General features: G+C 58.3%; 40 protein-coding genes, 1 pseudogene and 1 riboswitch (1 of these 42 running past the window's edge). Of the genes and pseudogenes, 6 read left to right on the top strand and 35 right to left on the bottom strand.

The annotated features are described in order from the left end of the window. Positions 1 to 134: 134 nt before the first annotated feature. Together ACFSR7_RS03340 and ACFSR7_RS03345 are read right to left on the bottom strand one after the other, a co-directional pair. A complete protein-coding gene (locus ACFSR7_RS03340) occupies positions 135 to 1478 on the bottom strand; it encodes a TrkH family potassium uptake protein (protein ID WP_378159075.1) in 1344 nt (447 codons plus the stop codon). A 25-nt stretch (positions 1479 to 1503) separates the two neighbouring features. Beyond that, entirely contained in the window at positions 1504 to 2847 is a 1344-nt protein-coding gene (locus ACFSR7_RS03345; RefSeq protein WP_378159077.1) for a TrkH family potassium uptake protein, read from the bottom strand. 81 nt (positions 2848 to 2928) lie between these two features. Continuing rightward, a riboswitch (cyclic di-AMP (ydaO/yuaA leader) is annotated at positions 2929 to 3074 on the bottom strand. A 273-nt stretch (positions 3075 to 3347) separates the two neighbouring features. On the opposite strand from ACFSR7_RS03345, the gene ACFSR7_RS03350 reads away from it, so the two are divergent. Beyond that, positions 3348 to 5024: a hypothetical protein gene (locus ACFSR7_RS03350; protein WP_378159079.1), complete on the top strand. Its 1677-nt coding sequence runs from the start codon at positions 3348 to 3350 to the stop codon at positions 5022 to 5024. On the opposite strand, the gene ACFSR7_RS03355 is transcribed toward ACFSR7_RS03350, so the two are convergent. The 3 genes from ACFSR7_RS03355 to uvrC all read right to left on the bottom strand — a co-directional run bounded on the left by ACFSR7_RS03355 (position 5021) and on the right by uvrC (position 9514). Beyond that, positions 5021 to 5635: a hypothetical protein gene (locus ACFSR7_RS03355; protein WP_378159081.1), complete on the bottom strand. Its 615-nt coding sequence runs from the start codon at positions 5633 to 5635 to the stop codon at positions 5021 to 5023. The two genes, ACFSR7_RS03350 and ACFSR7_RS03355, sit on opposite strands and share 4 nt — an antisense overlap. A gap of 481 nt (positions 5636 to 6116) precedes the next feature. Then, a complete protein-coding gene (locus ACFSR7_RS03360) occupies positions 6117 to 7142 on the bottom strand; it encodes an ABC transporter substrate-binding protein (protein WP_378159083.1) in 1026 nt (341 codons plus the stop codon). A 305-nt stretch (positions 7143 to 7447) separates the two neighbouring features. After that, positions 7448 to 9514, bottom strand: a complete 2067-nt coding sequence (gene uvrC, locus ACFSR7_RS03365) for an excinuclease ABC subunit UvrC (protein ID WP_378159085.1) — start codon at positions 9512 to 9514, stop codon at positions 7448 to 7450. A 168-nt stretch (positions 9515 to 9682) separates the two neighbouring features. Here uvrC and ACFSR7_RS03370 point away from each other — a divergent pair, with 168 nt between their 5' ends. Beyond that, a complete protein-coding gene (locus ACFSR7_RS03370) occupies positions 9683 to 9832 on the top strand; it encodes a YqzM family protein (protein WP_090110524.1) in 150 nt (49 codons plus the stop codon). 136 nt (positions 9833 to 9968) lie between these two features. Here the strand turns inward: ACFSR7_RS03370 and ACFSR7_RS03375 are convergent, their stop codons facing one another. The 20 genes from ACFSR7_RS03375 to ACFSR7_RS03470 all read right to left on the bottom strand — a co-directional run bounded on the left by ACFSR7_RS03375 (position 9969) and on the right by ACFSR7_RS03470 (position 36078). Next, a complete protein-coding gene (locus ACFSR7_RS03375) occupies positions 9969 to 12269 on the bottom strand; it encodes a glycoside hydrolase family 66 protein (RefSeq protein ID WP_378159087.1) in 2301 nt (766 codons plus the stop codon). A 1205-nt stretch (positions 12270 to 13474) separates the two neighbouring features. Continuing rightward, a complete protein-coding gene (locus tag ACFSR7_RS03380; protein ID WP_378159089.1) occupies positions 13475 to 14722 on the bottom strand; it encodes an extracellular solute-binding protein in 1248 nt (415 codons plus the stop codon). Next, positions 14715 to 16241 carry a response regulator transcription factor gene (locus tag ACFSR7_RS03385; RefSeq protein ID WP_378159571.1) on the bottom strand — a complete coding sequence of 509 codons (1527 nt, stop codon included), beginning with the start codon at positions 16239 to 16241 and terminating at the stop codon, positions 14715 to 14717. The genes ACFSR7_RS03380 and ACFSR7_RS03385 overlap by 8 nt, the downstream gene beginning before the upstream one ends. Beyond that, on the bottom strand, positions 16228 to 18069 hold the full coding sequence (locus ACFSR7_RS03390; RefSeq protein ID WP_378159090.1) for a cache domain-containing sensor histidine kinase: 1842 nt from the start codon (positions 18067 to 18069) through the stop codon (positions 16228 to 16230). Before ACFSR7_RS03390 ends, ACFSR7_RS03385 begins: the two co-directional genes overlap by 14 nt. 192 nt (positions 18070 to 18261) lie before the next feature. Next, positions 18262 to 19101, bottom strand: coding sequence for a carbohydrate ABC transporter permease (locus ACFSR7_RS03395; RefSeq protein WP_378159092.1), 840 nt, complete (start codon positions 19099 to 19101; stop codon positions 18262 to 18264). A gap of 2 nt (positions 19102 to 19103) precedes the next feature. Then, positions 19104 to 20039 (bottom strand): carbohydrate ABC transporter permease, encoded by a 936-nt coding sequence (locus tag ACFSR7_RS03400; RefSeq protein ID WP_378159093.1) that lies wholly within the window; start codon positions 20037 to 20039, stop codon positions 19104 to 19106. Between the two features lie 94 nt (positions 20040 to 20133). Next, complete coding sequence (locus ACFSR7_RS03405; RefSeq protein ID WP_378159095.1) at positions 20134 to 21561, bottom strand: extracellular solute-binding protein; 1428 nt, start codon at positions 21559 to 21561, stop codon at positions 20134 to 20136. Between the two features lie 470 nt (positions 21562 to 22031). Then, positions 22032 to 22235, bottom strand: coding sequence for a YezD family protein (locus tag ACFSR7_RS03410; protein ID WP_282907336.1), 204 nt, complete (start codon positions 22233 to 22235; stop codon positions 22032 to 22034). A gap of 99 nt (positions 22236 to 22334) precedes the next feature. After that, positions 22335 to 23219: a sulfate ABC transporter permease subunit CysW gene (gene cysW / locus ACFSR7_RS03415; RefSeq protein ID WP_378159097.1), complete on the bottom strand. Its 885-nt coding sequence runs from the start codon at positions 23217 to 23219 to the stop codon at positions 22335 to 22337. Positions 23220 to 23231: 12 nt separating this feature from the next. Further along, the gene (cysT, locus tag ACFSR7_RS03420) at positions 23232 to 24068 is read right to left on the bottom strand and encodes a sulfate ABC transporter permease subunit CysT (protein WP_378159099.1); all 837 of its coding nucleotides are present in this window, start codon (positions 24066 to 24068) and stop codon (positions 23232 to 23234) included. A gap of 36 nt (positions 24069 to 24104) precedes the next feature. Continuing rightward, positions 24105 to 25223, bottom strand: coding sequence for a sulfate ABC transporter substrate-binding protein (locus ACFSR7_RS03425; protein ID WP_378159100.1), 1119 nt, complete (start codon positions 25221 to 25223; stop codon positions 24105 to 24107). Positions 25224 to 25462: 239 nt separating this feature from the next. Then, positions 25463 to 26410 carry an ATP-binding protein gene (locus tag ACFSR7_RS03430; protein WP_378159102.1) on the bottom strand — a complete coding sequence of 316 codons (948 nt, stop codon included), beginning with the start codon at positions 26408 to 26410 and terminating at the stop codon, positions 25463 to 25465. 473 nt (positions 26411 to 26883) lie between these two features. Beyond that, positions 26884 to 28389, bottom strand: a complete 1506-nt coding sequence (locus ACFSR7_RS03435) for a DnaD domain protein (protein ID WP_378159104.1) — start codon at positions 28387 to 28389, stop codon at positions 26884 to 26886. A gap of 153 nt (positions 28390 to 28542) precedes the next feature. After that, the gene (gene pilO / locus ACFSR7_RS03440; protein WP_378159106.1) at positions 28543 to 29166 is read right to left on the bottom strand and encodes a type 4a pilus biogenesis protein PilO; all 624 of its coding nucleotides are present in this window, start codon (positions 29164 to 29166) and stop codon (positions 28543 to 28545) included. Next, positions 29138 to 30649, bottom strand: coding sequence for a pilus assembly protein PilM (gene pilM / locus ACFSR7_RS03445; RefSeq protein ID WP_378159108.1), 1512 nt, complete (start codon positions 30647 to 30649; stop codon positions 29138 to 29140). Before pilM ends, pilO begins: the two co-directional genes overlap by 29 nt. Before the next feature lie 17 nt (positions 30650 to 30666). Further along, the gene (locus tag ACFSR7_RS03450) at positions 30667 to 31425 is read right to left on the bottom strand and encodes a prepilin peptidase (protein ID WP_378159110.1); all 759 of its coding nucleotides are present in this window, start codon (positions 31423 to 31425) and stop codon (positions 30667 to 30669) included. Between the two features lie 68 nt (positions 31426 to 31493). Next, positions 31494 to 32033: a prepilin-type N-terminal cleavage/methylation domain-containing protein gene (locus ACFSR7_RS03455; protein WP_378159112.1), complete on the bottom strand. Its 540-nt coding sequence runs from the start codon at positions 32031 to 32033 to the stop codon at positions 31494 to 31496. A 96-nt stretch (positions 32034 to 32129) separates the two neighbouring features. Beyond that, on the bottom strand, positions 32130 to 33338 hold the full coding sequence (locus tag ACFSR7_RS03460) for a type II secretion system F family protein (RefSeq protein WP_378159114.1): 1209 nt from the start codon (positions 33336 to 33338) through the stop codon (positions 32130 to 32132). Continuing rightward, positions 33338 to 34381 carry a type IV pilus twitching motility protein PilT gene (locus ACFSR7_RS03465; protein ID WP_378159572.1) on the bottom strand — a complete coding sequence of 348 codons (1044 nt, stop codon included), beginning with the start codon at positions 34379 to 34381 and terminating at the stop codon, positions 33338 to 33340. Before ACFSR7_RS03465 ends, ACFSR7_RS03460 begins: the two co-directional genes overlap by 1 nt. Before the next feature lie 29 nt (positions 34382 to 34410). Then, a complete protein-coding gene (locus ACFSR7_RS03470) occupies positions 34411 to 36078 on the bottom strand; it encodes a GspE/PulE family protein (protein WP_378159116.1) in 1668 nt (555 codons plus the stop codon). Positions 36079 to 36389: 311 nt separating this feature from the next. Between ACFSR7_RS03470 and ACFSR7_RS03475 the strand changes: the two genes are divergently transcribed. Next, on the top strand, positions 36390 to 43688 hold the full coding sequence (locus ACFSR7_RS03475; protein ID WP_378159118.1) for an Ig-like domain-containing protein: 7299 nt from the start codon (positions 36390 to 36392) through the stop codon (positions 43686 to 43688). A gap of 467 nt (positions 43689 to 44155) precedes the next feature. Here ACFSR7_RS03475 and ACFSR7_RS03480 read toward each other — a convergent pair whose 3' ends face one another. The 3 genes from ACFSR7_RS03480 to ACFSR7_RS03490 all read right to left on the bottom strand — a co-directional run bounded on the left by ACFSR7_RS03480 (position 44156) and on the right by ACFSR7_RS03490 (position 47127). After that, a complete protein-coding gene (locus tag ACFSR7_RS03480) occupies positions 44156 to 45886 on the bottom strand; it encodes a hypothetical protein (protein ID WP_483862649.1) in 1731 nt (576 codons plus the stop codon). Positions 45887 to 46064: 178 nt separating this feature from the next. Further along, complete coding sequence (locus ACFSR7_RS03485; RefSeq protein ID WP_378159122.1) at positions 46065 to 46580, bottom strand: PilW family protein; 516 nt, start codon at positions 46578 to 46580, stop codon at positions 46065 to 46067. Continuing rightward, positions 46564 to 47127: a type IV pilus modification PilV family protein gene (locus tag ACFSR7_RS03490; protein WP_378159124.1), complete on the bottom strand. Its 564-nt coding sequence runs from the start codon at positions 47125 to 47127 to the stop codon at positions 46564 to 46566. The genes ACFSR7_RS03485 and ACFSR7_RS03490 overlap by 17 nt, the downstream gene beginning before the upstream one ends. Before the next feature lie 205 nt (positions 47128 to 47332). On the opposite strand from ACFSR7_RS03490, the gene ACFSR7_RS03495 reads away from it, so the two are divergent. Together ACFSR7_RS03495 and ACFSR7_RS03500 are read left to right on the top strand one after the other, a co-directional pair. Then, on the top strand, positions 47333 to 47824 hold the full coding sequence (locus ACFSR7_RS03495; RefSeq protein WP_378159126.1) for a GAF domain-containing protein: 492 nt from the start codon (positions 47333 to 47335) through the stop codon (positions 47822 to 47824). A 22-nt stretch (positions 47825 to 47846) separates the two neighbouring features. Continuing rightward, positions 47847 to 49934, top strand: coding sequence for a class I SAM-dependent methyltransferase (locus ACFSR7_RS03500; protein WP_378159128.1), 2088 nt, complete (start codon positions 47847 to 47849; stop codon positions 49932 to 49934). A 498-nt stretch (positions 49935 to 50432) separates the two neighbouring features. Here the strand turns inward: ACFSR7_RS03500 and ACFSR7_RS03505 are convergent, their stop codons facing one another. Together ACFSR7_RS03505 and ACFSR7_RS03510 are read right to left on the bottom strand one after the other, a co-directional pair. Continuing rightward, positions 50433 to 50849, bottom strand: coding sequence for a GtrA family protein (locus tag ACFSR7_RS03505; RefSeq protein WP_378159130.1), 417 nt, complete (start codon positions 50847 to 50849; stop codon positions 50433 to 50435). Then, on the bottom strand, positions 50849 to 51133 hold the full coding sequence (locus ACFSR7_RS03510; RefSeq protein WP_282907317.1) for a YuiB family protein: 285 nt from the start codon (positions 51131 to 51133) through the stop codon (positions 50849 to 50851). The genes ACFSR7_RS03505 and ACFSR7_RS03510 overlap by 1 nt, the downstream gene beginning before the upstream one ends. A 167-nt stretch (positions 51134 to 51300) precedes the next feature. On the opposite strand from ACFSR7_RS03510, the gene hemQ reads away from it, so the two are divergent. Further along, positions 51301 to 52047 (top strand): hydrogen peroxide-dependent heme synthase, encoded by a 747-nt coding sequence (gene hemQ / locus ACFSR7_RS03515; RefSeq protein WP_378159132.1) that lies wholly within the window; start codon positions 51301 to 51303, stop codon positions 52045 to 52047. Between the two features lie 108 nt (positions 52048 to 52155). Here hemQ and ACFSR7_RS03520 read toward each other — a convergent pair. From ACFSR7_RS03520 to iolG, 5 genes and pseudogenes are all read right to left on the bottom strand, one after another. Continuing rightward, positions 52156 to 52464, bottom strand: a pseudogene (locus ACFSR7_RS03520) (family 4 glycosyl hydrolase); the annotation flags it as partial. A gap of 371 nt (positions 52465 to 52835) precedes the next feature. Next, positions 52836 to 54272 (bottom strand): HAD family hydrolase, encoded by a 1437-nt coding sequence (locus ACFSR7_RS03525; RefSeq protein ID WP_378159134.1) that lies wholly within the window; start codon positions 54270 to 54272, stop codon positions 52836 to 52838. Further along, positions 54269 to 56782, bottom strand: a complete 2514-nt coding sequence (locus ACFSR7_RS03530) for a glycoside hydrolase family 95 protein (protein WP_378159136.1) — start codon at positions 56780 to 56782, stop codon at positions 54269 to 54271. The genes ACFSR7_RS03525 and ACFSR7_RS03530 overlap by 4 nt, the downstream gene beginning before the upstream one ends. A 12-nt stretch (positions 56783 to 56794) precedes the next feature. Continuing rightward, positions 56795 to 57604 carry a 5-deoxy-glucuronate isomerase gene (iolB, locus tag ACFSR7_RS03535; protein ID WP_378159138.1) on the bottom strand — a complete coding sequence of 270 codons (810 nt, stop codon included), beginning with the start codon at positions 57602 to 57604 and terminating at the stop codon, positions 56795 to 56797. Between the two features lie 5 nt (positions 57605 to 57609). Next, positions 57610 to 57671, bottom strand: partial view of an inositol 2-dehydrogenase gene (iolG, locus tag ACFSR7_RS03540; protein ID WP_378159140.1) — the 3' portion only. 964 nt of this gene lie beyond the right edge of the window; only the last 62 of its 1026 coding nucleotides appear in the window; the start codon falls outside the window, past its right edge — the gene reads right to left on this strand; the stop codon is at positions 57610 to 57612.

A 57671-nucleotide genomic window follows, 5' to 3' on the forward strand; every position in this document is an offset into this window, starting at 1 on the left:
AGACGAAATTAATAAAACAGTTTGATTTGTGGGCACCATGTGGGCACGTCACTAAAATACCACAGTAATTACGCGCTATATCCTCCCCGCATAATGATGAATTGATTCATTTTCATGGTGGCACGTCTCTTTCGTTATCCGATGATGATCTTGCCTTCCGCTTCCCTGTAGAGCATCTTGTCCCGCTTCGGCACGAGCGCGTAGCCGAGCGTGAGCGGCCCGAGCCTCCCCGCGAACATCATGAGCATGATGACGATCTTGCCGAACAAACTCAAATCCGTCGTAAGTCCCATCGTCAGCCCGACCGTCCCGAAGGCGGACACGACCTCGAACAGGATCATGAGAAAATGATGGTCCTCCGTCGTCGACAGGATCATCGTCGCACCGAGCACCAGCGCGAGCGCGAGCAAGGTCAGCGTCAAAGCCTTGTAGACGCGTTCCTGCGCGAGCCTGTACCGGAACATGACGACGTCCTCCCGCCCGCGGATAATGGCCCATACCGCGCCGAGCAGCGCCGCGAACGTCGTCGTCTTGATGCCGCCACCGGTCGAGCCCGGGGACGCGCCGATGAACATGAGCAGGATGATGAAAAACTGCGTCGCCTGCCGCAAATCCGCAAGGTTTAACGTATTGATCCCGGCGGTACGGGGACTGACCGACTGCGTAAACGCGGATAAAATTTTAGTACCCGTTTTTAACGGTCCCATCGTGCCGGGATTTGAGTATTCGAATGCGAGAATGACGATCGCGCCGAACAGAATCAGCGATCCCGACATGGTCAGGACCACCTTGGAATGCAGGGACAGCCTGCGCCCGCCCCGGAGGTCCGTCAAGTCCGAGAGCACCACGAAGCCGAGACCGCCCGTCACGATCAGCGCCATCGCGATCAGGTTGACCCAAGGATCGCCCGCATAAACGGTGAGGCTGCGGAAGCCTCCCATCAGATCGAACCCTGCGTTGTTGAAAAAGGAGACCGCGTGAAAGATCCCGTAGTATATCGCCCTCGCGGGACTCATATCTCTAAGGAAGCAAGCCATGAAAAGCAGAGCGCCAGCCGCTTCGACCGACAGCGCATACAGGACGACGCGGCGGACGAGCCTTACGATGCCCTCGATACTGCTCTGATTGAGCGCTTCCTGGAGGATCAGCCGTTCCTTGAGCGAGATGCGCCGCTTCAGGAAGATCGCGAACAAGGTGGCCATCGACATGAAGCCGAGGCCGCCGATCTGGATCATTGCGAGAATGACGATCTGCCCGAACATGGAATAGTGATCGCCCGTGTCGACCACGACCAGGCCCGTAACACAAGTGGCAGAGGTCGCCGTGAAGAGCGCGTCGATATATCGCGTTTGCACGCCGGCGCTCGAAGCGACGGGCAAGTGGAGCAGAAAGGAGCCCAGGCCGATGATAAAAGCGAAGCCGAGCGCCAGCGTCCGCGGAGGAGAGGCGACCAGCCATGCGTACATTTTTTTGTGCATGCGTCTCTCCTCCTTTACCTTGGATTTACCCGATAATGATGCGGCCTTCCGCCTCGCGATACAGCGTGCGTCCGGACTTGGAGCCCAGCGCGTAAGTCATCGTCAGCGGGCCGAGACGCCCCATGAACATGAGGACGATAATAAGAATCTGGCCAAAGGACGACAAGTCTCCGGTGATGCCGGCGGACAATCCGACCGTCGCATAGGCGGACATGACTTCGAAAAGAATGAGCAGGAACGCCTGCTTCTCGGTAATCGAGAGAATCATGACGGACGTGATGACGATGGCCAGCGACAGCATCGTGACCGTAATGGCGCGGTTGACCTTGGACCGCTCAATGCGCAGTCCGAGCAGCACGACGTCGGTACGGCCGCGCAGCATCGCCCAGACGGCGGCCGCTAGCACCGCAAACGCCGTCGTCTTGATGCCGCCGCCGGTGGAACCGGGCGAGGCGCCGACGAACATGAGCAGCACCATCGCAAACTGCGTCGCGTCCCGCAAGGAGCCGATGTCGACGGTACTGACGCCGGCGGAGCGGGTGGATACGGACTGCAGCGCGGCCGCAAGCAGCTTGTCACCGAAGGACAGCGGGGCGAAGGTGAGCTCGTTGGTGTATTCGAAGATCAGGATCGTGACCGTGCCGAGCACGATGAGGAACGCCGATACCCAGAGCACGACTTTGGAATGATAGGACAGCTTGCGGCGGGTCGGCAGCTCGACCAGGTCGGAGAGGACGACGAAGCCGACGCCGCCGAGCACGACGAGCACGATCGAGAGCAGGTTCATATAAGGATCTCCGACATATCCGGCCATGCTGCGGAAATTGCCGAACAGGTCGAAGCCGCCGTTGTTGAAAAAAGAAACGCTGTGGAACACGCCGTAATAGAACGCCTGCCGGAAATGCATCTCGTGCATGAACCGGAAGGTAAACAGCAGCGCGCCGACCGCCTCAATGCAAAGCGCATAAATGAGGACGCGCTTCACCAGACGAACGATGCCTTCCAGGCTGCCCTGGTTCATCGCTTCCTGCAGCACGAGGCGATCCTTGAGCGAGAGGCGGCGTCCGGCAAAAAACGCGAACAACGTGCCCATCGTCATGAAGCCGAGACCGCCGAGCTGCACGAGGATCAAAATGACCCATCGGCCGAACACCGAAAAATATCCGACCGTATCCAGTCTGGAGAGACCTGTCACGCAAGTCGCGGAGCTGGAGACGAATAACGCCTCGAGCCACGGCGTCGGCTCGCCGGACACCGTGGAGATCGGGAGCCTGAGCAGCAGCGCGCCAACCGCGATAATTACGGCGAAGCCGATCGTCAGCACGCGCGGCGGGGAAGCATATAGCCAGCCGATAATTTTCTTAAGCAAAGTACGATTCACCTCATGTCGGCAAACGGTTGAAAAAGCGCGCAAAAAAAGACACTGGAGCTCCAGTGCCTTGGCGCACGGCGATCCTGTCTGGCAGCCTACGAGGTTAGCTGACGGGTTCGGGCCAGATCAGGCTGCCCTATCCGGCGCTTGGCGCGCGGAATTCACCCCGGAAAAGCTTAAGTGGTTCCCCCGTTTTCTTTGCGGAAATTCGGCTGGGTAGTATGATGAAGAAACGATGGTTCGGTTTCCATAAAAAACATTACACCGCATTATAGTCTGTCCGATAGGTACACACAACAGCAGAAATGCGAAAAATCGCCTTGTATGAGGATATACGGACGTTATTAGGCCGTGTAACAGCTTTTTTACGGGGATTCTAACTCTTTCTCTTGTTTTGGCTCCAATTCCTATCGATAATAAGCGGAAGGACCAGCTATTGCGGATAAAAAGACGATGTATACGCTTTTTCAGATCAATTCGGAATCGGAGTGGGTAATTTGAGATCATCCAAATGGGCTGTCGCCGCGGGAATCGGCCTTCTTATCTTCCTGTTCATGCAAGTATTGCCTGCGATCGCGCCGGCTATGAAAGGCGAATCGGCCGCGATTAGCCGCGGGGAGGCCAAGCGGATCGGCCTTGCTTATGCCTCGGCGCACTGGGGTATGGATCTTGGCGAAGGGTCCGACGCGGCGATCACGCATGTAGGCGACGACCGCATGGCAGCCTATATGACCAAGCACAAGCTGACCGACGAATACGACCGCGACTGGGATGCGCGTTACCCGACGGACGTCTACGCGGTCGATATCCATGCGGCCGACGGCAGCGTCGATCGCGTATCCGTCCATATGGAATCGGGCGAGGTCGTCGGCTGGGCGCGCGTCGGAGATGCCTTGACCGATGCGGACAAAGCCGCTGCCGGCGACGTAGACGCGCGGACCGCCGAAGCGATCGCCTGGCTTAAGACGCAGCCTGGCTACGACGCTTCGGCCTGGGAGCCTACCGGCAGCCTGACGCAAGGCGGCTCGGTCATTTTGCAGAGCCGCAAGACCGGCCTGTCGGACGCGCATGTACAGCTGCTGGTGAAGCCCGACAAGGTGCTTACTTACCGGTATGCGCTGCCCCAGGCTTTCGCAGACGAGATTGCGAAGCAGCGCAAGATTGCCGATAAGCTATCGATGACCGGCTTCCTGCTGCCGCAGATCGTCATGTTCGTGCTTGCCGTTATTTACGCCGCGACATGCCGGGGATGGACATCGTTCAAACGCGGACTGTTCCTGTCGGCGGCCTTTTTCGTCATGTACGCAGGGTTCATGTTCAATCTGCGTCCCGGACTGCGGGCCTCGTCCGTTGACATGAACGCGATCGCTTCGGAGAGCAACGTGTCGGCGCTGCTCGTCACGAACGTCGTTATTCTTTTCATTCAGGCGCTGCTCACGTACTTCGCTGCCGTCGGCGGCGAAGGCTTGTGGCGTTCGATGGGCCGCTCGTTGTGGCCGCGCTGGCAGGACGCGGACTTCGGCAGCCAGGTCAAGACCGCCATGAAGCAGGGCTATTTGCTCGCCGTGATCCTACTTGCAGCGCAAACGATCGTTTTGACTGCCCTAAGCCTGCTGCTCGGCAGCTATTACGGTTCCGACCCGAGCCAATCCGCCTACAATATGTACTATCCTTGGCTGCTGCCCTTGCTCGCTTGGTGCGCCGGCATCTCGGAGGAGATCCAGACGCGCTTTTTCGGCATCGGCCTCGTACGCAAATGGCTCGGCGCGTTCGGCAGATTTAAGCGTGCAGGCACGCACGGCGCTTCCGCCTCCGGCAGCGTGATCTCCAGGGCGCTCACGGCCATCGCTGTTCTGCCCGCGACGGCCGTATGGGCGTTCGGCCATGTCGGCTATGCCGTATTTCCGTGGCAGACCCGCTTCATCGAGCTCATGATTATCGGCGCTTTGTTCGCCTGGTTCATGTTGCGATTCGGCCTCTTGACCGTTATTTTCGCCCACGTCGTCCTCGACTCTACGCTGATGGCCGTACAGATGCTGTCCGACGGGCTCTCATCCGACAATCTCGCAGGCTTCGTCAGCGTCCTGCTGCCGGCTGCCGTCGCGATGGCAATCGCCTGGCTGCACGAAAAGCGACGGGGCGGGTCCGGTCCGGCCGCAGACTTCACGCGTTAGAGGACTTGCGGCGTAATCTCGGGATGAACGCTCAGCCTTGTCTTGGCGAGCTTGCGCCGCTCCAGCCGTATATGCATCACAAAGTCGGCGAGTAAAAAGGGAGCGGCGGCCGCAAAAAATACCCCCCATTTTTTGAGCGCCGACAGCAGCAAGTGGATTACGTCGCTCATCACCGCGAACCGGACCTGCCCCTGCAGGTCCGGCGTATTGCTGATCAGCGTAATGCCGTACGCGCCTTGTTGCGCAACAGAAAAGCGAAACATCGACTCGCCTTTCAACCGTTTTGCGAAATAGACATCCGACTTATCCTCCGTCAAATCCAGGGAAGAACTTCCGTTATCCACCATGGCAATCACCTGATCGAACATTCCGTCGCTTGGATTGCTGCTTTGCACGGAAGCGGACTGTCCATGCACGTTCGGATCGCCGATCCATTCATAAAAAATTTTATATTTGCCCGGCTTTAATTGGATGACGGTTTTGGCGTTCAGGGTGACGTAATCACGGTTGTGAAAACTGGTGAAAAAGGCACAGGCGCTCGTCAAAAGACCGGCGAAGAGGATGCAGCCGGTGAGGATGAGCGGGGCAAATTGGCGGAAAAATGCAAGCATGCGAATGCTCCTCGGTCAACGATTTGGATAGGAGTCAGGCTGAACGGCTAACCTTTCGAAATTTTGCTCATGAGGTGGAGAAGCTAATGGTAAGCGAACCCATTTCTCTCGTTGTCTCGGTGTACTCGTTATAAATCTGGTATTTGCCCGGCTGCAATTGTACAGTGGTCTTTTCATTGAACGCGAGATAATCGCGGTTGTTCAAGCCGGAGATAAAGGTGACGATGCAAGCGACGAATCCTGCGAAGAGGATGCAATCCGCGAGGATCAATAACGAACTGACGGAGGAAGGCTGGCATGACGGTACTCCTCTGAGATCGATTGTAGGGTCTGATAAATGCATATTATTGGTAGTATAGACTAATATGCCATTAGCGTGCAGCATTATTATTGCGTTTTACATACTTTTACAAAACAAAAAAGCAGGCGCCTCGAGAGAAGCTTTCTTCTCAATGCGCCTGCTTTTTCTTTCTTTTTTCCCTTAGCCCGCGGCACCGTTCAAGCCCTGCAACTCATCCAGCAGCATCGTCCGCGTGACCGGGTCGTCGAAATTCCATTGGCTGTTCAACATGTGCACTTGACCGTTCTTGACCGCAGGCAACGACTTCCACAGACTGCTCGTGAACAGCGCCTCCGCCTGCGCTTTGGTCTCGTCCTCCTCATCCTTCAAAATGTACAGCTCGTCGCCGATATAGTCCGACATGACCTCGACCGAGATCTCGGCAAAGCGCTCGTCGCCATCGATCATCGTTTGAACTTTAGCCGGCGCCACGTACCCGAGCGCGTCGTACAACGACACGGAAAAGCCTTGATGGCCCATAACATACAGGACCTTGCCCATCATAAGCAGGACGGTTGCCGATTGGCCTTGCTTGCCTTTTTGCGCCAACAGGTCCTTGGTCTGCTTCACCTTTGCGTCATATGCCTCGACATAATCGTCAGCAGCCGCTTCCTTGCCCAGCATGCCCGCAATTTCATGCATTCGATCGAAGCCGCCCTTTTCGGAAATAACGACGGTCGGCGCGATTTTCTCCAACGGAGCCAGGCCCTGTTCGTCCCAGTCGTTAAAAATAATCAGGTCCGGCTCCTGCGCAGTCACCTTCTCCAAGTTGGCGGGATAACCGACGTCCGCGATCCCTTGAAGCCGATCGCCATAAGCGACCTGGCTGCCGATGACGCTCAAGCTGGCGCCGACAGGCGTAACGCCCAGCGCCAGAAGATCCCCAGGATCGCTGCCGACGTACACGATTCGCTTCGGATCGGTGGGAATTTCGACTTGGCGGCCCTTGACGTCCGTGATCTTTTTGGTAGCCGCTCCGGCCGACGAGGCGGATGCTTCCGGAGAAGCCGTTTGCGCGGACGACACCGCTTCCGACGCCGCAGAGGCTGTGGCCCCGGTAGACGCTGCGCCTTCGTCTGCGTTTTTGTTGGCATGATTGCCGCAAGCGCTCGCGAGCACCGTCAACAACAGCACGACGAGAATCATCCAATTTCTGTTGGTCCGCAATTGACTAACCCCACTTTATAAACGATAATGATAATCGTTATCAATATAAAACGAAAAAAAGCCTGCGTCAACCATTTTTTAGCTATTTCCCTTCACGGCACCATTCGTACGCCTTCCGTGCACCATTCTCCTGCATGGATGCAGCTCCCGCCGCGCCTCCGCCTCGCCCGATGCCCGTCGTGCACCACTATGGTGTACGGACCCGTCGCTCGCTCGTCCGCCGCTAAAAAAAACGGGATCACGCAGAGAACGTCTGCGTCATCCCGTTTCCCTATGCGTCGGCTTCACTTGGACCGTCGCTTCGCTTAGACCGAAGGTGCAGCGCTCTCTGCCGCTTCCCCGCCCTCATCTTCATTCAATGCGGCCAAAATACGCGCGGCCAGCGCTTCGCCGATCGACACCGCCTTGAAGTCGGCCGCCGAAGCCTCCCGAATCGCTTTGAGCGAGCCGAAGTGCTTGAGCAGCTGCTTGCGGCGTTTCTCGCCGATGCCGGGGATGGCGTCGAGCTTGGAAGCGATCATCGACTTGCCGCGCTTCTCGCGGTGGAAGGTGATCGCGAAGCGGTGCACCTCGTCCTGGATGCGCTGCAGCAGGTAGAACTCCTGGCTGTCGCGCGGCAGCGGCACGACCTCCGCGGGATCGCCGACGAGCAACTGTGCGGTGCGGTGCTTGGCGTCCTTGGCGAGGCCGCATACCGGCACGAACAGGCCCAACTCGTTCTGCAGGACATCGATGGCTGCGCCGATCTGGCCGCGGCCGCCGTCAATGACGATCAGGTCCGGCATCTGCAGCCCTTCCTTGAGCACGCGCTCATAGCGGCGGCGCACGACCTCGCGCATCGTCTCGTAGTCGTCCGGGCCGGTAACGGTGCGCACGTTGTACTTGCGGTATTCCTTGCGATCGGGCTTGCCGTCGGTGAAGACGACCATCGCGGATACCGGCGACGCGCCCTGCATGTTGGAGTTGTCGAACGCCTCGATGCGGTGCGCCGACGGAATGCCGAGCCACTCCGCAAGTCCCTCGGACGCCTTGACGCTCCGCTCCTGATCGCGTTCGATCATGCGGAACTTCTCCTCGAGCGCGACCTTGGCGTTGTCGGCGGCCATCGCGACGAGATGGCGCTTGGAGCCGCGCCTCGGTACCGACACCTTGATCTTCAGCCAGCTGCGCAGCGATTCGCCGAGCTCGCCGCCCGACTCGTCGGACGCATCGAAAGCGCCGGCGCCGGATGCCTCGCCTTCACCTTCGGCCGTCTTACTGCCACCCTTGGCCGCTTCCGTCTCGTCGGCCGAAGCCGCGATCCGCTCGATCAGCGCGTCGTTCAGCTTGCCGCTGGCGGCCATGACGCCAGCCCCCTCGGCCGCTGCCGGGGCGCTCTCCGCTTCGGCAGCTTCGCCGGGCGTCACCGGCAGCAGCACTTCGCGCGGCAAAGCCGGATTTTCCGAGTAATACTGGGCAACATAGGTCATGAAGTCCTCGTAGGCTTCCCCGTAATACGGGAAAACGGACACATGCCGCTGAATCATTTTGCCTTGGCGCATGTACAGAATCTGCACGCACATCCAGCCTTTGTCCACGGCATAGCCGAACACGTCGCGGTCTTTGGCGTCGGTCATCGTGATCTTCTGCTTTTCCATGAGCGATTCGATCGCCTGGATCTGGTCGCGGTACTCTCTCGCGCGCTCGAACTCGAGCTCTCCGGCGGCCGCTTCCATCTTGCGCTGCAGCTCCCGCTTGATATCGCCGTGCCCGCCGTTCAGAAACCGCGTCACCTCCGAGACCATGCGCTCGTACTCCGAAGGCTCGACCGGGTATTCGCAAGGCGCGACGCACTGTCCGAGATGGTAGTAAAGGCATACTTTGTCCGGCAGCGTATTGCACTTGCGCAGCGGGTACAGCCGGTCGAGCAGCTTTTTGGTCTCCTGCGCGGCAAAGGCGTTGGGGTAAGGCCCGAAATACTTTCCTTTGTCCTTGAGCACGCGGCGTACGACCTCGAGCTTGGGATGCTTCTCGCTGGTGATCTTGATATACGGAAAGGACTTGTCGTCCTTGAGCAGCACGTTGTACCGGGGCATGTGCTCCTTAATCAGGTTGCACTCGAGGATGAGCGCCTCCATGTTGCTGCCGGTGACGATGTACTCGAAATCGCGGATCTCGCTCACGAGCCGCTGCGTTTTCCCGTTGTGACTGCCGATAAAATACGAGCGTACGCGGTTTTTCAGCACCTTGGCTTTGCCGACGTAGATGATGACGCCCTCGGTGTTTTTCATGAGATAGCAGCCCGGCTGGTCCGGCAGCAGCGCGAGTTTGTTGCGTATATGTTCGGCCGCCTGCTCGCGGCTCGGCAGCGGCGGATTGGCTTGGACGTCCATGATGATATTGCGCCTCCCGAAAATAAATGAGTGCGGAGGATGACGACCGCCGATGCGATCATGTGATCCCGTATTTTCTATTGTACCACAGAAGAAAAGAGTTGCTTTACAAGCGTTTACGAAGTTGGGTATACTAACGGTAATGACTTGTTTCAGGAGGATTTCCCCATGGACAATTATGTACAAGATCCGCGCCAGCATGTGAACGAAGAGCCCCGCGACGACCTGCAGGATCTCGTATTCGGATTCGGCGGCATGTTCGGCTTCATGTTCCTCGTGTTCCTGATCGCCGTGATCATCAAGCAAGTAATTTCCTGATCCCCTTACCCAGACCGCGAGCAGAGCGCCCGTTCCTACCGGAACCGGGTGCTTTTTAATTTATTGCGCAAAAAAACACCTCAAGCATGGCTGCATCGCCGCCACAACTTGAGGCTTTTCTTCGTTCCATTCCGACTTAGTTTTTGACGAGCGTCACGTCGTCGATTTGCATGGAGGTCGATCCAGGCGAATTAACGTAGAAGCCGATATCGAGCTGCCCGTTGCTGACCGTCACGGTTGACGTATAGTATCGCCATGTCCCGTCTACGACCATATTCGTATACACGTCGCCGCTTCCGTTATTTGTCGCTTCCATTCTGCAAAACGTCGGAGCCCCGCCGTAAGCCGTCGCCTTGACCCATGCACTAAGCGTATAGGAGCCATTGGCAAGTCCGGTCTTGATCTGATGGACGCTTTGCTGATAGGCCGCCGTATGCCAGAAGTACAGCTTGAAGCCGCCGCTATGCGCATCGTTCGCGTCCACGCCGTACTTCGCCGTCTGGCCGCTCGGATGCCACTCCGTCCAGCCGGAGATGTCCCCCGTTTCAAAGCCCGGATTGGTCAGCGCGATGTTCTGCGCGGTGCTGCTTTTGTTGATGTATACCATATCCCAATATTGCAGCGTCGGCATGGTGAACTGTACATAGGCGCCGCCAGTGTCGGACCCGGTCGTAAAGCTCAGTTGATACGTCTTCCCGTTCTCGTAATCGGGAGAAGCGAAGTTGACGCTGTTCACCGTTCCGGAGCCGTAGTAGTACTTTACGCTCACGTTCGATTGTGCGGTCGGCGCCGGCTTGTTGGCGTCCGAATCGCGAATGTCGGTATTCGCGATGCCGAGCTGGTTGACCATTTGAATAACGTCATAGCCGTGTCCTGTCTTGGTAAAAGTCCACACCTTGTTGGCGTCTGACGTCGTGCTCGAAGCGATACCGTTCAGCGAGACGGCATTCGAGCTGTTGGTCATCCCGTCGCGCAGCAGGTTTTCATAAGCTACGGCAAAGTCGTAGTCGTTCAGCAGCCGCTTTTTCAGGTCGTCGGTCATGATCAGATGATGGTTCGGAAAATATTCGTGATCCAGCATTTTCAGGTCGTCGCCGAGCTCCAGATGCTGCGCGCCCATGGCGAAGAATCCGGCGTCGGCGAGCAGAATGCCCGGTGTGTTAAAGTAGCCGGGATTCGCGTCGGTGAAGTTGTTTTGGTAATTGTAATTCATATACAGCGGAAAAAGGGATGCCTTGCCGCCGCTGTCTCCGGTTTGAAAATCGAGCACCGTCTTGACGTTCGAGAAGCTTCGGGCGCCCCACAGTTCCGTGTACATCATATCGACATTGCTCTGGGCGGTCGGTATTCTTCCGTATTCGTCTACGTTGTTGAAAACGACCGTCTTGCCGAGCGCGGCCTTGGCTGCGTTCAAAAACGGTTTGAACGTATTTTGAAACGAGACGGCGTTGCCGGCATAGTCGTACTTCGTTCCCGGATTCCCGAGCTGGTCCACATGCCAGCCGTCGAACGCAAAGGCGTCGAACACCTGCTGCTCCTTGCCGATGATATAGTTCTGCCAGCCCGTATCGGCCGGATTAAAGGTCCATAGACGGGATGTCGCCCACCCGCCCGGCATGGAGACGGAAGCCTGGGTACCGTGGGCATTATCGTTAAACAAGCCCCATTGATTGCTGACGCCGCTGCCGTCCTCACCGTATCCGTCGACGGCGCCGTTGATCAGGTTGTAGTTCATGGCCGATATATTGCCGTTGTGGGAAGCGTTGATATAGTCGACCACCGTCTGCTTGTAAATCGTGCGGTTGGCGATATCCGGCCAGGTGGCGTCCGGACTGGTCGTGCTGCCTTTGACCGGCATGTGATGCTTCCACTGCCAGTCGTAGAACTGGAGCGCGTTGATATGATAATCCTTGAGCATGTCTACCGTTGCCGAGGAGGCGCTGGCGGATTGGTTCGGGAAAATCGACAGAAAGCCGTAGCGCGGAAATTGGGTCCAGTTGGAGGAGACGTCCACCGCGGTATTGCGGTTGTCGAGGATCGAGCCTGCCGAATCCTTAGCCCATGCCTCGACGGCATAGCCCTGGAAGTCCGTGGACGGCGGCATCCAGGTGTAAGTCAGCGAAGTCGAGCCGCCCGAGGCAAGCGAGAACGTCTTCGCCTGAGACGTGCCGGGAAGCTCGTTTTCCAGGTGCTTGAAGTACAACGTTACGGTGCCGTTGTTGACGGCGGTCCCTGTCGAATTGACGAGCTTGACGGTGATGGTGACCGGGCTGCCGGGGTTGTACCTCGCCTTGTCCGTGCTCACCTTGGCAATCAGGCTGCCGGCCGTGTAGGCATATGTCCGCGCCGGCTGGAAGCTGCCGATGGATAGCATCGCGAAGACCATAACCAAACCCAAACATGCTGCCAGCGATCTGCGTGCCGTCTTTGCAATCATAAACGAAAAACCTCCTCCGAAGGATGAGTTGCAATTAAAACGCTTACAATGGCCAGTCTATCATGTCCTTTTGCAAAATGCGGTGGACTGAATACTGCTGTAGCGTGCACTTTATTACGAGGTCGATGGCGCGCATGGCTGGCGAAGGATGACTGGTCTGCGGAGAGGAGAAAAGGTTTCGGCGGAGGTGCTCTGGCGGAGAACATAGCGGAAGTTTTTTCCGCTATGGCGCCGCGGAGGTGCTCCGGCGGAGATCATAGCGGAAGTTTTTTCCACTATGGCGGGGCGAGGGTGCTCCGGCGGGGATCATAGCGGAAGTTTTTTCCGCTTTGGCGGGGCAGGGGTGCTTTGGCGGAGAACATAGCGGAAGTTTTTTCCGCTATGGCGGGGCGCAGGTGCTCTGGCGGGGATCATAGCGGAAGTTTTTTCCGCTATGGCGGGGCGCAGGTGCTGGCGGGGATCATAGCGGAAGTTTTTTCCGCTATGGCGCGGCGCAGGTGCTTGGCAGAGATCATAGCGGAAGTTTTTTCCGCTATGGCACAGCAGACGTGCTCTGGCGGAGATCATAGCGGAAGTCTTTTCCGCTATGGCGCCGCGGAGGTGCTCCGGCGGGGATCATAGCGGAAGTTTTTTCCGCTATGGCGCGGCGAAGGTGCTCTGGCGGAGATCATAGCGGAAGTTTTTTCCGCTATGGCGGGGCAGGGGTGCTTTGGCGGAGAACATAGCGGAAGTTTTTTCCGCTATGGCGGGGCGCAGGTGCTCTGGCGGTGATCATAGCGGAAGTTTTTCCGCTATGGCGGGGCGCAGGTGCTCTGGCGGTGATCATAGCGGAAGTTTTTCCGCTATGGCGGGGCGCAGGTGCTCTGGCGGTGATCATAGCGGAAGTTTTTTCCGCTATGGCGCGGCAGAAGTGCTCCGGCGGAGACCATAGCGGAAGTTTTTTCCGCTATGGCGCGGCAGAAGTGCTCCGGCGGTGATCATAGCGGAAGTTTTTTCCGCTATGGCGCCGCGCAGGTGCTATGGCGGAGACCATAGAAGAAGTTTCTTCCGCTATGGCGCGGCGAAGGTGCTCTGGCGGAGATCATAGCGGAACTTTTTTCCGCTATGGCGGGGCGAAGGTGCTCCGGCGGAGATCATAGCGGAAGTTTTTTCGCTATGGCGGTACAGAGGATCCGGCAGGCCGTGCGAGCCTGCCGGCCACATCTTTATTTAGCCCGAACGACCGTGTCGATCGCGGCCGCCGCCTGGTTCAGCCCTTCGGCAACGGTCAGCTTTTTCGTAAAAACGAGCAGCATGTAGTTGGAGAACAGGTCTTCGATCTCGATATCGTCGGGGATGGGCGGACGGAGCATCGCGTTTTTGACCCCCTGCATCGTGGCCGCAACGAACGCGTTGCCTTGGGCGGACGCTGAAGTACCGGCCTCGCTGTTCGTCGGCAGCTGTCCTGCCTTGAACATCGTCTCCTGAGCCGCTTTGCCCGTCATCCACTTCATGAACGTCCAGGCGGCCTCCAGATGCGGCGTGTCCCTCAGGATCACGAGATTCTCGCCGCCGATGACCGACCGTCCTGGGAACGGCGTCACCAGCGTATCGCCCTTCAGGTCAAACGTATTTTCCTGCGACGTGGATAGCACGGTATAGAACCACGGCCCGTCGTCGGCCATCAGCATGTTCCCCTTTAATACCGCTTCCCATCGGTCTCCGCGGCCCAATATCAGGTTGCGGTCGAACACGCCTTCGTCCGTCAGCGCCACGATCCGCGTCAGCGCGGCAATGCTCGCGGGACTGTTCAAATAACCGCCCGCCTTCGTATAGGTTGGATCCATTAACTGCCCGCCCATGCCATAAAAGTAAGGCAGCAGCGACCAGAGCGATGGCCCGTCCAGCCCCAGCGGAAGCTTGGCTCTGCGGGCGGCTTGCACCAAATCGTCCACCGACCGGGGTGGCTCGATGCTGAGCCGCTCCAGCTGCCGGCGGTTATAGATGGCCACGCGCGTATTGACATCGAGCGGCAAGCCGTAATACCGGCCTTGGAATTTGTTCGTATCCATCGTGACGGACTGCAGCCGGCCGGCTGCCGCCTTAAAATCAGGCAGGTCGCCGACCGGATACAACACGCCCAGGCTGGACAGCTCGGGCACCCAGGTGATATCCATCCGCACCAGATCGGGCGGCCTCCCCGACGTCGCCCGCGCGATAATCGTCGACTTCAGTTCCAGGCTGTACGGTTGACGTACCGGCGTGACGCGAATGCCGGGATAGGCCTTCTCAAACGCTGGGATGACCTCGTTCTCAAAAATTCTGGTTTCCTCGTCGCTATACGTATGCCAGATGACGATCTCTTCCCGGGCCGGAGGCGTCGCTTCGCCGGGCAGCGGTCCGTCGATAAATTGCGGGGAGCCGCAGCCGGCCAGGAGCAACAGAAAAATAAGGGCTGCAAGGCGCTTAGTCATGCGACTCGCTCCCCGCGCCGGCCGCTCCGTGATCCCGATAGTCCACCGGCGTGCTCCCCGTCATTTTTTTGAACAGCTTGCTGAAATATTTCACATCGTTAAAGCCTGTCAGCTCGGCAACCTCGTAGACCTTGGCCGACCGGTCGCCCAGCAGCTCCTTCGCCTTCGCGATGCGAAGCTGGATGATATAATCGATGAAATTGTGCTGGGTCTGCTTCTTGAACAGCACGCTGAAGTAGTTGCGGCTCATGTGAACATGATCGGCGACCATCTGCAGCGTCAGCTCCTGGGTGTAATTCTCGCGGATGTAGGCCATCGCCTTATGAACAATGAGCCCGCTGACGCTTGTCCGTTCTGCGTGCGGAAGCTGCTCGCCGTCCCGCAGCCCGTTTTCCAGCAGCTCGCCAAGTTCCGGCAGCGTTTCCGCCTTCATAAACTGGTGATAGTACGCCAGCAGCAGCGCCGGCTCGAGCCGGCGGACAAACAGGCGGGAGAACAGCTCGCTGGCCTCCTGCTTCACCCGCTTCATGTCGTACTTCATCCGTCCCCATTTGAGCAGCAGCTCGGATACGCGCAGTCCCGTCTCTTCCGTAGGAGAAGCCGGGCGCGACTGCCCGCCGTCGTCCCGCTGCTTCCCGGCCTCCGTATCGTCCCTGCCATGAATGCCGGCGGCGCCGTCAAAGAATCGACGGTCATATACGTGACGCGTCCATTCCCAACTCGCGGACCAGCCACCGGGCGCTCCCCGCTCCACGTATCCGACGGATAGCGATACGCCGTCCTCGCGCTCCAGCTCGCTCTTTAACGCCGCCACCCGGCTCGCGCTTTCATGCGCGCGGTCGAGCAGCAGTAGCAGCTCTCCTTCGCCGGATACAAAGCCGATTCCGCCCGGACAATGCCGGTAGAAGACGTCCTTCAGATCGTCCATCAAGATGCCGACGTGAAGCTGGCCATATTGCTGCAGCAGATCGTCCAGACGATCTACCGCTGCGCGCACGAGCAGATAGCCCGTCTCGAAGCGCTCGGCGAATTCGCGTTCCAGCCCCTCCTGCTCCTGGGCCAGCAGGCGTCTCATGTTCTGTTCCAGCTGCCGCCTGCTGAGCATGTCTTCGCCCTTGCGGTACAGGTCCAGCTTGTGCGCGGTCTCGACTTCCTGACGGATGGCCTCGACGCAACCGCCGATGACCCGGTTGAGCTCCTCCGGCTCCATCGTCGCCTTTAAAATGTAATCCTTGGCGCCCAGCACGATCCCCTGGCGGACATAATCAAAATCGTTATAGCTGCTGATCAGGATGACCTTGGTTGACGGACGCAGCGCTCTCGCCTGCCGGGTCAGCTCCAGCCCGTCCATCAGCGGCATTTTGATATCCGTAATCAGAATATCCGCCGGCGTTTCCCGAAGCGCGTTCAGCGCCTCCGCCCCGTTCGCGTATTCGCCGGCGAAGCGAAGCGACAGCCGCTCCCACTCGATCGACGCCTTGATGCCGAGCCGAATAATCGGTTCGTCATCGACAATCATCACGTTCAACATCCGCTGCCTCCCCTTCCGCCTGATGTTCTTGTTCCTGCTGCTGAGGTTTGTTGAGGGTGACGGCGATGACGGTCCCCTGGCCTTCGACGCTTTGGACGTTCATTTTGGAGCCGGGCGGAAAATAAAGCTCGATGCACTCGCGTACATGCCTGAAACCGATGCCCGCTTCGTTGCCGGCATGGTCCGGCGAGCCGGCCGTCGTCACCTGGGCGAGCTGCTCCGGCGTCATGCCGCGGCCATCGTCCGAAATCCGGATCGAGACGCACGTGCCGGTATCCGCTGCTTCAATACGGATCGTACCGCCACGATTGTCGGATACAAAACCGTGGAAAACGGCATTTTCGACGAGCGGCTGGATCAGCATGCGCGGGATCGAAAAGTCCGCGACGCCTGGTCCGAGCCTGACGTCCAGCTTGAACGAAAGGCTGTAGCGCAGCTCGAGAATGGCGAGAAATTTCGTGATAATCTCGATTTCCTCTTCAAGCGTGACCATATGGCCTTTTTTGCCCATGTTCGCTTCCAGCAGCCGCGTAAATGCCGACAGCCCCTCGTACGCGCGGTCGTTGTCTCCCAGCTTGATCAGCCATTTAATGGTGCTGAGCGTGTTGAACATGAAATGCGGATGGATCCGATGCATGACCGCGCGCATCTCCGCACGCTGCTTCTTCTGCTGCTCCTCGCGGACTTGGCTCATCAGCCGGTTGAGCCTGCTGAGCATCCGGTTGAACTGATTGCTCATCTGGCCGATCTCGTCGCCCGACCGGATCGCCGTTCTGGCAGAAAGGTCGCCCTCGCCGACGCGCTTCATCTGCGCCGTCAGCCGGCCGATCGGCTTCGTAATGCGCCGGGCGAAAAACAGCCCGATAACCATCGCCAGCAAACCGAAGCCGCCGCTCCATACAAAAACGGACCGCTGCAGCGACTCCAGCTGCCCCGTCACTTCCTTGAGCGGAACGACGCCCACGATCCACCAGCCGTTGGATAACGGCTGCTTGACGCCATAATAAGGCGTGCCGGCCTGCGCATACTCAAATTCACGATCCGACTGCAGAAGTGCCTTGCCGAGCGCCTCATTTTCCACAAAATCGCCGATCGCTTCCCGGTTGCGGTCGATCATGACGCGCCCCTGCTGGTCCGTAACGAAGAAATGGCCCGTTTTGCCGAGCCGGATCTGGCTGATCTTGTCCAGCACGGCCTCGCCGTCGACATTGATGACGATGTAACCGATGTTGCGCATCGTTTTGAAATCCTTGAGCACCCGCGCGGCCGGAATGACGAGCGCCGTATTGTCGCCTGCACCGCTGAACTTGTCGTTCTGCAAGATCGTCCAGGCCAGCTTGCCGTTCATCCGCTCCGCCTCCCGGATCCAGTCGAAGCTCCGGATGTTATAACGGTCGACCTTGGCCTGATTAAAGATGCCGCTGCCCCAGCTCGTTCCCGTCGGCTCCAGAATATAGATGATTTTCACAAAAGAGCTGGAGTAGATAATCGTATTTAAAAAGTTGTTGATGTAGATTTTGTTAGCCACCTTGACGCTGTCCGGCGTCTTGGGCTTCTCCTGCTGCACCTTCTCCTGGATCGCCACTTGGCTGTAGACCAGGTCGGAAGTATCGCTCCCGACATTGAGTATATTGGACAGCGAATCCGCCGCCTGCTCCGCGACTTGAATGGAGGATTGCCGAACGTTTTCTTTTACGATGGCGGACGAGGTCCGGTAAAAAAAGACGCCGATAAAAATCGTCGGCAGCATGATGACGGCAAGCAGCAGCACGATCAGCCGCGTCGCGATACGATTCGCGATTTTGAAACGGAACAAGGCGTCGTCACCTGCTTTCTAAAGCCCTTTCATCCCTCATTGTAAACCTTTCCAAGGTACGATTGAAGGTTGAATAAATACCGGGCTGCGGTAAATAATGCACCATCGGAAAAGCCTCCCGCCCGGAGTGGTCCGGCCGGAAGGCTTCACAATTGGCGCTCGAACGACTCGTTTCGTCGCGGCGGACGGCGTTTAACCCTTGACGGCGCCTGCGGCGATCCCCTTGATGATGAACCGCTGGAACGTCAGGAACAAAATAATGATCGGCAGCATCGAGATGATCGATGCGGCGAAGATGAGACCGTACTCGGTCGTGTGCGCGCCCTGCAGCATCCGGATGGCGACCGGCAGGGTCCATTTTTCCGGATCGCTCATGAAGGTCAAGGCGCCGAGGAATTCGCCCCAGTTGCCGTTGAACAGCATGATGACCGACGTGGCGACGGCCGGCAGGGAAATGTGGATCGCCACCCGGCTGAAAAACGTCCAGCGGTTGCCCCCGTCGATAAGGACCGCCTCCTCCAGTTCCTTCGGGATATCGTCGAAGAACCCTTTATAGAGAAACATATGGAACGGAATGGACCCGGCAATGTAAAGCAGCGTCAGGCCCGTATAGGTGTTGAGAAGATGAAGGTTTTTCAGCAGCAAATACTGCGGAATGATGAACGTGATGCCCGGAATCATCATCGTGCCGATAAACAAGCCGAAGATGATCCGGCGGCCCGGGAATCGGTAGCGCGAAAAGGCGAACGCCAGCATGCACGCGGCCAGCGTGCCTCCGATCGTGGCCGCGACGGTGATCAGAAAGCTGTTTTTGAAATAATGGCCGAAGCTGCCGGTCACCCACGCTTCCTTGTAGTTTGCGAACGTCAGGTCGGTCGGCACAATCTGAGGGGGGGAGGACATGGCGAACTGGAACGGCTTGAGCGAGACGACGATCATGTTCCAGAACGGCAGGATCGTAATGACGGCGAAGACGATCAGGACGAAATAGCGAAGGGATTTCGTGATGAAATTACGGTTGCGCAGTCCCATGGTTAACCCTCCATTCCGCTGTTTTTGGGGAGCAGCTTGAACTGGATGAGGCTGATGAGGATAATGACGGCTGCCATGACGTAGGACAGCGCCGCCGAAAAGCCGAAGTTCAGGTCGCTGAAAGCCTTGTTATAGATCATGCTGAGCGGCACGTCATAATCGGAAGGCGCGGCGCCATTAAATAGCAGGAATACCTGATCGAAAACGTTAAACGCGCCGATCGACAGCAGCACGATGACGAAGACGGTCGTGTTGCGCAGTCCCGGAATCGTAATGTACCGGAATTGCTGCCACTTGCTGGCCCCGTCGAGGCCGGACGCCTCATACAGGTCGGTCGGAATGGACTGGAGTCCCGCCAGGAAAATCAGCATCGCCCAGCCGATCCCCTTCCACCCGCCCATCGCGAACACGGAGACGAGCGTGCGGGTCGGGCTTCCCAGCCAGTCGATGCCGTCGCTGACGAGATGGGACTTAATGAGCAAATAGTTGATAAGGCCGTAATCCTTGTTGAACATATACATATAGATCTGAATGACGACGATCCAGGTGACAAGCACCGGAATGTAGAACAGCGCCCGAAAGAAGCCGCGGCCCCGGATCGGCCGGTCCAGCACGATGGCCAGCAGCAAGCCGAATACGACCTGGATCGGGATGGACACGACGAAGTTGAGGAGTGCGTTCTTAAATGCGATGCCCACGGTCGGGTCGGTCAGCACCGTACGATAGTTGCGCAGGCCGACGAACGGGCTGGCGCCCAGCAGCTGCCAGTCGGTGAAGCTCTTTACGAACGAGTACAGGATGGGATAGACCGAGAAGGTCAGAAACAGCACGATCGCGGGAAGCGCGAACAAATAGATGCCGTAGTGCCGGCGCAGCCAGCTCCTCCTTCTCGGCTTCATGATGGCGGCAGCGGACGCCGGCGCAAGCGAATTTTGCATGCAATGAGACCTCCTTTGCGAAATGAAGACACATCACCCCGTTCGCGCACCTTGGGCAGCGCTAGGGGTGATGTGCACGTTTTAGCGGGCCTTATTAGGGCGCGAGGACGGCATCGGCCTGCTTCGCCGCTTCATCCAGCGCTTGTTGGGTGTTCGCTTTGCCGAGCAGCACCTTGGTCACGGCGTCGGAGAAGAACTTGTCGACCTGGCCGTAAGCCGGCGTGGACGGACGGCCTTGCGCCGTCTTCAGCTGCTCCAGGTAAGGCGCGAAGTACGTGATCGCCTTGATGTCCGGATTATCGGCCAGGCTCGCGACGACCGGCATCTGGCCGACCTTCGCCATTGCCACCTGCGCTTCGTCCGACAGCATGAACTTCTCGAATTCATAGGCAGCGGCCCGATGATCGGCGTCGGACGTATTGAACATGACGAAGTTCTCGCCGCCGACGACGCCGATCGAACCGCCTTCGCCGGCCGGGTATTGCGCCGCTTCGAATTTGAAGTTCGGGTATTGCTTCTTGAGCACGTCGAAAGCCCACGGGCCGTCGTCGATCATCGCATACTTGCCCTTGGCCAGGCCGTCGGTGCCGCCGAGATCGCCGTTATGGAAGCCTGTTACTTTGCCGTCCTTGCCGAGCTGCGCCAGCTTCTCGATGGCGGCGACGGTTTTCTCGCCGTTCATGTAGCCGGTCGCTTTCGTCAGATCCTCGCTCAGGATCTGGCCGCCGTTGCTCCATACCCACGGACCGAGCCACCACAAGTCGGAGGCGAGCATGTAGCCGAACGTCGCGCTGCTTCCTTTGCCGCCGGACAGCTTGCCGAGCGCATCCACGAACTCGTCCATCGTCTTCGGCGGCGCGTCGATGCCCGCCTTGCTCAGCATGTCCGGGCTGTACAGGAGAACCTTCGTATTCGTATCGAGCGGAATGCCGTACGTCTTGCCTTGGTAAAGGTTCGTGGACAGCGGGCCCGGGAACACCTTTTTTTTCAGCTCGTCGAAGCCCTCCAGCGCGTCCTGCTCGACGAGCGTGCCGAGCTTGGCCAGCTGCGGCGTCATGACGATGTCGATTCGGGCCGCGTCCGGCAGCTGCGCGCCGGCAGCGGATACGAGCAGCTTCTGGTTGAAGCTCTCCGTCGGCATCGGCACGTTTTTAACATGAATGTTGGGATGCGCCTTCTCGAATGCCGGGATGATGACCTCTTGCAGCTGCTTCGTCTCGGCCGACGTCTGGTTGTACGTATTCCAGAAGGTGATCTCGACCTTCTTGCCGCTTGTCGTTGCCGGGGCGCTTGAGGCCGCGCCCGAAGCCGCGCTCGAAGCCGTGCTTGAAGCGGAACTTGAGGCAGAACCGGAGGCGGAGCTTGCGGCAGAACCGGAGGCGGAGCTTGAAGCGGTGCTGCCGCTGTTGGCAGCGGCCCCGCTGCCCGCATTGCCGTTATTGCCGCTTGCGCCGCAGCCGGTCAGTCCGATTGCGCTTGCCAGGACAAGGGTTGTAGCCGTCGTATACATTTTTGCTTTCATGTCTCTTGCGATCCCCTCTCGATTGGACGGATGTTGAAGAGACGGAGGTGACGTCGGCGTTGCCGCTTCGTACCGCCTCTTTGCTACTCCATTATGTCCGTCGCCGAGATTTCCGGTAACCGCTTACATTACGATAGACGTCGTACATTATTCCGCAGTCTTCGCCGCGCCCCAATGGCTTCCAGGGGAAAATCTTCAGCACGCCGACGCCGCTTCTGAACTTATTGCACCTTGGCTTTGAGCGTGAAAAATGCCCGGCGCAGGCACTGGGCGGAACGACAAAAACAGGACGACAGCAGAGGCTAGCTCTGCTGTCGTCCCGCTTCCACTATTTTTACAAGAGGGCGCCGCCTAAACCCGGCCCGCGCCCCGTCTTAGCGGAAAAAACGTCCGCTAACGCGACCGAACACTATTTTTTCGCACGCGCGGCCAGCAAAATCCTTCTCCCGCGCCAGCCCGGCGTCCCGCCTCTACTTCGCGGCCGCTCCGCCCTGCGGCACCTCGCGTACGCCGCGGCGCTCCGCCACCTCGTCGAAGCGGCGGCGCTCGGTGCGCTCGATCTGCACGATGCGCCCATCGTGCACGATGATCTGCACATTGCCGTATTGAAGCCCCTCTACGGCTTCCGTGATGCGCTGAATCCAGCTATCGTTCAACTCCAACGGTTTTGCCATTTGGACTCCTCCTTCTGTTATCGCCTGAGATGACTTATTAAAATGTCGATTATAGCACCGCCACTGGCCCCCGTGCCTTTCCGGATCGCACTCGAAGACTCAATGCGTGCGGTTGCCCGCCATTTTGTGCTCGATGATGCCTTTGATGATCAAAGTGACGATTGCCAGCGCCATGAGCAGCGACGCGACCGCAAACGATGCCGTATACTGATACTCGTTGTACAAAATCTCGATATGCAGCGGCAGCGTGTTCGTCTCGCCCCGGATATGCCCGGAGACGACCGATACGGCGCCGAACTCGCCCATCGCCCGGGCGTTGCAGAGGATGATGCCGTACAGCAGCCCCCACTTGATGTTGGGCAGCGTTACCTTGAAAAACACCCGCCAGCCCTTGGCGCCCAAGCTGACCGCCGCTTCCTCGTCCTGCACGCCTTGCGTCTCCATGAGCGGGATCAACTCGCGGGCGACGAACGGGAAGGTGACGAACATCGTCGCCAGGATGATGCCCGGCGTCGCGAACACGATCTTGTAATCGTGATCCATCAACCATGGGCCGATCAAGCCTTGCGCACCGAACAGCAGGATGTAAACCAGGCCCGCGATGACTGGCGAGACGGCGAACGGCAGATCGATCAGCGTGATGAGCAGGTTTTTGCCGCGAAACTTGAACTTCGTGATCGCCCACGCCGCCGCTGCGCCGAACAACGTATTGAGCGGCACCGCGACCAGCGCGACGGTAAGCGTCAGACGAAGCGCCGAGATGGCGTCCGGATCGGAGATCGCTTCCGCGTATGTCTCCCATCCTTTTCGAAACGCCTGGACGATCACCGTGAGCATCGGCAGCACAACGACCATACCGACGAAAAGAAGCGCGATCGAGATTAATAAAATGCGCACGCCGCGCGATTCGTTCAAATGCTTGGGACGAACGTCCGCTGGCAGCGGCGTTTGGGATACGACTGCAGCCGGTGCGGCTCCTGACATCGCGAGGCCCCCTTAACTCGTCCGCAGACGGCGGTTGGTCCACCGTTGCAGCGTATTGATGAGCAGCAGGAGCGCGAACGAGATGATGAGCAGCACCAGCGCGATCGCCGTCGCCTGGCTGTATTCGAACTGCTCGAGCTTCGTAATGATGAGCAGCGGCGTGATCTCAGTCTTCATCGGCATGTTGCCGGAGATGAACACGACCGAGCCGTACTCTCCGATCCCCCGCGAGAAGGCAAGTGCGAAGCCCGTGATGAGCGGCGGGACGAGCTCGGGCAGCAGCACCTTGCGAAACGTCCGCCAGCGGTGCGCGCCGAGGAGCGCGGCCGCCTCCTCCATATCGTTTTCCAGCTCATGAAGCACCGGCTGCACGGTTCGCACGACGAACGGCAGTCCGATGAAGACGAGCGCGACCGTGATGCCGAGCGGCGTATAAGCCACCTTGATGCCGAGCGGGTCCAGCAGCGATCCGATCCAGCCGTTCGGCGCATAGATCGACGTGAGTGCGATGCCCGCGACCGCCGTCGGCAGCGCGAAAGGCATGTCGATCAGGCCGTCGACGATCTTTTTCCCGGGGAAACGGTAGCGTACGAGCACCCAGGCGACGAGCAGGCCGAACACGACGTTGACCAGCGCGGCGAACAAGGAGGTCAGCAAGCTGACCCGGTACGAAGCGAGCACGCGCTCGCTCGTCACGGTGTGCCAGAACTGCGGCAGCGTGAGTCCCGCGGTCTTCACGATCAGCGCCGCCAGCGGGATGAGCACGATTAAGCTCAAGTACAAAATGGAATAACCCAATGTAATCCGAAATCCGGGCAGTACGCGTTTTTCTTTGACGTGGGCAGCCATTGCGATCGTCCTTCCTCGCTGTCGGGTTAGGAGATGTTAACCTTTGGTATACACTTCGTCGAACGTACCGCCGTCGGCGAAATGCTTTTTCTGAGCCTCGGTCCATCCTCCGAAATCCTTGTCGATCGTGAGCAGATTAAGCGTCGGGAACTGATCCTTGTACTTGTCGGCGACCTCCTGCAAACGAGGACGGTAGAAATTCTGCGCTGCGATCTCTTGGCCTTCAGGGGTGTACAGATACTTCAGATAAGCTTCGGCGACTTCGCGGGTGCCGCGCTTGTCGGCGTTCTTGTCGACGACGGCGACCGGCGGCTCGGCCAGGATGCTGAGCGACGGGGTTACGATCTCGAACTCGTCTCCGTATTCCTTCTTGGCGAGGTAAGCTTCGTTCTCCCAAGCGAGCAGCACGTCGCCGATCTTGCGTTCTACGAACGTCGTCGTGGCGCCGCGGGCGCCGGTGTCGAGCACGGGCACGTTGGCGAACAGCTTCTTCATGAAATCCTTGGTCTTCGTCTCGTCGTTGCCGTCCTGCTGCTGCGCATAGCCCCAAGCCGCAAGGTAGTTCCAGCGCGCGCCGCCGGACGTCTTCGGATTCGGCGTGATAACCTGGACGCCATCCTTGATCAGGTCATCCCAGTCCTTGATGCCCTTCGGGTTGCCTTTGCGAACGAGGAAGACGATCGTCGACGTATAAGGCGAGCTGTTCGATTCGAACGACTGCTGCCAATCCTTCTTGATCAGGCCGCTATCCGTGAGCGAATCGATGTCATATGCGAGGGCGAGCGTCACGACGTCCGCTTCGAGACCGTCGAGTACCTTCCGCGCTTGAGCGCCGGAGCCGCCGTGCGACTGGTTGATTTTGACTGTTTGGCCCGTTTCTTTTTTCCAGTAATCCGCAAAGCTCTTGTTGAACGCTTCATAGAGCTCGCGCGTCGGGTCGTAGGACACGTTCAGCAGCTCGATGGACTTCGGCTTGGCGGTCGACGCGGCGGATGGCTCGGATGAAGCCGTCCCTGACGGCGATGCGGATCCGGATGCGGACGCGCTGCCGGAGCTCGCGGCATTGTTGTTGTTCGAGCCGCAAGCGGACAGCAACGCGACGAACAGGGCAACGACGGCGAACGACATGATTCTTTTCGATGATTTCAATTTCATTTTTCCAATCCCCCTCCGGTTATCCGGTAGTAATTCACATAATTCCTACCATTTCAATAGGTTTTAACAAATCATAGCAGGCAGGTGGGTTTAGTGTCAATAAGTATAATTTAAATCGCTTATAAGTTTCCTTAATAGATGAGCCCAAATCACAAAAATAATCAATCGATGAAAATACAAAAAAAGGCCGCGCAGCAAAGCTGCGGGCTTGTGATTAAAAAGGAGTACCATCCGGGGGGTTAACCTCGCTGATTGCGGCCTCGCACATGCACGACGTCTACGAACGGACGGATCCGGTCCATCAGACGTTGGCCTTTATGGAGCTCCTCGCCTTCCTTGTGGGTGAAGCTGAAGTGCCGCTCGAGCGATTCGAGATCGTGATTGGAGGTGTAAAAGGTTGGCTTGCGGTTCATTCTATGATTCAGGATCGCGCCAATGACGTGGTCTCTGACCCATGGACTCAAGTTCTCTGCGCCGATGTCGTCGAAAACGAGCAAATCCGTTTCCTTCATGAGCGTCATCGTTTCTTTGAGCTTTTGCGGTTCCATCATGAGCGCCTTGGCGTCCTCAACAAAGTCGGGCATGTAGACGATGACGCCTGTCTTGCCCTCCTTGGCGAGCTTGTGCAGCAAATAGGCGGCCATGTACGTCTTGCCGGTGCCGAAGCTCCCCATCAGGAAGAGCCCCTTCTTCTGCAACCCGTCGGTACGGGTACGGTTCACATATGCCAACAGCTGCAATACCGCGTCTTCCCGCTCGTCGTCGAGATCAAGCATCTGTTCGGCCTCATAACTGTCGGCTTCAATATCCACATTGCTGCTGAGGCTCGTGATCCTGCGTCGCACCTGCTCCTGATGCTCGTTGGCGAGCCATCTCGCGCAAGGCGTTTTCCCGTCGAACAGCTGCCACTTGCCGTTCTGCTCCGCGCAGGTAATCGACGTATAATGGCCTTGCATATCGTTCGGACAACGCTCGAGCCCCGGACAGTTGCTGCAGCTCCGGTCTTCCTTGGCATATTGATACAACTTGTTCAGGTTGATGCGGAGGGTCCGTTCTTCCAGGCCTGGGTACCGGCGGCGAATCTGCACGACCAGCGGATCGGCGAGCACCCGATGCGTGAGGCTATCCAGATCGCCGACGCCGGGCGCGGCCTTCCAGCTGCGCAGCGCTTCTCCAAGCGACTCCATCGCGCTCCCTCCTTTCTATTGCAAGATAGTTCTCATTATGTCGGGCCAATAAGACGTTGGCGTAGCGTTATATTTCCGGACAGATGCTAGGATTGCGGAAATAAGAAGATAGCACATTATTATTGCGCCGGGCAAGTGTTTGAATGGGCGAATAAGACGATGGCACAGCGTTATTCGGACAGGTTGGCGTTGCATTTGGGCGAATAAGACGCTGGGACATTCTTATTCAGCCAGAATGGCGCGCATTTGGGCGAATAAGACGGTGGCACATCGTTATTCGGCCAGGTTGGCGTGCATTTGGGCGAATAAGACGGTGGCACATCGTTATTCGGCCATATCGGCACGAATTTGGGAGAATAAGACGGTGACGCATCCTTATTCAGCCAGAATGGCGCGCATTGGGCGAATAAGACGATGACGCATCCTTATTCGGCCAGGTGGTTACCTATCACGCACCGAGTGGTGTCAGCGGCTCAGCTCTTATCCAGCTGCCGCGCGAGATCGCGCAGCCGCTGGCGCTCCTCGGCGGACAGCGCCTTCGCGGGCCCCTTGTCTTCGACGACGGGCATGGACGGCTTGCGCGCGCCCGATGTGCTTGCGCGGCTGCGCCCCGATGCCGTCTTGCCCTTGCCGGCCGGCGCGGGCTCGCTCTCGCCTCTGCGCCTGCGCTCGAGCGTCTCGTTCAGCTTCTCCTGCTCGCGCACGTACCGGACGGCTTTGTCATAGGAATCAATGCCTTTGGCAAGCATATTCGCAGCGACCGAATCGATAAAGCTTGCCGTCAGGCGCTGCGCATGGTTCGTGCCCAGCACGTAGTGGATCAGCACGTTAATGACCGCTTCCGGCAGCTTGTAGTTCAGATCGATACGCTCGAAGATACGCGCGAATACGTCGGGCACGGAGCCCGGGAAAAATCGCTCCAAAAACCGCGTGTACGGCTCGAGCATGAGCATTCGTCCGTATTCGTCCTTCGCGACCTGCTTGCTGAGCCGCTCCGGCACCTCGAACGGCGGGACCGCATACAACGCTTCATCCACTACGGCGGAAGCCGCCTCATCCGAAGCGGGCTCTCCGATGCGCGACAGATAGCGTTCGCGCTCTTCGCCGCGCTTGCGGCCCTGACGGTAGATCAGATTGGCCCGGGACTGCAGCTCGTCCCAATGGAGCGTCCCATCGGGCAGAAAGACGCCGTCCTCGTCCAGCAATCGGCTGATCTCGGGGAGCTCCAGATCGAACTTGTACGCCAGAAAGTTGATCTGGGCCATCGACTCCGGCGCGCGATTCAGCCGCTCGACGTGCGTCCGGTTCGAAGAGCCTCGCGGGAAGCGGAGCAGCAGCTCGCTGTGGCGCACGCGCTCCGGCTGGGACGCGCCAACCTCGCGAGCAGGCGCCGACTGGGACAGCGACTGCTCCAGCTCCGGATCGATCTGCGAAGCATTGATGCGGAACAGCTCGTAAAACGGCACCGTGATCTCTTCGCGGTTGAGAAACCTCGCCAGCCCCGAAGGGCTGCGCGGCGCGAGCGAATCGCGAAGCTCCATCAGCGCCGGCTTGCCGATCCGGTCCCTGAGCAGCAACGACAGGTGCAGGTTGGCGAAAAACTCGCCGGGCGCAAGCGGCCGCTGCAGCACATATTCATAGAGCGTCTCGTCGGCCGCCGGATCGTGCTGCCTGAACGTCTGAAGCAGGCCGATGGCTTCCAGCTTCGAGGCGCTCTCGACGAGTGACTGCCGGCCTGCCGCATTCGGCTCCAGACCCAAGCCCAGAAACAGCCTGCGCTGCGCCTCAGGCTGCACGCAGCCCGTCTCGTCGTCGCCAAGATGATGGTAGAGCAACAGATATAAGCCGATAGAGAGGGCGCCCGCCATCGGTTGATAAAGTTCGGCCAGCACGCGTCGCTCTAGGCCGCCGAGCGAGAAATCCCGGCAGGCGGTATAGCGATGATGCTCCGTAAATTCAAGCTTGTTCGACACTCGCATCCTGTATTCGACAACCTTTTTTCATAGAGTGTCTCTCTATTGTAGCATATCCATCGGCCCCGCTGGTGGTGGAAATCCACTCCGAAAAAAATGAAAAGAGGACGGCGCGAGGCATCGCCCCGCAGCGTCCCCCTTCTGGCAGGGAATCAGTCGTTACTCTTGGTAAGGCAGCAATTCTTCGTCTACCAGATTGCGATAGGACGGATCGAAGTAGGCGGTAAAATTGACGTTTAACGTCATCGCCTTGCCCAGGTCCGCTGGTGCAGGCTTCGCGATCGCGAAGTTGTCCACCGATACGAGACGCGGGAGCTTCTGCAGGGCGCCGACCCATTCGAGCAGACGATCGTACGTGCCTTCGATGGCGACGGCTGTCTTAAGCTCGCCGACCGAGGCATAAGGCGTTTGCTCGCCGCCTAACATGCTCTGCAGCTGATTGCTGTCGGACGCGCTAAAGGTCGCGTTCAGCAGCGCGACACCTGTCGCCTGGCTGATTTTTTTCAGATCGAGCAGCATCTGTTCCGTATTGTCCGAGAGCGGGAGCGCCTGCTGGACCGATGCGTCCGAGTATTCGGCCCCGGCGGCGCTGCCTTCGGCGGCTTTTTTCGTGAGCAGATCCGCCTGGCTGCGCAGACTCGCTACCTGATCGTTCTGATCGGACAACTCCGAGTTAAGCGGCATCTGCTTGTACACGACAAACATCAGCAGGAGCAGGAAAAGCAGGACAACGCCGATCAGGCCCAACGACCGTTTATTGAGCTGCGTCTGCAGTCCCGTCATTTCCTTCTCCTCCTTCCGGCTTCTTCATATCGAGCGAATAAATCGCCGTCTTCGTGGCGACGACGATCGGACCTTCGCCGGCGGCGCTCTGAGCGACCGATTGCAGCTGCGCCGATGCTGCGAACGACATGTGCTTCAGATCGAACAAGTAACGGGACGCGTTATCGAAATCCGACACTTGGACGGTCAAACCGATCTGACCCAAGCTGCTGTAGCTGACGCTCTGGAGCTTGCTGCCCGACGGCAGCTTACTTTCCAGTTCAGTCAGAACGGCAATCGCATCGCGGCGGTTACCGCGAATGTCCTCGATCACCTTGAGCGGATTCGATTGCCCGGATTGCTGGCTGTTTTGCGCCTCCAGGCCGCTTTGCAGCAGCGCGATCTGGTCGTTCAGCTGCGAGATCGTTGTTTCTCCGGCTTTAAGCTGGGACTTGTTGTCGAAATAGTAATAGGAAACAGCCCCTACCGCCAGCACCCACACGGCAAGCGATGCCGCCAGGATAACCGGATACAGTCGCGCATCGCGGTCGATACGCGGCATGAGATTGATCCGCTGCTTGTCCTGATGCCACAGCGCTAGACCGACCGCGACACGATTATCGTCAGCGCTGTAAGTATGCTGCGTTGCATAGGTGTCGAAGGAAAACGCCCGAATACTCACTTCCGGCTGCGACTGCTGCAGTACCGCAAGCAGTTGGTTCCGACCCTGGTCCGAACCGACGATAAGCGCCTCGGTGATCCGGGCATTACCTTCGTGAATGCTGAACTGATAGAAGTTGAGCATGCGCGCGATCTCTGCGGTCAGCTCGGACAGCTGGCCCTCGCTCAGGGCGCCGTCCAAGTCTCCTTGTCCGTAGAGCGCGATCGTTTTCAGGAAGACCGGGTGTCCGCCGTGGAACATATAGATCTCGAGCGCGCTCGCGTCCAGATTGACCAGCATCGTTTCCCCGAATTTCTCATCCTGAAGCTCCCGGATCGCGCGCGCGAGCGCTGTCGCCGACAGCTCGATGCCGGACACTCGCAAGCCCGCTCCCTCGACCATGTCCGTATAGGACTGGATCAGCTGCCTGGATGCGGCAAACACGAGTACATTCGTACTCTCCGCTTCCGTTCCAAGCTTGATAAAATCGTGTACAGGGTCCTCGAACGGCAGGTGCAGCGTGGTCTCGACTTCGAGCGCCACCAGTCCAGCGAGGTCTCTGTCGCTGGTGCTCTGGATGCGCAGGCGGCGAACGATGACATGCGAGGTCGGAAAAGAAAGCGTCACGGATTGCCCCTGCAGCTTTTCATTTCTGATCCAGTCGGTCAGAAGGCTGCGGGCCTCCGTATAGTCCGAGATTCGGTCCTCTTCAAAAAGGCCGGAAGGCAGCGGCAGCACGCTGACGCGCTCGATCTCCCAAGTCTTCTTTTTCTTCAGTTTAACGAGTCTTGCCCCGGACGGATCCAGGGTCAGGCCGATGGTCTTGGCGCCTGATCCGAACATTGTGAGTCACGCCCCGTTCAGGTAAATAAAGATAAATAATAGTCGATGATATCCGCGCCGTAGCCGTACGCAAGACATGCGCCCAGCGCGAGAAACGGACCGAACGGCACAGGCTGCTTGCGCTTTACGACTCCGGTTGCCAGCAAGACGCCGCCAACGAGCGTGCCGGCCAAGCAAGCAGCGACGAATGCCACTGCCGTATTCGGCAGCCCGACGACGAAGCCGAGCACCGCGAACAGCTTGACGTCCCCGAGCCCCATCCCGCCTCTTGAGACGATCACGACGAGCAGCAGGACACCGCCGCCGACTGCCGCGCCTAGTAGATGGCTCCACCATGGAATGTCGTTTGGGAGCAATAGACAGGCTGCAGCCAGAAGTGGCGCAAAGAACAGCAATACTTTGTTCGGAATGAGCATCGTCGCCAGATCCGACACGGTCACGATGACGCAGAGGCTGACGAGCAGCAGCCCGATAATCGCTGCCGGGCTCCAACCGAAGCTGGCATACACCCAGACGAACAACAGCCCCGTCGCGGCTTCGCCGAGCGGATACAGCGGCGATACCGGCGCCTTGCAATGACGGCAGCGGCCTCGCGACAGCAGCCAGCTCGCGATCGGGATAAGATCGCGCCCTGTAAGCCGCGTCCCGCAACGCGGACAGCGCGACGGCGGCGAGACGATGGACTCGCCAGCAGGCACACGCAGCGCCACCACGTTGTAAAACGAGCCGAGCACCGCGCCAAGCGCAAACAGGTATATATAGAGAAGAATCGTCATGATGGCGATAGTCGCTTTCGATGTTAGTTAGAGAAAAGGAACCGGTGGGGCCGGTTCCTTTTCTAATATTATGGCGTTGCAGGAGCTGTAGGGTCAGTAGTCGGTGCTGCACCAGTTGCCGAACCTTCGCCTTTAAGGACATCTGCACCAGATACATAAATATCATCTTTACCAGCGGTACTACCGCTATCAGAATCAATAAAGACATATGCTAGTGTACCATCCGTTTTGTAAACAACTTTTCCGCCAACAATCTTTCCTTTTGTGCTAGGAAGTACAAGGTTGTTGTCGAGATAGCCCTCTTTTTGAAGTCCATGACCAACCCAATCGCCTGTTCCTTCAACGATTGGAAGGACGATTCCATTCCCTCCGCCAGTTGGATCACCATCCATTTGCGATGTTATATACAATCTAGAAGCATCATAGATTTGGCGAGCTGTTGCGACATCGGAATCTTTTTTCGATTTATTAATAATACTCCCGATCAACGGAATCGCAATCGCCGCAATAACCGCCAGAATAACGATTACCGCCAAAAGCTCTATCAGCGTAAAACCCTTTTGATCTTCCTTCGCCTTGCCGAGACGCTTCATTACAGCCGTTCTCATTTCCATTCCCTCCGCTTTTCACTCAATTTTTAAAATCTATATGTTCTAGCGCCTGATGACGCATGGACAACCTGTTCTTGTTCTTCCTTTTCCCGATCAACCCATCTGCCCGTACAGCGTGAACATCGGCAGCATGATCGCCGCGACGATGGTACCGACGAGCGCCGCTAGGAAGACGATCAGCAGCGGTTCGAGCAGCGACTTGAGCCGGTCGACGGTGTTCTCGACGTCCATCTCGTAGAAGTCGGCGACCTTCTCCAGCATCTGATCGAGCGCGCCGGTCTCTTCGCCGATCGAGATCATCTGAGTGACCATCGGTGGAAACACCCACGATTGCTTAAGCGGCTCGGACAGCGGATTGCCTTGGCGAAGCGAGTCCGCGGATTTGCGGATGTAACCGCCGATGACAACGTTGTTAACGAGCTCTTCGACGATCTGCAGCGACTGCAGCACTGGCACCGAGCTCGCGTATAACGAGGACAGCGTGCGGGTTAGCTGCGCGATCGCGCCCTTCTGCGCCAGCTTGCCGAAGATCGGCACCTTCAGCTTGCCGTAGTCGATCCAGTACCGCCCTTTGCCCGTGCGCTTGGCAACCTGATGCACAACTACGAGCGCGATCACGCCGAGCAGCCACAGGTACCACTGATGCTCGATCGACTTGCTGAGCGCCAGTACCATAAGCGTAATTGCCGGCAGTTGTGCATCCATCGACTCGAACATCGATACAAACTGCGGCACGACCGCCTTCAGCAGGTAGACGACGGCGCCGATCGCCAGCACGCCGACGACAAGCGGATACGTCATCGCCGACTTGATCTTTTCCCGGGTCACATGCTGCTTCTCTAGAAACTTGGCCAGCCGCTCCAGCGTGCCCTCGATATCGCCCGTCTCTTCGCCCGCGCGGATCATGCTCAGGAAGATGGCGGGAAAAATCTTCTTGTGCTCGCCTGCCGACTGAGAGAACGACACGCCGCGCAACAGCCCCGTATGCACGTCTACCAGCGCCTTTTTGAGCGGCTTGCTCTCGGTCTGCTCGGCCAGGATGGCCGTCGCTTCGACGATGCTGACGCCTGCGCGCATAAGCGTGGCGAACTGCCGGCAGTAGATGATGAAGTGCTCGTGTTTGACCGGATTGCCGATGTAGATGTCCGTGTTGAGAAAGGTCGTCTTCTGCTCGTTGAGGGAGAGAACGACGAGGTTGCGCTTGCGCAGCTCGTCCATCGCCGCCGACTTGCTCGAGGCAGACAGCTTGCCCTTAATCTGCCGTCCGGTCTGACTGCGGACCTGATAGAGAAAATCCGCCATCAGAGCACACCCGACTCAGCCAGATAAGCCCGCGCGTATGCCGGCTCTACGGCGCCTGCCTGCAGCAGCTCCTTGATGGAGTTCTCCAGCGTATGCATGCCAAGCTGACGGCCGGTCTGCATGACGCTCTTGATCTGATGGATCTTCTCCGTACGGATCAGGTTCGCCACCGCCGGCGTATTGACCAGAATCTCCGTCGCGCAGGCTCTGCCCCGGTTCTGCGTACGCGGCAGCAGCCGCTGCGAGATGACGGCGACGAGCACCGCGGCAAGCTGAGCTCTAATCTGTCCCTGCTGATGGCCGGGGAACGCGTCGATGATCCGGTCGATCGTCTGCGGCGCATCGGTCGTGTGCAGCGTCGCGAACACAAGGTGCCCGGTCTCCGCGGCCGTCACGGCAGCCGAGATCGTCTCCAGGTCCCGCATTTCTCCGACAAGGATGACATCGGGATCTTGCCGCAGCGCGGCACGGAGCCCGTTGGCGAAGCTCTTCGTGTCGCTGCCCACCTCGCGCTGGTCGATGATCGAGGAGCCATGGCCATGCAAATACTCGATCGGATCCTCCAGCGTCACAATATGCTTTTTCTCATGCGTATTGATGTACTTGATCATCGCCGCCAGCGTAGAGGACTTGCCCGAGCCGGTCGGGCCGGTGACCAAGATCAACCCTTGGGGCTTGCCGGCGAGCGTGCTCAAAATCTGCGGCAGCTGCAGCTGCTCCAGTGTCGGTATGTTCGTCGGAATCGTCCGCACCGCGATGCTGACCTTGCCTCTCTGACGGTAAGCGTTCACCCGATAGCGGGACAGCCCCTCAAGCTCATAGGAAAAGTCCAGCTCGCCGGCTCGTTCGAAACGCTCCGCCTGCTCCTCGTCGATCAACGCTTGCGCCATTTGCAAGGCATCTTCAGCCGTCACCTTATCCTCGCCGACGGGCTGGAGCTTGCCGTTCACCCGCAGGATCGGGGGCGAATCGACCGAGATATGCAGGTCGGACGCGCCGGCCTCGTGCGCCGCACGCAGCAAGTCTAGCATGCGGCTCTTCATCACTGCTGTCATCGTGTGTTCCCCTCTCGCTAATAGGCGACGGTCTCGCGGATTACTTCCTGAAGCGTCGTGATGCCGCCGAGCACCTTGGCAAATCCATCATCCATCAGCGTGATCATGCCCTGCTCCGCTGCCGCGTTTCTAAGCTCTTCTACGGTCGCATTCTCCGAGACCATCCGGCGGAGCGTATCGTTCATGCCCAGCACCTCGTGAATGGCGACGCGCCCCCGGTAGCCCGTCTTGTTGCAGTTGCCGCAGCCTTTGCCCGTGTAGAGCTTGTCCGCTTGCAAGCCGCGCCCTTTGAGCAGCATAGCCTCCTGCTCGGTAGGCGCCTGCTCTGCCTTGCATTCCGGGCAGATGCGGCGCACGAGGCGCTGGGCGACGACCCCGATGAGCGACGACGCGACGAGGTAGGGCTCTACGCCCATATCCCTCAGCCGGGTCACCGTGCTGATCGCATCGTTGGTGTGCAGCGTGGACAGCACGAGGTGGCCCGTAAGCGATGCACGGATTGCGATCTCCGCCGTCTCCGTGTCCCGGATCTCGCCCACCATGACGATGTTGGGATCTTGACGCAAAATGGAACGCAAGCCGGCCGCGAAAGTCAAACCGATCGTCGGGTTGACATGGACCTGGTTGATGCCCTCGAGCTGATATTCCACCGGGTCCTCGACCGTAATGATGTTGGCGGACTCTTGGTTCAAATGGTTCAGCGCCGAGTAGAGCGTCGTCGTCTTGCCGCTGCCGGTTGGCCCTGTGATGAGCAGAATGCCGTAAGGGCGTTCGATCATTTCCCGGAAAATGGCCTGGTTGCGTTTGCCGAAGCCGAGCAGGTCGATCGACTTCACCCCGGTGCTGAGATCGAGAAGCCGCAGCACAATCTTTTCCCCGTGAATTGTCGGCAAGGCGGACACCCGGATATCGATCGTCCGGTTGTCGAACGTCATCTTCATGCGGCCATCTTGAGGCAGGCGCCGCTCGGCGATGTTTAATCTGGCCATGATCTTGAGACGCGCAGTGATGAAGCCCTGCATCTGCTTGGGGATCGTCCGCTCCGTCCGCAGCACGCCGTCCAGCCGGTAACGGATCGATACGCTCGTCTCGCCGGGATCGACGTGAATGTCGGATACCCGCAGCTGCATCGCCTGCTGGATCATCTGATTGACGAGGCGTACGACGGGAGAATCCTCGTTGGTAATCTCCGTCTCGCGGATCTCTTCCTGCGTCGTCGGGAGCTCGCCCATGATCTGGCTCATCGAATCCTGCAGACCGTAGTGGCGGGCAATCGCTCGGTTGAGCTCGTCCCGGCTCGTGATGGCGGGCTCGATGCGGAACCCCGTGCTCATCCGCATCTCTTCAATCGCGAAGTAATCGAGCGGATCCGCCATCGCGACGAGCAGCTTGCCGCCTTCCTTCTGGATCGGGATCGCCTGATAACGCCGCGCCAGCGCTTCGGGAAGAATCTGCGTGATGGAAGGCTCGATCTGATATTTGAAGAGGCTGACGTGCGGGATGCCGAGCTGGAACTCGAGCACTTCGATCAGCTGCTGCTCGTTGATATACCCCTGCGTGATAAGCAGGTCTCCCAGCTTCTGCTTCGTCTTGCGCTGCTCTTGGAGCGCTTCTTGAAGCTGCGCCTCGGAGATGATCTGGCTCTCGACCAGCAAGTCTCCCAATCTCTTCTTCACGATCGCCAACCCGGTCACCCCAAACCATAGTCCTATAGTCCTGCATTTTTATGTGTTAAACGCATGTAAATTTCCAGTGAAATAAATGATACTTAACGACAGTTTTCCAATTTTTTTCTCAGAAGGATTATATATCGCCACATAATGAAAAGACAAGCAGCATTTTGTGCCATAATAACCCAAAAAGCGACACAAAAATTGTTCAGTTTTTTTTCAGAAGAATATGGTAAAATCGGTTCGGAAGGTTCTAGGTCTAGCATCCTATTTAATTCAACCATCTAAGAGACTTACATAGTAAAACCACTAGGGGGAGAAAAACCATGTCGCGAGTTCGGAAATGGTTGAGCTTGGCGTTAACGGCAGTTTTAATCTTCGGAGGCGTGCCGGTCACGGCATTCGGTCCGGCCCACACGCATGCGGCAACCTATTCGGTGGTGACGCTCACGGGAACGACGCCGAGCAACGGCGTTCAGAACGTCATCTTGAACGGCACGCAATTACAGCTTGGTACGGGGACGGCGGCCAGATTCATCATGACCGATTGGGGCGACGGCACCGTGTCTTTTCGCGCGCAATCGAACGGCATGTTCGTCACGGCCAATGGGACAAACGATCTGGCTGCTAGTGCAACAGCGGTAAAAATCACGGAGACGTTCAAGAAAGAGGCCTCGGGCGGCGCTTTTACGTTCAAGTCTCTTTCGAACAGCAAGTATTTTACGACGGTTACCAACAACGGCACAACGACAATCCGTGCGAGCAACGATTCGGTAGCGGATGCCAAACAAAAATTTACCATCACCGATATCTCGCCCACCTCGACCAAACAAGAAATCCGCTTGCTCGAGATCACGGACGACGGTACGTCGGATCTCCTGCCGATCCTGAGCACCTACAACGATCCGGTTATTAAGATCGACTCCATCCGGATGAAGCAGTTCGTCGCGCAGCGGGACGAGCTCGACGGCCGGTACGACGCAATCTACATCGGCAAAGGCGCGTACAACGCCACGCTCGTTTCGACCAGCGGTCAGAACCACGACACGAAAAGCATCATGAACGACATTACGAACTTGAAATTCAAAGAACTAAAGGACTACTACATCGATCGCGGCCTGCCTGTCATCGTATATAGCCAGAAGACCAGCTCCTCGTCGAGCAGCGGCGCCCTTTTTCAGAATACGGCCGGCATCCTGAAGACGGGACTCTCGCCCTACGCGACTTCCCTCACCGGTTCAACGATGCCTTTCGTCCCGACCTCGAACAAAAGTAATGTCATCTTCGTCGGCGATTCGAACATCGCCAGCGCCAGCGACTTCATCACGAAGACCGATCTGATCAACCGCGCCGCGGAACGGCCGCGTCTTGTCGTTACAGGCAAGCCGATCGACTATACCGCGAATCAGGGTCAAATTTATGTGGCGGGCGATACGTTGTCCTATACATTCAACGTGGCCAATGTAGGCAACATCGCGCAGCGAAGCATGACCGCCAACCTCTACATCGGCATCGACAGCGTGCTGAAGTTCGACTCCAACAACCTGATCGTTTCGCAGCCCGTAACCGCAACGACAGGCAATACGCTTACCTTCCGCCTGCCCAAGGGTTACTCCGGCGTCCACTATTGGAAGCTCGAGCTCGTCGACCAAGGCAGCAAATTGAAGGACATCCAGAGCGGCGTCCTCCGGTTCCGCGACGAGCTGACCAAGATCAACGTGCTGCAGATCCTGCCTTCCAGCGGCGATACGAGCAGCTTGCTCAAGAGCAACAACATGAACCAGAGCTACCTCAAGACGGACGACTACGACATTACGATCAAAACCATGACCATGAGCACCTTCAACAGCTCCGGCTACAAGACGCTCAACGGCTATTACGACATGTTGATCTTCGGCTTTGCGGACTCCTACAATAGCAGCGCCAGCATCGACAAAGCCCCCGCCGATGCAGTCAATACCTACATCGCAACCGGACAGAGCGTCATGTTCACGCACGATACCGTGTATCAGGGCAGCTCGAACTGGATCAGCTACTTCCAGACGGCGACCGGCCAATTAAGCCCGATGACCAACATGGGTCTTAACGCGCCGAATACTTCGACGACGACCAAGAAAGTAAACGAAGGCCTGCTGACCCGTTTCCCGTTCAATATCAGCAGCGTGATCACGCAGGTCAATACGACGCACGACCAATACTTCGGCCTGAAGCTCGAAGATCCCAAGCTGATCCCCTGGTACAACATCACGGGCGGACCGCGGGACGACGACGACAGCTGGAACCACTACTACACGTATTCGTACGGCAACGTCACCTACTCCGGTACCGGCCATACGAACGCCAACTTCCCGGACTGGGAGCAGCGGCTGTTCGTCAATACGATGTACCGGGCGTTTATCGGATCGAACCATGCTCCGATCGTGAATGTCAGCACGCCGACGAATTATGCGGATACCGGCAAAATCATTCCTTCTTATAACAAGGTGCTGCTGAGCTATACGGCGCAGGACTACGACGTCATCGACCGGTCGCTTAGCACGGCCGTCAGCTTCAAGTACCGTGCTAGCGCCTCGGACGCTTGGACCGAAAAGCAGGTCAAAGCGTATTCCGACGTCAAAACGGGCGATATTGTCACGGAATCGTACGACAATCCACTGCCGAACGGCGGCGACCTAGTCATTTACGTGACGGCCAAGGACAAGAGCGGCGCCAGCACGACCCAGACGGTTACGACCAAGGTCGTGAAGGTGACCGCCAACGTCGACCTCGGTCGTACGCTATCCGCCAATGTCGTGAACAACCAGATCGAGAAGAACGTACCGTTCACGATGACGTACACAATTACGCCGAAGAGCATTCCTTTCCAAAACGGTATTAATGCCGACGATTTGGTCATCAAAAACTTCAAGCTCGACGAGAAGCTGCCGGTCAATCTCGAAGTACTCGCGGCGGATACGTCCCCCCTGCTGCTGAATCCGGCTGTCTCCGGCACGCTCGCCGCAGGATACCGTTTGACCGGCTCACTGGCGGACATTCAATACCGTCTGAGCCAGGACGGCAGATCTTTCGTCGCCGATCCGGTCAGCTTCACGGTGAAAGTCACGCCGAAGCAGAACGGCAGCTACCTGCTCGATAATTCTTACTTGAACTTCACGGACTTCTACGTGAACGGCGCCACGATTACTAAGGATATCGAGCGCAGTCTGCAGTTCCAGCCGTATCAAATACAAGCGGTCACCAAAATGGCCAGCCTGAGCCTGTCGGATACGATCATCGCGAAGGGCGACGAATCGAAGCTGACGCCGGTCATCGGTCCTGACGATACGTCCAACAAGACGCTGACCTGGACCTCCGATCGCCCTGATCTGGTAACGGTCGATGCCGCAGGCATCATCAAGGGTATTGCCGAGGGCACGGCCAAAATCACCGCGACCGCGACGGACGGCAGCGGACTGACCGCCGTATCGAATGTGACGGTTGTCGTCCCGGGCATCAACATCGTCGGACCGAACAGCGTCAACGTAGACGACACGATCAATCTCGAAGCCAAACTCGTTCTGGCAAATGAGACGCTGACCGGGCTCACCTGGTCTGTCGGCTCCGGCCAATCCACGATCGGCGAGCTCGGCAACGGCGCCGACGATATGAAGAAGATACTCACCGGCGTCAATGCCGGCCCGATCGACATCAGCGTAACGGCTACGACTAGCAAGAGCAAAACCTACACCAAAACCTATCGCGTGACGGTCATTCAACCGATCCAGTTGACTTTGCCTACCGACATTCATATCGGACTTGGCACGGAGTGGAAGCGGGATCTGTGGAACGCCGCGCTCGGCGTTACGCCTGAGGCGAGCAAACCAGGCATCCAGAGCTATACGAAGTGGACTAGCGGAGACGCTGCTATCGTAGAAGCTGGCGCAAGCAACGGCGTCGTCATCGGCAAAAAGACCGGGTCCGCCACCGTCGGGGCTTCGTACCAGAAAAATCCGAAGACGACGCCGGTCACCGCATCGACGCGCGTCACCGTTGTCGATCTGAGCGTGCCGGAGCAGGTCACGTTGGGCAAAGGCAAGACGCTCGACGTCAAAGCGTTGGTCAGCGCCGCGCCATCTGATATCAGTTCTGCGGTCATGAGCCGTCTGACCTGGAGCGACGAGACCGGAAAAGACTTTGCTTCCGTCGGCGCTGCAACCGGAATCGTCTCCGGCACTGCGACAGGTATCGAAAATGTCACGGTCACCTATCGTCAGACCGACGGCGGACCGATCGTGATCCAGAAGACGATACAGGTGAACGTCGTGGATATTGACGGTCCCGCTTCCGCCACGATCGGCAAAGGCAAATCGCTGGATCTGAAAAGCGTAATTACCGCGCTGCCGTCCAGTATGAGCGATACGATGCTTGCCAACTTGACCTGGCGCGACGAAGCCGGCAAAAGCTTCGCATCCGTGAATGCGGAGGGCATCGTTAGCGGCACCGAGACCGGAATCGAAGACGTAACGGTCGAGTACCGCGCTGTATCGGGCGGGCCGGTCATCGCTTCCCGCACGATTAAGGTTAAGGTCGTTGCGCTATCCGGGCCCGAAGAGGTAGAGGTCGGTCTTGGCGGGACGATCGACTTGAAAAAGCTGATCTCCGGCGCGCCGGCCGAGCTGTCCGCCGAACTGCTGGGCAAGCTGTATTGGAGCGACGAGAGCGGCAAGACGATCGCATCAGTCACGGCCGCCGGCATCGCAACGGGACTTGCGCCCGGTTGGGAGACGGTGACGGTCGCTTATAAAGAAACGCCTGACGGCCCGGTCATCGCCGAATGGAAAATCAAGGTGAACGTAATCTCGCTGGGCGGTCCTGAGCAAGTCACTGTAGGCAAAGGCCGCACGCTGACCGTTCAGGACTTGATCGAAGCGCTCCCGAGCAATCTGAGAAGCCAAGTGTTGACCCATCTGGAGTGGAGCGATGAAGCTGGCAAGTCCTACGCCTCCGTCAACTCAGCCGGCGTAGTGACAGGCGTCGCCGCGGGCAGCGAGCTGGTGACAGCCGCATACCGTCCGGCGCCTAACGTACCTGTCGTTACCTCCTGGACGATTAAGGTCAACGTCGTCGATCTCGGCGGTCCCGCATCCGTTATCCTCGCAGAGGGCAGTACGCTTAATTTGAAGGCGTTGTTGACCGTGCTGCCCGCAACTTACGACGCGGAGGTCAGAGGGCATTTGGTGTGGAACGACGAAGCGGGCAAGGCGTTTGCCTCCATTGCCGGAACAGGTATCGTGACGGGGAAGCAAGCCGGTATCGAGACGGTGACCGCTTCCTATAAGGAGACCGCGAACGGTCCGGTCATCGCTTCGTGGAACATTCAAGTGCAGGTCGTCAAACTGGGCGGTCCGACGCAAGTCATCGTCGCCAAGGACGGCACGATCAATCTGAAGGACCAGATCACCGTCCTTCCTGCCGGATTAACGGATGATGTTAAATCTCATCTCACGTGGACAGACGAGGAAGGCAAAGAAATTGCGTCCGTGGATCCCGCGACGGGAATCGTCAAAGGCCTCGCGCCCGGAGCGGAGAAGATAACCGCCACCTATAAGGATGCGGACGGACGCGTCATTGCCGTCTGGGAGATCGTCGTAAACGTCGTGCTGCTGGAGGGACCTACGGAAGCGGTCGTGATCAAGGGCGGACAGCCTGCAGATCTGTCCGGCTTGCTCGTCGTCACGCCGGCTTCCCTCAAGAATGAGGTGCTGACCCACCTCGTATGGACCGACGAAAACGGCAAAAGCAATGCCTCCGTCGACGCTGCCGGCAAGGTCACTGGCCTGGCTGCAGGCGAAGAGATTATCAAGGTCGAGTACAAGCCGGTCGCGGACGGACCTGCCGTCTCTACCTTAAGCATCCGAGTCCATGTTATCGAGGCGTCTATGACGGGCAGCGTCACGCTGTCGAGTACCGGAACCTCGGCGGTCCAACTGGCGGATACCGATCACCTAAAGATTAACGGAAGCGGTGACCGTCAACGGTTCATTGACGGATTGAACTGGTCCTTCAAGAGTGGTGAAACCTACGCCTACCTTAACGACAAAGGGCAAGTGACAGCCAAAGCGCCTGGCGTCGCGACGGTGCTCGCCGAGTACAAGCTGCCTGGCAGCAACCAAGTGCTCTGGTCGCAGCAAGTCATAGTAAACGTCGTCGAACTGACCGGCAGAGATGTCTCGGTCACGCTCGGTCTCACGCGGAACTTGCTGGACGATCTCACGCGGGGCCCTGCCGCGCTTAAGGGCGAGATCGAAGGTCATCTGACCTGGGCAGCCGAGACCGGGCAAGACAAGCTTACTGTATCTGCCTCCGGCGTCGTGACCGGCGTACGCAGCGGCACTCAAAAGGCGATGGCGATCTATACGCCTAGCGACGGCAGCCCGCAGATCAGAACAGAATTCAGCATCAAGGTCGTGCCGGTAGAGCTCGAGCTGCCGCGTACCTTCACGATGCTGCTGGATACGCAGTACAATCTATCCGACAAGCTTGGCATTAAACCAATCGGCGACAAGACGGCGATTCTGCCTTTCGTAACCTGGTCCGATACGAACGGGAATAAGGTCGTTACCTTGAATCAGTCGGGTGTACTCACGGCGCAAGAGGTGGGCACGGAAACGGTCACAGCCGTATACGCGAATTCTTCGTCTAAAGACGAGGCCGCCCAAGCGCAGACCCAGATCCGCGTCGTATCCATCGCATTCCCGGACGTCATCGAGATCGGGCTAGGTGCCGATCCGCGCGATCTCAAGGACGATCTGGCCATCGCGCCGGATTCGATGAAAGACGAGATTCTCGGGCATCTGACCTGGCAGGACGAGACAGGCAAAAACATCGTTGATGTGGACGATAACGGCCTGGCGACCGGCGTCCAGCTTGGCGAAGAAAAAATTACGCTGATTTACAAGCCTTCTGACGGCAGTCCGGATATTCCGGTCTACACGACGGTCAAAGTTCTGCCGGTCGTGCTCGGGCCTCCCGAGAAGCTGACGATCAAGCGCAACGGCACGACGGACCTGAGCGCTCTTCTTCCGTCAGACCTGGATGCGGAGGTTAAGAAAAATCTGTATTGGAGCATTACCGGCAATGACTCCACGTTGGCCGAAAACGAAGCCAAGGATGATAAAAAATCCGGCCGACTGGCGGCATCGACGGCAGGGACGGCGACCGTGAAGGTCACGTACAAGAAGTCGGGAAAGGACATTGTCAGCAAGACCTTCACGATCGACATCGTCGAACTCAGCCTGCCGCCTCGGATTGAATTGACGCTAAGCACGCCGACCGTCAATTATAATTTGCTTGACGGCAATAAAGGCAGCCTGTCGATTCTACCGTCAGCGCCGCAAAGTCTGAGAGATTCGATCGTAAGCCATCTGAAATGGTTCGATTCGCTGACCAACGACGTTCTCACGGTCAGCAGCGCGGGTATCGTCACGCCGGTGAAAGCCGGCACCGAAGCCGTCAGCGTCACATACGCGCCTCCTGCCGATAGCCCGTTGGTCGGCGAAGCGATCACGGCCTCGACCTTGATCGTGATCCAAAACGCCTCGACGCCGAGCACGGATGGCCGAGAGCACGGCGGAGACCGATACTAAACCAGGTATGCGCAAGCGAATGCAGATCCACATGAAGACCGTCAGGGCGAAATCGCCCTGACGGTCTGTTTTTATAGGGTTGGCGTATATTCAAAACTTGATTTGTACGGAAAGCCTGTCAATGGCTCATCCGCCATCCGTTCCGATAGGCTGGGATATCGGCGCCCGCGTTGTTATTCCGCCGTAATGCCTGCAAATCTACATCCATTTCCGCAGATGTCGACCTTTTTAAACGGGATAGATGCAAAAGCGCAAAAGCGCAGTTATTTTTCTTCACCAGCCCCATTTCCGGCTTGTGATTTGAATTTACTTGCACATCTGTAAGTATTTTATCAATTGTCGTTGATCGACAGAAAATACATGTACATATGCCGGTTTTTCAACCCGCCCCCCAATTAATCATACGGATTTAACAAAAAAGCAGCGCCGCAATCGCGATGCTGCTTTTTTAATCCCTTCTCCCAGCTTCAGCTTTCGTTGTCTTCGTCGTTCGCTTCGCTTCCCAACGGTACGAGCCGTTTCTTGCCGATGTTCACGTTAATCTGTTTGACGCGCGGCAAGCCGACATTTTGATCGTCGTAAATTTTTGAATTATATTGGACGATAAATCTGGACCTCAAGCGGTCACTCTCCGGGTAAACGCCATCGTTGAGATCATCATCGAAATCCAATTTTTTGTAGCTGCTGTCCGGATCTCCTTCAATGACGTGCGGGCTTGTGTTACCTAGCACGGCGTTGATTACTAGATCTTTTTTGGCGAAGAAGCCGCCTTTGATCCAAAACGCGGATCCGACACCGTATAGCTCTGCATCGCTATCTGTGTACAAGAAAGCTTGCAGCACCTTTGGATTGCCGTCGAGATCCGGCCCATCAGGAATAAATGTCTTGTCCACCGTGTTAAACGAATCAAACCGATTGACCAGAATTTTCCCCTTTGAGATGAGAAGGAGCTCTTTGTTATCAAGACCGAAGATCTCCGCATCCTGGATTGTCGATTCGCCGAGCGCGATGATCGTCGAGTCCATCTTGACCTTACCTTCGATAACTACATTGCCTGAGACGAGTATGTTCGCTCTGACCTCCAGATCGTTAAATTTGTCCGGATTGTCAATCGTTAGGTTGCCGTTAACGATAAGCCAGTTGCTCTTCATGAACTCGGCGCTGGGAAGCTCGTTAGGCTCTCTATAGCGCTTGTCTTTTTCATAAAATAGAATATGTTGGAGTTCTGCGCCGTCGATCGTCAGATCCCCGTTATAGATGGCGGTTGCTGAAGGCATATAGCCGATGAATGCAGAACGATAGTCTTTCATCCTATCGTTATAATCCGCTAACGCGACATCATCGGCGTCAGGCGCTAAGGCCTCCGGCTTCTGAGGCAGCTTGACATAAGATAAAGATAATTCGGCGCGAGACAGCAAATTGTTCGACAAAAAGCTTTTTGCCGCAGCCGTCACATTGTCTTTGGGAAGCGAAGGATACAGCGACGGCAAATTGCGGTTGATCTTCGTATCGCCGACAGCCTCGGCTACCTTATCGAGAAAGGATTCCTCTACACTAACCGATACGAACTTCTTGCTATCGCGGTACTGAATATCGTTAATTGTCAGTCCGGTCGTCTTCTTCAGCTCATCCGCATTGTCCAGTGGTACGACGGTCGGTTCATTATTCCCAAGCCTGTCGGTGGCTACGAGGCTGCTGCCGTCCTGCAAAAACAGATTTCCATCGCCGCCGATCGTCGGGAAGGCCGTGCCTTTGTGCAAGAAGGTCGTTGTGTCGCCAACCGGCATATTGTACCGGTAATCCGCCTGATTTTTAACATACAGCTTCAAGCCCGAATACAAATTACCGAACAGGTACGGCGCGCCATTCAGATAAACGTTCTGTTCAGAGCCGAGTCCGTACTGCAGAAACTCCGGGTAACTATCCAGAGAGATGACCTGCTCCAGCGTTCGAACGACTCCATTCACCTCGGCTTTGGCCTGGACGGTGATTGAAAATTGCTTGGTCACATCGCCGCCGACCTTGATTCCCTGCGTTTCCTTCACATCAAATTTGATGATATCGCTGGCTCCTCCGACCTGCCCCTCGGTGCTCGTTAGCTTGATCGACTTCAGATCGCTTTTGAGGCTGTCCAGGTTGATATCTTCCTTATCCTTAAAGAGCAAGGCCACGCTGGCCGCGGCTTCATTGAGCGACATTTCGGCCAAATGCAGGCTTTGGACATCGTTCTCCCGCGTCTCCGCCCGCTTGGCGCCGCCGATCGTCGCGCCCATAAGCGCGAGACCGAGCATAGTGAATACGACCATAATAAAAATTACGAGCAGCAAGGCCGACCCTTCTTGACTGCGCCATTTAATCGGTAACATCGGTAACCTCCTAGAAGCCGAACCGGCTCTTAAGCGCCAGATCGTGAACTTGGCCTGCATACGATTGCGAGAGCTTGATGGATACCTCGATAAGTCCGCTCGCGCATTCGTTGATCCCCGCCTGGCAACTGACATGAATCTCGTCCGCGCCGCTATCGATGGGACCCACGGTTGAATCGGTGTCGATCATCTGATCCGTGCCGTCTTTGCGTAGAATGTGCAGCTGTCCGTTTTCAATCTTAAGCGTCCGATTCTCGGTCTCGCTCGTTAATTCAATGCCGTCCGGCAGCTGCTTGATCGATTCGGGTCCGACCTCGTAGAGCTGGGCAATGACCGTCGACATGATCAGGTCCCCCTCGTCCCGGAGCGAATTCTCGATCGTTACTTTATGATAGGTGTTGAATCCGAAGTGGATAACGCCGTATATAGCGATGCTCACCATAGAGAGCACGGTTAGAGAGGCAATCAGTTCAATTAGCGTAAGCCCTGCTTCCGATCGGCGGACTTCTTTAACGAATTTTCTCATCCGTAATATATCCCCCCACCTCTGCCGAGCCACGGCTTCCCGGATTTGCGTTTTTCTCTCGCGTGACGACTTTGACCGGAATTAGATAGGTCTCCAGACCTTTTGCTTTGTCGTTCTCCGCAAGCAATTTATCGTCATATTCAATCGTCAGTTGATAGTCTCTTCCATTGACGGAGGGATTCAGCAAAATCCAGAGATTGGGAACGTCATTAAAAAGATCCGCGGTCTCCGATGCATCCTTGCACGAGATTACGATGTTGTTCGCCTCGTCGTATTCGCAGGAGGACGGATCGACAATACTGAAGCCATCTTTTTCAAAATATGTATTGAACACGTCGAAGCTCTGCTTCTCCACGAAAAACAGCGCATTCCGCGCCAAATTCACCGCCACCGTCTTATTCTGATTCCCCTTCGCATAGCTCATCGCTTGTATGAAAAATGCCGTCATCGCCAAAGAGACGATCGACAGAATTGTGATCGCCGCCAAAACCTCGATTAACGAGAAGCCTTCTTCGGCCGATCGGCGTTTTCGGAGCCAGGTTCTCAAAATATACTACCTACTTCCTATAAAAATAGCTACTTTTTACCTAAATAACTCTCTTATTTTAACATATAGTTTCCGTTTAATACATGAGGGAATCGACCGATTCCCCAAGCTTCCGCATGATTCGACGGACCCGGCCCGCGCCGAAGGACGTCTTGGTGAACCTCCCCGCTATCCTATATAATCGGATCAGAGAGGATGATTTGTAATGACGTTTAAGCCGCAGGCCTATGCAGACACGAGAGAGGAAAACGAAAAGCTGCTGCTGACGCAGCTGCGGCACTTAATCGAAGACGAGCCGTATCGCATCGCCAATCTGGCCAACGCCTCGGCGCTGCTTCGCGGCTACCTGGGCGACATCAACTGGGTCGGCTTCTACCTGCTCGAGGGGGATAGCGGCGGGCTAGTGTTAGGTCCGTTCCAGGGCTTGCCGGCCTGCGTCCGCATCCCGCTCGGCAAAGGCGTGTGCGGCACGTCCGCCGCGCGCCGCGAGACGCTGCGCGTGCCTGACGTGCACGCGTTTCCCGGGCATATCGCCTGCGACGCCGCTTCTCGCTCCGAGATCGTCGTGCCGCTCTATGACGCCGCAGGCGAATTGATCGGCGTGCTGGATATCGACAGCCCGCTGGCGGATCGCTTCAGCGAAGACGACCAGCGCCTGTTGGAGCGGTTCAACGCGCTGTTGTCGCAATATATGTAAAGACAGGAGGAGAACCGAATCGATGCTGAAGTCACTCGAGGCCATTGAAGCCTACCGCCGTTCTCCTTATGCCGAGGAGGCGCTGTCCGCGGCGCCGCCTTGGCTGAAGCTACTGGTATCCGCGGAGGAGCCGGTCGTCAATCTGGAACGAATCGCCTCCCTCAGCGAACTCGCGCAGTCCAATCCGGTGCTCGACTACGTGGAGCGGAGCCTGCGGCTGCTCGATGCGCTGCCGGTCTCCTACTGGATCAAGGAGCTCGTGGAAGAGGCACTCGCCTGGTGCGAAACGGCTAAAGGCGGCTCGCACCGGGACAGGCTTGGCTGGCAGGCGCAGGGCATCAACTTCCGCGTGCACAATATCGGCTCCGCCCAGCTGTTCGCCCGCCATGAGGCCGCATCCGGAGCGGCAAACGAGCGCACGCAACTCGTTCACGCTCTCGTAGAGACGCACGGACTGGTCGGGCAGGAGCTCCGCGGCGAAGTGCCGCCGGAGGACCACGATCCGCTGGCGCGCGTGCTAGGGCGCTGTCTGGCTTCCGCAGAGGAGCGCGAGCGTCTGCTGACCGCACTCAATTATTGCATTATCGCTGCGGTATCGCCTTCCCTCTGGACGGGGGTCGAGCCCGAGGTCGCCGCGATTATAAGTCGGATTGCGGCCGGCAACGCCGCAGAGACGCAGCTCCCGATCCGCGAGCGCCTTCGCCGGCTGCGGACGCAATCGATCCTCCGCGGCGAAGACTTCGAGGGCGAACTCGCTGCGCTCGATGCGGAGCATCGCCTGCTCGCAGCCTTGCAGCCGCTGGAGTCCAAGACATTCTGGTACGTCGAAGCCGCGCTGAAGGACTTTTCGCCGGAGCAGTTCCTGAAGATCTTCGCCATCGTCGCAAGCGAAGCTTCGTTGCCGGATGTGAAGCATATCAGCTTCGAGAACGTTATGAACGCGATGTACTACGACTACAAGGGCAGCAAAAAAATCAACGTCTACAAAAAGCGAATTATCGAAAAGTACCTGGGCGAGCTGGATTGGGCTCACATTCGCACAGGCGCCGCAGAGTCCGGAAACCCGCATTTGCGCCACCGTCTCACCCGCAAGGCGCAGCTGCCGGACACGCTGTTTTTCGATTTCGAATTTTCCCCGGCCGCGGATAAGCTGATCGCTTTTTGCGTGGAGGCGGAAAAGTCGTCGCTTTACGAGAAGGCGGTGCTGCTGCTGTTCGACCTGTTCGAGCTGCGCCGCGACGCCTATGACCGGTTCCACAACGAAGAGAATTATCTGGCGGACATGAACAGCACGGCGGATTATAAAAAGGTCATTCTGGACTTCGTCGTCGGCGAAAAGGCGCTGGACATCGGCCCCGGCGGCGGCGTGCTGCTGGACCTCCTGGAGGAACGGATGCCTCACGTCAAGGCCGTCGGCATCGATATCTCGGCGAACGTCATCGAGGCGCTGACCCGCAAAAAGCATGCGGAAGCCCGCAGCTGGGAGGTGCTTCAGGGCGACGCCCTGGCGCTCAAGGACTACGTAGAGCCCGGCAGCGTGGACACCGTCATCTTCTCTTCGATCCTGCACGAGCTGTATTCCTACATTCCTTATAACGGCGCGCGCTTCAATCGGGATACGGTCGCTGCGGCGCTGAGGAGCGCATTCGACGTGCTTGCGGCGGGCGGGCGCATCATTATCCGCGACGGCATCATGACCGAACCGGACGAGAGGCGCGTCATCCGGTTCCTGCAGCCCGACGGGCCGGCGTGGCTTGCGCGGTACAGCCGCGATTTCGCCGGACGCAAGGTTGTCTACGAGCAGTTGAGCCAGAACGAGGTCTCGCTGCCGGTCAACGACGCGATGGAGTTCCTCTACACGTACACTTGGGGAGAAGAGGCCTACGTTCACGAGGTGCAGGAGCAGTTCGGCTACTTTACGCCGAGCGGGTACGAGCGCTTCATCCGGGACACGCTGGGCGAAAAAGCAGAAATCGTCGTCATGCGGCACTACCTGCAGGAAGGGTACACTGAAGCGCTGGCGGACAAGGTTGCCTTTTTCGACGAAGAAGGACGCCCCGTGCCGCTGCCGGACAGCACCTGCTTTATCGTCATCGCGCGACGCGCATAAAAAAACCATCAGGGACAGATCGCCCGGACGGTCCTTGTACGTTTGGCGGATAGCCGAAACCGGCGTCGCGCGGAACGTCTATCGATGGCACGTCGATGGCTCGTCGATGGCACGTCGATGGCACGTCGATGGCTCATCGATGGCTCATCGATGGCTCGTCTGCCAGCCGTTCCAAGTAGACCCTGTATCGTCGCCAGCGTCGTTCTTTCGCCGCAATGCCTGCAATTATACATCTTTTTATGCCAATGCCGCCCCGTTTTAACAAGATAGATGCAAAAGCGCAGTTATTTTAAGCCATCAGCCGGATTTCCGGCTAGCGCATTGCTTTTACCTGCACATTTGCAGGTATTTCATCAGGTGGCATGCGTCGGTAAAGAATACCTGTACAAATGCAGTTATTTGGCCCGTCAAACGTAAGCATGCAGTTGGCCGCGCCAGGATCATCTAAAAAAACCGACGCGAACGCGCCATGCGTTCCGTCGGCTTTTTCAATCCCTATTAATTGTCGCGTCCCAGCTCCGTACCCTGCTTGAACACCCACAGCTTGCTGCCCATATAATTGACGGCGAGCGAGGCTGCGACGGACACGAGCTTGGCGACGATCGGCGACAGGTCGAGCCCCTTCTCCGCGGCCAGCAGCACGCCGGTGGCGCACAGGAAGGAGAGCGCGTTGACGACGCCGAACTTGAGCAGCTCCCTCGCGCTGCCGCGCTTCCGCATGCCGAACGTCCAGCGCCGGTTCCACCAATAGCTGTTGAGGAAGGCGAGGAAATAGGACACGCACTGCGCAGGCAGCGAAGACCAACTGAGCGCGTAAACGAGCGCCGCGAATATCGCGATATCGATGCCCGTATTGAGCACGCCGATCGCCGCGAACTTGGAGACGCGCTTCATTTCCCGGCTGTCGATTTTCATCAGAACATCTTGTAGCCGCCGCGCCGCAGCGCGCGGATCGCCCAGCCGCTCGTCAGGGCGCCGCCGATGCCGGCGATGAACGGCAGCGTGAACACGCCGATGAACGCGAGCACGCTAAGCTCCGGATTCCAGAAATGCCATACGCCCAGCGGCAGCACGACGATCACATATATCCAAGTCGGCAGCCAGGTCGTCTTGATCAGCATGTTCAGGATAAAGCCGATGCCGAAGAACAAGACGAAGAACAGCATGGTGCCGAGAATCTCTTGCAGAATCTCTCTCATCTTAAATGTTAAGCCTCCCGGTCGGATGTGTGCTCTATTAGTTTACAAGATCGGTTTGAGGACAGTCAACGCAAGGACGCGCCGGCGTTTGCCCGGGAGAGCGAATATAGGCTAAAATGGGAAAAGCCATGTTGGACAAGGCACGACGAGAAGGAGAGTTGAAGCAAATGAGTGAAGCCGCACAAACGCTGGACGGCTGGTACGCGCTGCACGACTTCCGCACGATCGACTGGACGGCCTGGAAGGCCGCCAGCCCCGAGGAGCGCGAGACCGCGCGGCAGGAGCTGCTGGGCCTGATCGCGGACTGGCGGGCGACCGAGGAACGCAAGGAAGGCAGTCTCGCCGTCTACGCGATCGTCGGTCAGAAGGCCGACTTCGTATTCATGCACCTGCGCGAGACGCTGGAGGAGCTGAACGCGATCGAGAACGCGTTTAACCGCTCCGCCTTCGCCAAGTTCGCGAAGCCCGAATATTCGTACGTCAGCATCGTGGAGCTGAGCAGCTACCTCGCGCCTGCCGGAACCGATCCGATGCAGATTCCCGAGGTCGCCGCGCGCCTCAAGCCGATTCTGCCGCAGTCCAAGCATATCTGCTTCTACCCGATGAACAAGCGCCGCCTGCTCGGCGACAACTGGTACTCGCTCTCGATGGACGAGCGCAAGACGCTGATGCGCAGCCACGGCATGATCGGACGCAACTACGCAGGCAAGGTCAAGCAGATCATCACCGGCTCGATCGGGTTCGACGACTGGGAGTGGGGCGTCACGCTGTTCGCGGACGAGGCGCTGCAGTTCAAGAAGCTCGTGTACGAAATGAGATTCGACGAGGTCAGCGCACGCTATGGCGAGTTCGGTCCCTTCTATGTCGGCAACCTGCTGACGGCGGACGGGTTTGCGGATCTGCTGCGCGTGTGAGTGACGATAGGTCAAGCAGCTCAAAAAGCAAGCACCATCCGGTAGGAGCCGGACGCGTGCTTGCTTTTTTTTGCCCAAGATCCGCCCGACCTAAGTCGGCGCAGCTCCTCATTCCGTTCTAGACGTAAGCGGGCAGATGTCGCCGTTCGCTTCGAGCATCCCGTCGACGAGCGCCTTGATCTTGTCGATCAGCAGCTCCGCGGACGTGTGCGGGTCGAGCAGCGCGGCTTAGACGGCGAACAGCTGCATGTTGATGTCGGTGTGGTTGAGCGCCGCCAGCTGCTGCGGCAGCGGACCGCACCGCGTCGGCGTGACGCCGTTCGCATCGACGAGACGCGGCACCTTGACACATGCCTCCTCCGGCAGGTTGGAGATGAGGCCGCCCGTGTTCAGCACGTTGCCCGCGATTTTGAACGGCATAATGGGCCCGCGTGTCGTCGCCAGCATCGTACCTCCGCCACAATACCTGCAAATATACATCTTTTTTTGCCGATATCGACCCTTTTGAGGTGAAAAGATGCAAATACGCATCTATTTCCCTCCATCAGCCGGATTGCCGGCTTGTACTCTGAATTTACCTGCACATTTGCAGGTATTTCATCAGGTGCCGTTGTTCGGCAGAAAATACATGTATAAATGTAGGCTTTTTTACCCGCTAAACGGTAGAAAGCTCCGATGCGAGGACAGCGCGCCCGATTTATATCCCCATACGACAGCAGGCTTTTACTTGGCCTGTATTGCTTGACGGGGAGCTTATCGGAAAGGGATAAAGAACAATGACACCCGATTCACTCTGCGAGTTGCGCGATCAGGCTCCGCATGCGAACGGGAATCTCCTCGCGCAACGCTTCCCAGGTGACGAAAGCGTCCGCCGGCCAGGACCAAGGCGCATAGTCAAAGCTTGGTTGGAAGGCGAACTCGCGCAAATGCCGCTCGGCGAGCGCATCCACGTCGGCAGGTGCCCCCGTACTGAACTCGCCGGCGAACATCGCGGGCTCCAGTAGACCGCCAGTCCCGGCGTCCTCCATGCAGCTGGATGTCAGATCCGGGAGCAAGTGAAGCGCGTCTTCAATCGGAGACATGGCGTGCTTGCCCGGCTGCACGTAAAGCCGTACGCGGCGGCCGTCGACCAAATTGCCGCGATCACGGCTCAGCCCGAGCAGCCATCGGCCGTGGAAGCTGGCTTCGCAGGAGACGACCTCCCCTTCGTGGCCGACGTAGACCCAGACATGCTCCAAATCGTACAGATGCTGAATGTCGTAGTCCCAATAAATCGCATACTCGATGACGCACGCATGCTTGTCCGCATCCAGCCGAATCTGCCTATTAAAAGAGGACGAGGAGCCAACTTCGCGGAATATGGTGATACCCGCCCGGACCGGGCGGAACGGCTCCCGCTCGTCCATCAGCAGGATCGGCGCGTAGCGCGCTGCAAGCGTATGCCAGGGCAGGCTGTCAGGATTGCCGTCGGTAGGGCTGCCGGCCGTTGCAGTGAGGTCGGATCGGCTAGGATCGGCTAGGCTGCCGGCCGTTGCAGAAAGGTCGGATCGGTTAGGATCGACTGGGCTGCCGGCCGTTGCAGTGAGGTCGGATCGGCTAGGATTGGCTGGGCTGCCGTTTTGCGCAAGCCGCTTTCCGGACGGGATGCGTTTCGACCCCGCCGGAAGCGCATCCGGGCGTGCCCCGAGCCCTGCGGCGAGACGCGCGTCAAGCATCTCCGCCAGCGCCACAAGCTCGAGCGGCTCGCCGATCGTATAGTCCGGCCGTTCGCTCTCGTCGGCCGGGTCGCGCGGATAGCGCGGCGTCCAGCCGATATGGACGCTCGCGATGCCTAGCGCGTTGGCGCCTTTGACGTCCCGGCTCAAGTTGTTGCCGATCATCGCGACGCGGCTGCAGTCGTCCTCGCCAAGCTCGAGCGCGCCGAGCGCGGCCTTGAACATGCGCGCGCTCGGCTTGACCGCCTTGATGTTCTCCGAGTAGATCATCGCGTGGAAATAATTATACAACCCGTGCTGCCGGTAAACGTTCTTGAACGACTGGGCGTCCCCGTCCGCGACGAGCGCCAGCGCGAAGCCCCGTTCGTGCAGCGTCTTTACCATGACGTCGGCGCCGGGGATCAGCTCGGCGCTGACGACGATACCGTCCGCGTCCCGCACCTCCGTCGATTCGTCGATAATCGTATCGCCGCTGTCCAAAAAGAGAATGAGTCGTCTTTGTTGGCTCACGATGCAGTCTCTCCCTTCGCGCTTGCCGTTCCCGAAAATGGTCTGATCGTATAAATGCGGCCTTCCTGCGTGTCGAAGCGGACGATGCCGTCCGCAGACATGCGCGTTTCGATAGGCGCTCCGTCCGCAGCCGTCACGGACAGTGCCTCGCCGCCAGGCGCCATCAAGGCGCACGGCAAGCCGCGCAGCGAGACAATCGTCGCTTCGAGCAGCCTTCCCTCCGCCCAGCGGATGCCAACTTCGAAGCCGCCCCGCGCCCGCAGGCCGCGGACGCTGCCTTCGCGCCAGGCATCCGGCAATGCGGGCAGCAGCTCGATGAACGGCTGGTGCGACTGCATCAGCATCTCCGCGATGCCGGCGGTGGCCGCGAAGTTGCCGTCGATCTGAAAGGGCGGATGCGCATCGAACAGATTCGGATAGAGTCCGCCGTGCCCGTGCCCGTGGCCGCGGTCATCCTCGCGCACGAGCCGCGTGAGCTGCTTGAGCAGCCGCAGCGCGCGCGCTCCGTCGCCGAAGCGGGCCCAGAACGCGATTTTCCAGCCGAGACTCCACCCCGTACCCTCGTCGCCGCGCACCTCCAACGACCTGCGCGCCGCGGCGAACAGCTCCGGCGTGTCTCTTGCGGTGAGCTGCCTTCCCGGATGGACGCCGAACAGATGGGACGTATGCCGGTGATGCGGGTCCTCCTCCTCGAATTCCCGGCACCACTCCCGCAGCCGCCCGTCCGCACCGATCCGCAGCGGGTAGAGACGCTCCCTCGCCTTCGCGAGCTCGGCGGCAAAGTCCTCGTCGCTGCCAAGCGCTTGCGCAGCCTTGATGCAATTGGTGAACAAGTCCCAGATCAGGGACAGGTCCATCGTAGAAGCCATGGAGACGCTTGCGGGACCGTCCGGCGTCAGAAAACGATTTTCCGGCGAGGTGGACGGATTGGTTACGAGGTATCCCTGCTCGTCCTCGGTCAGGAAATCAAGGACGAACTGCGCCGCATCCCGCATAGTCGGATAGGCGGTATCTCGCAGATACTTCTCGTCTCGCCCGAAAGCATAGCGCTCCCACAGATGCTGGGCGAGCCATACGCCGCCCATCGGCCACATCGTCCAGCTCGCGTCGCCGTGGCCGAAGTCGCCGACCGGCGCCGTGTGGCCCCATATATCCGCGTTGTGATGGGCGACCCAGCCGCGCGCGCCATAATGCAGCCGCGCGGTCTTCCGTCCGCTGCGGGACAGCGTGCCTATGAAATCGAGCAGCGGCTCGTGGCATTCGGCGAGATTAGCCGTCTCCGCCGGCCAGTAGTTCATCTGGGCGTTGATGTTGAGCGTCCAGTTGCTGCTCCAGGGCGGGCGGGTCGACGCGTTCCAGATGCCCTGCAGGTTCGCGGGCTGCGTGCCGGGGCGCGAGCTCGCGATCAGCAGGTACCGGCCGTACTGGAACAGCAGCGTGGCGAAACCGGGATCGTCGGCGCCGAGAGTGGCAAGCCATTCGTCCGTAGATATATCGGTCGGCATGTCCGCGTGCACGTCCACGGGAACGTCGGGCGGCGCAACCGTGTTTGCCCCCGTGCTCCCGTACGTATCCGCGTCAGCGCCGACGCTCCGGTTTTTGTCGCCCAGCTCAAGCTTCACCCGATCGAACAGCGCACGATAATCCGCGATATGCGCAGCCTTCAGCCTCTCGTAAGGCAGCGCCGCCGCGTGTCCGGCAATCGCAAGCGAGATCGCTCCCGCATCCCGCCCATCGGTGCCCGGCACGCGCGCAGGTCCCGCGAACCCGGTGGCCGCGGCGACGATCAGCGTCACCGCGTCCGCGCCGCGTACCCGAAGCCCGTCCGCCTCCGCGCCGACCGAGCCTCCCTCGGCGATCGCCTGCAGACAGCAGGCGAACCGCATCGCCTTCGCGTCGTCGCCGTCGGCGTAGACGATCGGCCGATCCGTCTCGTAGTACGACGGATCGACATGCTCCGGCGCCATGCCGCGCATGACCAGACGCCCGTCCTCTGCTCCGACCGCATGCCGCAGCGGACTGTCCAGCGTCGCGTGCAGATCGATCGCGCCCGGTATGCTCGCGGTCAGCCGCAGCATGAGCACCTGATCCGGATGCGACGCGAACATCTCCCGCGTATAGCGGACGCCGCCCACGCTGTATTCCACCCGCGATACCGCGTCGCCCAGATCGAGAGAACGCCGGTAATCGCGGCAGATATCGCCGTGCCCCATGCGCAGATGGAGATCGCCGAGCGGCAAGTACGACTGCGTGTACGCCCCCATCATCTCCTTGCAGGCGAGATCGGCCTCCGCGTATTTGCCTTCCCGTACGAGCTCGCGCACGCGGGGAAGCGCTGCAAGCGCAGCCGGATTGTCCGTTTCCCTCGGATAGCCGGACCATAGCGTATCTTCATTGAGTCCGATCCGCTCGCGCTCCGCGCCGCCGAATTGCATGGCGCCGAGCCGCCCGTTACCGAGCGGCAGCGCCTCCGTCCAGACGGCCGCAGGCTTGTCGTATAGAAGTTTCATCCCTGCACCTCGTCAGCTTTTCTTTATAATCCAGGCATGATCGGGATCGTTGTGGAACCGCCAGGCGCGCGCCGGCCCCGCCATTACGTTGAGATAGTATACCTCGTAGCCCGGCGGCGCGGAGACGGGATGATAGCCCCTTGGCACCAGCACCGTCTGCCCGTTTCCGACAGCCAGCGTCTCGTCGAGCGAGCGGTCGTCCGTGTAGACGCGCTGCACGGCGAAGCCCTGCTCCGGTTTGACGCGGAAATAGTATGTCTCCTCGAGCAGTGATTCGTCCGGCAGCGCGTCGCGGTCGTGCTTGTGCGGCGGATAGCTGGACCAGTGGCCTGCCGGCGTAAACACCTCGACGACAAGCAGGCTGTCGGCCGGCTCCGATTCGGGCAAAATATTGTGGATATAGCGCTGCGTCGCGCCGCTTCCCCGCACTTCCGCGCCGACGTCGGCCGGCGCGATGAGCCGCGAGGCGCGACCTTCCTGGCCGGGAGCCGCGCATACCGCCAGCTCGAGCGTCGTCAGCGCCTCGACGGCGAAGCGGTTGCCTGCCGGCACGTAGACCGAATAAGGCGGCGTGCCTTCGAACAAGTCCATCCGTCCGCCGACATCCTTCCACGCCCCGTCCGCCGTAACGATATTCGCTTTTCCCGACAGCAGCACCAGGCAGTACTCCCGGTCTTCCGTCGCACGGTTTAGCGTCGCCCCCGGCTCCAATCTGTAAGCCTCGAAACCGACGTAGTCCCAACCTGCCGAAGCCGGCGTCACCAATAGCAGACGTCCATCCGGATCCGGCACGGAGGACGGATGCACAGTCAATTCGGGCATGCCGCTCACATCCCTTCCCGCAGGCTGTCCAGGTCGGACAGCTTCACGATGCGTTTGTATTTGCTCG

The sequence above is a fragment of the Cohnella sp. GCM10020058 genome (genome assembly GCF_042683485.1).
Classification (GTDB): domain Bacteria; phylum Bacillota; class Bacilli; order Paenibacillales; family Paenibacillaceae; genus Cohnella.

Excerpts from the sequence above, each read along its gene's own strand:
- ACFSR7_RS03340 (WP_378159075.1), bottom strand. The coding sequence starts at position 1,478 with ATGCACAAAAAAATGTACGCATGGCTGGTCGCCTCTCCTCCGCGGACG.
- ACFSR7_RS03355 (WP_378159081.1), bottom strand. The coding sequence starts at position 5,635 with ATGCTTGCATTTTTCCGCCAATTTGCCCCGCTCATCCTCACCGGCTGC.
- uvrC (WP_378159085.1), bottom strand. The coding sequence starts at position 9,514 with ATGGACGTCCAAGCCAATCCGCCGCTGCCGAGCCGCGAGCAGGCGGCC.
- ACFSR7_RS03370 (WP_090110524.1), top strand. The coding sequence starts at position 9,683 with ATGGACAATTATGTACAAGATCCGCGCCAGCATGTGAACGAAGAGCCC.
- ACFSR7_RS03375 (WP_378159087.1), bottom strand. The coding sequence starts at position 12,269 with ATGATTGCAAAGACGGCACGCAGATCGCTGGCAGCATGTTTGGGTTTG.
- ACFSR7_RS03380 (WP_378159089.1), bottom strand. The coding sequence starts at position 14,722 with ATGACTAAGCGCCTTGCAGCCCTTATTTTTCTGTTGCTCCTGGCCGGC.
- ACFSR7_RS03385 (WP_378159571.1), bottom strand. The coding sequence starts at position 16,241 with ATGATTGTCGATGACGAACCGATTATTCGGCTCGGCATCAAGGCGTCG.
- ACFSR7_RS03395 (WP_378159092.1), bottom strand. The coding sequence starts at position 19,101 with ATGGGACTGCGCAACCGTAATTTCATCACGAAATCCCTTCGCTATTTC.
- ACFSR7_RS03400 (WP_378159093.1), bottom strand. The coding sequence starts at position 20,039 with ATGCAAAATTCGCTTGCGCCGGCGTCCGCTGCCGCCATCATGAAGCCG.
- ACFSR7_RS03405 (WP_378159095.1), bottom strand. The coding sequence starts at position 21,561 with ATGAAAGCAAAAATGTATACGACGGCTACAACCCTTGTCCTGGCAAGC.
- ACFSR7_RS03410 (WP_282907336.1), bottom strand. The coding sequence starts at position 22,235 with ATGGCAAAACCGTTGGAGTTGAACGATAGCTGGATTCAGCGCATCACG.
- cysW (WP_378159097.1), bottom strand. The coding sequence starts at position 23,219 with ATGTCAGGAGCCGCACCGGCTGCAGTCGTATCCCAAACGCCGCTGCCA.
- cysT (WP_378159099.1), bottom strand. The coding sequence starts at position 24,068 with ATGGCTGCCCACGTCAAAGAAAAACGCGTACTGCCCGGATTTCGGATT.
- ACFSR7_RS03425 (WP_378159100.1), bottom strand. The coding sequence starts at position 25,223 with ATGAAATTGAAATCATCGAAAAGAATCATGTCGTTCGCCGTCGTTGCC.
- ACFSR7_RS03430 (WP_378159102.1), bottom strand. The coding sequence starts at position 26,410 with ATGGAGTCGCTTGGAGAAGCGCTGCGCAGCTGGAAGGCCGCGCCCGGC.
- ACFSR7_RS03435 (WP_378159104.1), bottom strand. The coding sequence starts at position 28,389 with ATGCGAGTGTCGAACAAGCTTGAATTTACGGAGCATCATCGCTATACC.
- pilO (WP_378159106.1), bottom strand. The coding sequence starts at position 29,166 with ATGACGGGACTGCAGACGCAGCTCAATAAACGGTCGTTGGGCCTGATC.
- pilM (WP_378159108.1), bottom strand. The coding sequence starts at position 30,649 with ATGTTCGGATCAGGCGCCAAGACCATCGGCCTGACCCTGGATCCGTCC.
- ACFSR7_RS03450 (WP_378159110.1), bottom strand. The coding sequence starts at position 31,425 with ATGACGATTCTTCTCTATATATACCTGTTTGCGCTTGGCGCGGTGCTC.
- ACFSR7_RS03455 (WP_378159112.1), bottom strand. The coding sequence starts at position 32,033 with ATGAGAACGGCTGTAATGAAGCGTCTCGGCAAGGCGAAGGAAGATCAA.
- ACFSR7_RS03460 (WP_378159114.1), bottom strand. The coding sequence starts at position 33,338 with ATGGCGGATTTTCTCTATCAGGTCCGCAGTCAGACCGGACGGCAGATT.
- ACFSR7_RS03465 (WP_378159572.1), bottom strand. The coding sequence starts at position 34,381 with ATGAAGAGCCGCATGCTAGACTTGCTGCGTGCGGCGCACGAGGCCGGC.
- ACFSR7_RS03475 (WP_378159118.1), top strand. The coding sequence starts at position 36,390 with ATGTCGCGAGTTCGGAAATGGTTGAGCTTGGCGTTAACGGCAGTTTTA.
- ACFSR7_RS03480 (WP_483862649.1), bottom strand. The coding sequence starts at position 45,886 with ATGTCGCTCAATGAAGCCGCGGCCAGCGTGGCCTTGCTCTTTAAGGAT.
- ACFSR7_RS03485 (WP_378159122.1), bottom strand. The coding sequence starts at position 46,580 with ATGAGAAAATTCGTTAAAGAAGTCCGCCGATCGGAAGCAGGGCTTACG.
- ACFSR7_RS03495 (WP_378159126.1), top strand. The coding sequence starts at position 47,333 with ATGACGTTTAAGCCGCAGGCCTATGCAGACACGAGAGAGGAAAACGAA.
- ACFSR7_RS03500 (WP_378159128.1), top strand. The coding sequence starts at position 47,847 with ATGCTGAAGTCACTCGAGGCCATTGAAGCCTACCGCCGTTCTCCTTAT.
- ACFSR7_RS03505 (WP_378159130.1), bottom strand. The coding sequence starts at position 50,849 with ATGAAAATCGACAGCCGGGAAATGAAGCGCGTCTCCAAGTTCGCGGCG.
- ACFSR7_RS03510 (WP_282907317.1), bottom strand. The coding sequence starts at position 51,133 with ATGAGAGAGATTCTGCAAGAGATTCTCGGCACCATGCTGTTCTTCGTC.
- hemQ (WP_378159132.1), top strand. The coding sequence starts at position 51,301 with ATGAGTGAAGCCGCACAAACGCTGGACGGCTGGTACGCGCTGCACGAC.
- ACFSR7_RS03530 (WP_378159136.1), bottom strand. The coding sequence starts at position 56,782 with ATGAAACTTCTATACGACAAGCCTGCGGCCGTCTGGACGGAGGCGCTG.
- iolB (WP_378159138.1), bottom strand. The coding sequence starts at position 57,604 with ATGCCCGAATTGACTGTGCATCCGTCCTCCGTGCCGGATCCGGATGGA.